The sequence below is a fragment of the Thalassotalea sp. ND16A genome, assembly GCF_000764205.1.
In the GTDB taxonomy this organism is placed as follows: domain Bacteria; phylum Pseudomonadota; class Gammaproteobacteria; order Enterobacterales; family Alteromonadaceae; genus Thalassotalea_A.
The window spans coordinates 115,343-173,013 of the sequence record NZ_JQDZ01000123.1; the positions used below are offsets into that span (position 1 = coordinate 115,343).

Sequence of the window (57,671 nt, forward strand, 5' to 3'; positions counted from 1 at the left end):
ATTAGCGCCCATTGTCGTGGTTGGCAATGCCAGCAAGAGAATTAATTATATGTATTTTCAAAAAGTTATTTGATCGTAACCGTGCAAGCTGTATTCTTTAGGGCTGAGACTATGCTATGCGGACGATAAATGAATTTTAAAAGGGTTGTGATAAAAGTGGGTAGCGCCTTAGTTGCCCCGGATGGCAAAGGCTGCAGTGGCAAATATCTATTGTCCATTGCCCGCTTTATTACCGAATGTCATAAACGCGATAAAGAAGTGATCTTAGTCTCTTCTGGCAGCGTGGCAGCCGGTCGTCAATTAATTCATCACGGCTCCCCCAACCCCTCGATTGCGGCGAAACAAGCGATGGCCTCGGTTGGGCAAATGCAAATGATGGCGAACTGGCAGCGTTTTTTTGATACCCCCTGCTCGCAATTATTAATTACCCATGGTGATTTAAAAGACAGACGGCGTTTTATCAATATTAAAAATACGCTGAGAATGTTACTGGAAAATAATATTTTACCTGTGGTCAATGAAAATGACACGGTGGCTACCGACGAGCTAAAAGTGGGCGATAATGATAATCTTGCTGCACTGGTGGCTATGGTAAGTGATGCCGACTGTTTGTTTATTTTGAGTGATGTCGACGGTGTTTTTGATAGTGATCCACGCAGCAATAGTGACGCCAAATTGTTTAGTGAAATTAACACTATTGATGACGCTCTCTATCAAATGGCGGGCGGCACCAGCAATAAAATTGCCACCGGCGGCATGAAAACCAAGATCCAGGCGGCAGAGAAAGCGACTGAGCATGGCATTGAAACCTATATTTTAAACGGCAGTAATTCTGCCGTGTTTGATAAATTATTGCTTGGCGAAAATCCAGGTACTCGCTTTGTTGCCAAACAAAGTGCATTGAAAGCGAAAAAACACTGGCTCAAACATACGCTGAAAAGTCATGGCTCTATTGTCATCGATGAAGGGGCGATTAATGCCTTGCTGAATAAAGGCGCGTCTTTGTTAGCAAGTGGTATTGTGGAAATCTCTGGTGATTTTATCAAAGGGGAGTCGGTAAGCATTACCGCCCATTGTGATAGCCGGGTCTTGGCCAAAGGCATAAGCCAATATAGCAGCCAGGACCTGGTAAAAATTAAAGGCAAAAATTCGAATGATTTCGACACCATTTTGGGTTATTGCCCAAGTAAAGAGATCATCCACCGGGATGATTTGGTGTTGATGGAAAAAGCAGAGTAAGAATATGAATATTAAAGAGCAATTTGATATTGCCAATTTAGCAAAAAAAGCGCAAGTAGCGGCATTGCAAACGGCACAGCTTGATACGAAAACAAAAAACCGCCTGTTAACGGCAATGGCAGATAATATAGTTGCGAAGGCGCAACATATTATCAGTGAAAATAGCAAAGATATTAGCCAGGGCGAAAGCAAAGGCCTGTCGAGCGCCATGCTGGACCGATTGTTGTTAACGCCAGAACGCATCCAGGGCATTAGTGATGCCATAATCGATATTGTGAACTTGCCAGACCCGGTAGGCTGTAAATCGGCGATGCGAAAACGCCCTAACGGCATTGAAGTTGGCAAAATGCGCATTCCATTAGGGGTTATCGCGATGATTTACGAAGCGCGCCCCAATGTCACGGCGGAAGCTGCCGCGCTTTGTATTAAGTCGGGCAACGGTGTGATTTTACGCGGCGGCAGCGAAGCGCTGCACAGTAATTTGGCGATTGCCGATATTCTACATGGCACCTTAACAGAATTTTCCATCGCCGCTGAAGCGGTATCTGTGGTGCCGGATCCGGATCGCCAGGTCATCGAAAAAATGCTAACCCTGAATCAATACATAGATTTAGTGATCCCACGTGGCGGCGAAGGCTTGATTCGTTATGTCAGTGATAATTCGCGAATTCCAGTGATCCAACATTTTAAAGGGGTTTGTCATCTGTATGTCGATAAAGCCGCGGATATCAATAAAGCGGTTGGCATTTTAGTCAATGGTAAAACCCAGCGTCCAAGTGCTTGTAATTCATTGGAAACCGTGTTGGTGCACCAGAATATCAGTACTGAATTTTTATCAAAGGCGGCGACAGCACTGGCCGAATTTAAGGTGAAAATACACGCTTGTGAGCAAACCATAGAGTATTTCAGTGACGCCACAGTGGCAACAAGCGCGGATTACGATGCTGAGTATTTGGCCCAGGAGATTGCCGTTAAGCAAGTGACTGGCTTTGAACAAGCCATTGCCCATATTCAGCAATACAGTTCCGATCATACCGAAGTGATTGTTACCCAGGACTATTCCCGTGCCAATGAATTTGTGCGCCGCATTAATTCTTCTGTGGTTATGGTTAACGCCTCATCGCGATTTTCCGATGGTGGTGAATTGGGCCTGGGCTCAGAGATTGGCATCTCCACCAGTAAGTTACACGCCTACGGCCCAATGGGCCTGGAAGCACTAACGACAGAGAAATTCATCGTATTTGGTGAAGGCCAAGTTCGTTCATAGGCAAAGTAATTAAAGCTCGATAGGCGTCAGGAGGTTCCGTTCTGCAACGGAATGACGGTGTTAAATTTCGTATATGATTTTGGCCTGCAAGAAACTAGAAAAACGACACCGTCATGCCGGAGGAGCCCTAGCGACATCCGGTACCTCCTCCAGTAATAGTGTGCATATAAAAATTTTATTTTATTTCTTTTTAAAGTCTCTGCATGCGAGGGGAGGTCCCGTATCTCGCTTTGGCTCGCACGGAATGACGGTGTATGCTTGCTAATAATAGCTGAGTATTGATGAGCTTAGTTAACTTACACCGCGTTATCCCCGAAGAGATCGTTTACTTCGCCGACATCTCATGACAAACCGCAGAACCCAGTAATTTCACCAATTGCTGTTTTCTGTCATCACTGCCTAATACCCACATTAATTTCGTACTCGCCGCCTCAGGTGTCATATCACGACCATCGATAATAAATGGAGAACGCAGATTTTTACCGGCTGCATAGCGGTGAATATCTAAACTGCCGTTGTAAACATCGGTAACGATCACCGCACATTTAAAGCGATCGTTGGTTTCATTTTTCGCCTGCTCTACCACTTGCGCTAAATTAAAATCATCCGGTGCTGTGCCGCTACCAAAGACCCGTAATACCAGACCTTCAATATCACTACCTTTGATGATTTTCAGTAATAATTCACCAGTAAAACCAGGGTTTAGGTTCATGCTTAATACCTTGTCACTATAACCCAAAGAAGAATTGTTTAGTGGTGGATAGGCATTTGGCAAGGCACGTAATTGCTCTTTAAATATGGTGGGTACCGGAAACAGTTCACCTAATATTTGCGCATTAGGGGTAGAGAAACCAACAGCAGAGCGGGTACTTGATTTGCGTGAGCGGTTGCCGCGCAATAATTGCCCGGCAAAACATATCATCACTTCACTCAAAGCAGGCAACGATTTGCCCGATTGATCGGCAACATACAAGGCCAAACGCAGGTTTTGCAAGCCGTCACTACCGGGTTTGCTTAATGGTACCTGTGCACCAGTCACCACAACGGGCTTGGTATTTTGCGCCAAACAAAACGATAACGCTGAAGCGGTGTAAGACATAGTATCGGTACCATGGAGGACAACAAAGCCATCATAATCATCATTATGAGATATGATCATACTGGCCATGGCATCCCAGTGTTTGGGGCCAATTTCGCTGGAATCACTGGTGCCTATCACCGCACCATCGGCACCGGTGAGCGGTTTGACTTCAATGGTAGAGCATAAATCAGTGGTCAGGTTTTTGATTAATTCAATCAGCACTTCGCCTTTACCCGCTTGTAACTCGCCACTGGCTTTTGCTGCCATGGTAATAGTACCGCCGGTGTTGATCACTAAGATTTTGTTATTTGGCTTGTTCATTACTCGATTCTTCAGCTATTTCGAAATTGCGCTAATTCTAGGTGAATTTTACGTTTAGCTAAAGCTTTGCAAGGTTTAATTTGCAATTTAATTAATGCCAAAATTGTTGAAAATGGAAAGAAAAATGTAAACAGGATATGGTGGGGCGGGAAAACTGTCTGCGGCACAACATATGTACCGCAGAACAAGAAGTTTCTAATCTAGCAAGAGCATTATCAGTAAGAGTTACTGATTCGCTTCAACGATGCGTTTCATGTCAGTCATGTAGCCGCGAAGCTCTTTACCAACAACTTCTACACCATGGCTGCGAATGGCTTCATTCACTTCAATTAAACGTACATTGTCTACGCCATTTGAGCTTGCTGATAAGCCTTCACCCAACTGCTCTAACGTTAATTTACTGGCGTAATCGGCAAGTAACGGTTGCGCGGCATGAGTAAATAAGTAGTTACCGTATTCGGCAGTATCAGAAATTACTACGTTCATCTCGTATAATTTGTTACGGGCAATACAGTTAGCAATAAGTGGCGTTTCGTGCAATGACTCATAGTAGGCTGATTCATCGATGATACCGGCAGCAACCATAGCTTCAAACGCTAATTCAACCCCTGCTTTTACCATAGCAACGACGAAGATACCTTTATCGTAATATTCCTGTTCAGTGATTTCCGTGTCACAATCTGGTGCTTGTTCGAACGAAGTTTCAGCCGTTTCTTCACGCCATTTTAACAGGTTAGCGTCGTCATTGGCCCAATCTTCCATCATCGTCTTGGAGAAATGACCATCGATGATATCATCCATGTGCTTTTCAAATAATGGGCGCAAGATAACTTTTAATTCTTCTGACATATCAAAGGCTTTGATTTTCGCCGGGTTTGATAAACGGTCCATCATGTTGGTGATGCCGCCGTGTTTTAACCCTTCGGTGGTAGTTTCAATGCCGTATTGCAATAATTTACGTGCGTAAGCTGCGTCCATACCTTGGGCAACCAATTGCTTGTGGCCTAATACTGCGGCGGTTTGCAACATCCCACATAAAATGGTTTGCTCGCCCATTAAATCCGATTTAACTTCGGCAATGAATGAAGACTGAAGTACACCGGCACGGTCACCACCAGTTGCTGAGGCGTAAGCTTTGGCGATGGCTAAACCATTACCTTGTGGATCATTTTCCGGGTGAACGGCGATCAGTGTTGGTACACCAAAACCACGTTTGTATTCTTCACGTACTTCGGTACCTGGACACTTAGGCGCAACCATAACAACGGTGATGTCAGAACGAATTTGCATGCCTTCTTCAACAATGTTGAAACCATGAGAATAGGCTAACGTTGAGCCTTGCTTCATGTGTGGCATTACGGCAGTAACCGCTGATGTGTGTTGTTTATCTGGCGTTAAGTTTAATACTAAGTCCGCTTGTGGAATTAATTCTTCGTAGGTACCAACAGTAAAACCGTTTTCAGTAGCCCACTGCCAAGATTGACGTTTCGATGTGATTGCTGCTTCACGCAACGCATAAGAAATGTTTAAACCTGAATCACGCATGTTTAAACCTTGGTTTAACCCTTGTGCGCCACAACCGACAATGACAATATTCCAGTCTTTAATGAAATTACAGCCATCATTAAATTCTTCGCGTTTCATAAAGCGACATTTACCTAATTGTGATAATTGATCGCGTAAGCTTAAAGTGTTGAAATAATTCGCCATGTTGTTCTCCAGAAATATAACGCTACTCGTGATTTGGTAGCCAATGAACACAGCTTAGCGCAAACTTAACGTTGCTTAAAATGATATATTTGCATCACTACATTTCAAATTGTGCAATAATGTAAGTGTTGGCGATTAAGGAAATGAGTTTTGGATATAAAATCACTGCAAGTATTTTGTCATTTAGCCGGTAGTTTGCATTTTGGCCAAACTGCGCATGCCCATCATGTCAGTCCGTCTACGCTGTCACGAATGATCCAACGCATTGAAGATGAAGTGGGTTGTCAGTTATTGCAGCGTGATAATCGCACTGTAGAGTTAACCGTTGCCGGCAGAAAATTTGAACAATATGCCAATCAACAATTATTGCAATGGCAACAATTTCAAGGTGAATTACAGGCAGAGCAACCACAACTTACCGGCAAACTCAGTCTTTATTGTTCAGTAACGGCGGCCTATTCCCATTTACCCCAGCTGCTTGATGGTTTTCGCCGGCTTTATCCGCACATCGAGATCATGCTCGATACTGGTAATGCCGCCAATGCGGTGGAGAAAGTGATCGACAAGCAAGTGGATTTTGCCATTGCCGCTTATCCGGAATCGCTACCGAAAAGCTGTTACTTTTATTCGCTGGCACAAATTCCATTATCGATTATTGCCCCTACCATCGATTGCCAGGTGAGCCAAAAACTAGCACAGCGGCAAGTGAACTGGCAACAAATGCCGATCATCTTGCCCGATCATGGCGCGGCAAGAAAACGCTTTGAACATTGGTATCGACAAAAGGGCCAGGGCAAACCCAATATTTATGCCACCGTGTCTGGCCATGAGGCGCTGGTTTCTATGGTCGCACTTGGCTGTGGTGTCGGCATTGCGCCAGAAGTGGTGTTAGAAAACAGTCCGGTAAAAGACCGGGTGCGGCGTATTAGCTCCGCTGCGGCGATAAAACCGTTTGAATTGGGCATCTGCTGCTTAAAAAAACGTATGGACGAACCGGTGATCAAGGCGTTTTTGGCTACTATTCTTGAGCATTAGAAACTACTAACAACATTGCTGTCATTGCCGTCTAATCTCTAGCTAGGAAACAAATAAAACTATACATTTACAAGTCAAAAGCTAGATTGAATACATAAGATAAATCAGTGTTATATGGTCAAAAGGCTATACCTAAATGACTGTGGATAAGTTTGCAGTTTTGTCTTGCGATCTCAAAAAAGCTATGTTTTATTAGTAATTAAGCTCGCAATTTTGTACGGATGTAGAATAGTGTCAGAAGAAAAAGAAAAACCAACAATCCCAGAAGTTGACTTCAAAACATTCCTTGAAGAAACCCCACCAAATCACACGGTTAAGTGTATTGATTTTGATATTCAGAGGCCAAAACACACTGTATCTAGTGTTAATGAAAATATAGAGCCCTTGCTGTATTGCCCTCATGAGAAGTGTAAAGGTAATCGTTTATTTTTTACTAGAACCCAATATGGCACTCATTTAAGCGACAAAGAGTTAAATATGAATTTTATTAAATACACTTGCCGTAATTGTGGTGTAACTGAAAAGGTCTTTGCATATTTACATGAATTTGATGGTGGTTATAACAGTATTGTAGCTAAAGTTGGTGAAATACCTAAGTTTGGTAAGCGTGTGCCAGAGAAAGTTAACAAGCTAATCAAAAGCGAACGAGATCTATTCTTCAAAGGTATGGCAAATGAAAACCAAGGCATGGGTATCGGTGCATTTAGCTATTACCGCAGGGTACTTGACTCACAAAAGGACCGTATCTTCGATAAGATAATACAAGCGGTTGAAGTATTGCCAGTAGATAAAGAAATTATCGAAGAACTAAAAGCTGCCAAGGCTGAAACACAGTTCACTAAAGCCGTTGATAAAATTAAAGCTGCATTGCCGCAGGGATTATTAATCAGTGGTCATAATCCATTAAAACTTTTATACAGTGCCGTTAGTGAAGGTCTGCACAATCATACTGATGAAGAATGTCTGCAATACGCACAAAGTATAAGGCTGGTGTTGTTCGAATTTGCCGAGCGTCTTGATTCAGTGTTAAAAGCAAACCGTGATTTAAGCGGTGCTGTCAAAATGCTTGCAGGTTTAAAACCTAAGGCAAAAGCTTAATATATGGTTTCAAGGGGGATCTAATAAACCAATTCCCCCTTTTAGCAACAAACATGTGTAATATAAGCCACACACCCCGAAACAGGTTTGAAAACCTTTTATACATATTTATTAATCCGTGGCATTTATCGCTTTCGTTGTAGAACTGGCCTTTAGTGCGGTAAATGAAACCCAGATTACTGCAACACAGCCTAGGCTAATTACTTCCTTGAAGTTTTCAACATCTCCCAAATTTAGGTCTTGGAATAGAATGTTGATTAGTAACAGACCAGAATTAAAAATGGCACCTACCGAAAGGATGATCGCAATGATTGTTTCAAGTTTAGGTGTCATTTTGTCGTTGAATTTACAATACGCAATAAGGACGAGGAGGTAAACAATCGCTGCCACAATTGCCCATTGAGGAGGAAACTGCATCATTACTTCTCCTCCTTGGTGTCTAGATAGTCAGCTAAATTATTTCTTTTCTCTTTCAAATCAGAAAAATCAGATATAACTACTTTCTCGAGTTTAAGTAGTTTGTCCGGAACAGTATTTACATTTGCAAGGTTACTTTTAATATCATTAACTAGTTCTAGCCCGTTTTTTTCATGGCCAGCCAGCTCATTTCTTGGTTTGTAAAATTTGAAATAGTAAGCACCACAAACGCTTGTAAATAGAGCCATTCCTATTGTCCAGTAGTGAAATGGTAAAGTGGGAAACAGTGTGGCAACCAAGCTACCCAGACCAATTAACATCCCAAGAAAGGAAAAGGACTTTTGTTGTATTTTGTCTTTTGCATCTGAAATGTAATCTAGTTGCTCACTTAGTGTTTCAAGTTGCTCCGCGCATTGTTGTCTGAGCTCCTCATTCGATTCAGCAATTCTTTTTTTTGAACTTTTCGACAGCTAATTCTAACTGTAAACTGTGCCTATCAAACTCCTCAATGGTTTGTTCTTCTTTGGGTTTGTCAAAGTATGCGATGAGTGTATATATCTCATTAGCTGAGGATTCAATTTCTTCTACTGAAATGCCTGTCATTTTTGTATCTGTCTAATTGAGTAATTACTAGCCATTAAAGCAAAATGTTTATGTTAAAACAATTCTAACCCGCTGTTTTCATTAATTAACGGTCTAAAAGGTATGAATATATGATTACTTTGGTTAGCTAGACCTACTATGTGGAACCCCAGTAAAAGGCCGAGTGCGGCGGATCAGCTCAGCGGCGGCGATAAAACCATTTGAATTGGGCATCTGTTACTTGAAGAAACGTATGGACGAACGGCAAGTAAATAGGCCACCCACTGTAACCTTAGCTTACTTGGTTTCAGTGGGTGTTTTCATTTGCCCATATTTTTCAAAATAAATGATATTTTTCGGAATAATTGAGAACGGTTGTAAGTGAGGCGAAATCGGGTCTCATTTTGACGGCGAAAGCTCACTTACTTGTAAATTGGTTTTAATTACTTTTAGCCAGGTGTTGTAGTTGGCCTTTAGGTTAATCAGATATTTAGGATTGCTCGAACAAAACTGGATGATGAAAACCGTTAAGCATTGACTTATATTCGAATCGGTATTGTGTTATCTGGACGAATACACTTTGGCAATGAGTTCATTGTTTTTCATTAAATCAACGATAATAGTATCTTGTTTTAATATGCTGTTTAACTCTCTTTTAAATACGCTCAATGCTTTTTCATTATCATTAGGGTTTTGCAAGTGGTTCAAGTAATCTTGTGATAGTACTAAGTTTAAATTTGCAATATAGCCAGAGCGTTCAGCAAGTTTTACGGCATCTTTAGATAACCACTTTAGTACTTTTATTAGCAACTCTTTTTGGCTGTGTAACTCATTGATTGCATTCGGCACTGATGCTGGTCTGCCTATATTCCACACGGGTTCATGGTGAAATGCTTTATTTCTAAATGTTTGTATCGCTTGGATGTGGGTGTGGATATTAACTCTACCCCTATGTCCTCTTGGTAGATTAGGAAATACAGGGCGAATTAATGCGGGCCATAACGCTTGAGGGTTACGATTAACCTCAAAAGGCACTCTAAATAAATTTGTCCAGAATCCAAAGGTCATTTTAGCTACTATTCTATCAGCAGATATTGTTACGTGCTTTGCAAGATTTAATTCTTGTCTGATTTGATTGCGAGCAGAATTTAGAGCACTTCCATGATATCTGACATTTCCTTGCTGTACAAAAGTAAGACTGGATATCGATTTAGTTGCTAAGTTATCAAACCAATACCTACCTAGACTGCTTGTAGCGTGGTTATGAATAGCGTTTCTAAGTGCGACTTCTACTAACTGAATAATTGGAAAAAAGGCAGAAACAATATCTTTATTCCATAAATAGCAACCAAATAATTCAACATTACTTTTAGAGTTGAAGAAACTTTTATACTTGGCAAGCCTTGGACCTGATATAAAAGGCTCAATTACTAAATGGTTCAATGCTCTCAACTTGACAACCTCTCTTGGTTTCATGTAGATTTAGGCTATAGTCAGTAAGGATTCCTCTCCCGCCGATATAATCGAGTGGTGATGCCCTTACAATATGACGCCAGATATAAACCCTCGGTGCGAAAGTGTCGAGGGTTTTTCTTTTTTTGGTTTATGGAAAATCTTCAAATTTAACAAAGAAAGCGCCTATTAAGGCAAGTACAGTCTCTAGCCATTGCCAGCAATTATAAATACCATTAACCGATAACACTTTCGGTCAAATGCCGGATCAGTCGGTCCATTGCCCGATAGGATAACGCCTCAATTAAATGTTCTTTGGCAATATCTTTTTGTTGTTTTAAATCGGCTATGGTGCGGGCAATTTTCAATAACTTGTGATGCGCCCGCGTCGATAGTCCAAGCTTCTCTACCGCCAGTTCTAAAAATTCACAATCTTCATCAGTTAAGTAGCAATGCTGTTTAAGTTCAGGGCTGGTTAAGTAAGCATTCGCCTTGCCTTGGCGGTTAAGTTGTATTTGCCGGCAGTTATGTACCCGCTGACTTATTGTTTTACTGCTTTCATTATTATTTGGGTTGTTGTTCCATAAGCCTTTGGGTAATCGACAGACTTCCAATTGAATGTCGATACGATCCAAAAAGGGTCCGGATAACTTATTTAAGTAACGCAGTACTTGCTCTGGTGTGCTACGTTTATCGGTATAAAAACCGGTTGGGCTAGGGTTCATCGCCGCCACCAGTTGGAACTTAGCCGGGTAGGTCATCTTGTGCAATGCTCTGGAGATGGTGACTTCCCCCGACTCCATCGGCTCTCTTAAGACATCGAGCACCCTGCGATTATATTCGGGCAGTTCATCGAGAAATAATACCCCGTTATGCGCCAATGATATTTCGCCTGGCACTGGCTGGCTGCCGCCACCGACCAGCGCTGCCGCCGAGGCGGTATGATGTGGCGCTCGAAATGGCCGTTTGAGCCAATAGTTATTATTGAGATTGTGTGCACAAATCGAATGAATTGCTGCAGTTTCTAATGATTCTTCTGTGGTCATCGGCGGTAAAATGCCGGGCAGTCGGCTTGCCAGCATCGTCTTTCCGGTACCAGGGGGGCCAATAAAAAGCAGGTTATGCGCGCCGGACGCGGCCAGTTCTAATGCCCTTTTTGCCAATGGCTGGCCGATCACATCCTTGATGTCATTGCTATCTATATCTGCGACGAAATGCTCTTGTTCTACCGGCTGATACTGCATCAAAGGTAGCGGTTGTTGCCGGGCAAAATGCGGAAATAGTTCGTTTAAATGCCGTAAGGCGATGATGCTTGCTGCGTTTACTCGACAGGCTTGCCTGGCATTACTCTCGGGCAATACCAGAGTGCGTTGGCTGTTTCTGCTGGCAATGGCCAAGGGGATTTCACCGATAATGGCGCGCAACTCGCCCGATAAGGCCAACTCGCCGGCAAATTCGTAATTGAGCAACTCCTGGCTGGGTATTTGTTCCGAGGCGGCCAATATACCGATGGCAATCGGCAAGTCGAAATGGCCACCTTCTTTGGGCAAGTCTGCCGGCGCTAAATTGACGATGATTTTTCGCGCCGGAAATTCAAAGCCGCAGTTGATGATGGCGCTGCGCACCCGAGATTTTGACTCTTTTACCGAGGTTTCCGCCAGACCGACAATATGAAATCCGGGTAAACCGGCGCTTAAGTGTATTTCGATGGTGACTAATGGCGATTCTAATCCAATTCGAGCGCGTGAGTAGATGCATGCGAGGGCCATAAAAAATCCATTTTTTTAACTATCCTTGTCTGTTAATTGTAGTTGTAATCGAGGAAATCGCGATTAAATATATTTATTTAGTAAAGGTGAATAAGTATTTAGTTATTAGTTATTCATTAAAAAAGCTTGTGACCAACATTTAGCTATGGTAAAAATACATCACTTGCAAAAATTATTAAAAAACTAAGCAAAGCTAAATTATGAAAAACTTACACCTGATTATTAACCGTGTCGTCGTAGTGATTATTACATCATTGCGGGCTAGGTGTTGAGTTAAGAGAAATAACGAAATATTCAACCCCCGCTTCGCAAGAACCGGGGGTTTTTTTTATATGGACATAATTATGCTTGGTAGGCAGGGATAGCCTAAAGAAAGAATTATTTATAGGGCTTTAACCAGCCAATTCAATTGAGACGAGTAGATGACTGGCGCAGAATTAACATTACAAATATTACAACAGCATGGCGTAGATAGCGTATTTGGTTACCCGGGCGGTGCCATTATGCCGTTGTATGATGCAATTTATGACAGCCCGATAAAGCATTTTTTATGTCGACACGAACAAGGCGCTGCCTTTGCTGCTGTCGGCTATGCCAGAGCCAGTAAGAAAGTAGGCGTTTGTTTAGCGACTTCAGGGCCTGGCGCGACCAATTTAATAACCGGCCTTGCCGATGCGATGAGCGATTCTGTTCCTGTGGTTGCAATTACCGGCCAGGTACCAACCGTTGCTATGGGCAGTGATGCGTTCCAGGAAGTGGATATTATTGGTTTATCACTGGCGGTTACCAAACACTGTGTGCAGGTGACGAACGTCGAGGACATTCCTACTGCCATTGAAGAAGCCATTAGCATCGCGCTATCAGGCCGAATGGGACCGGTATTGATTGATATACCAAAAGATATTCAGGTTGCCGAGACTCAGGTTGGTGGCAAGGGTCCAATGAATGGCAACGGTCCGACGGCTGTCGACTGTCATCATGATCTCGCGATTGAACAAGCGAAAACATTAATCAGCCAGGCGAAGAAACCGGTGCTTTATGTTGGCGGTGGTGTTGGCATGGCCGATGCGGTGAGTGAATTAAGAGAATTTTCTCAGCTCAGCAAAATACCGAGCGTGTCAACATTGAAAGGTTTAGGTACTGTTGCCGCTGACGATGAATATTATTTGGGCATGCTCGGCATGCATGGCACTAAAGCGGCAAATTATGCGGTTCAACAGTGTGATTTATTAATTGCCGTTGGTGCTCGTTTTGATGACCGGGTTACCGGTAAATTAAAAGAATTTGCCAGCAATGCCAAAGTGATTCATTTTGATATTGACCAGGCGGAAGTGAACAAGCGACGTCTGGTTGATGTGGCGCTATTAGGCGATTTGAAAGTGAATTTGCCGGCCACGGCAGTGACTACCGACATTGCCCCGTGGCAACAATATTGCCGACGGATGATTATTGATTTTGCCTGGCAATATGATCACCCGGGCGAGAAAATTTTTGCACCGGCCTTGTTAAACAAACTGAGCCAGCTAATGCCAGATACGACTGTGGTTACTACCGATGTTGGTCAGCATCAGATGTGGACGGCACAGCATATGGCCTTTGCTCAGCCGGAAAACTTTTTATCCAGTGGTGGCCAGGGGGCGATGGGCTTTGGCTTGCCGGCAGCCATAGGGGCACAGGTCTCTCGACCAAACGATACCGTGATCGCGGTCTCTGGCGACGGCTCCTTTATGATGAATGTGCAAGAGCTGGCGACATTAAAGCGCTACGGCATTCCGGTAAAAATAGTGCTAATCGATAATGCCCGCCTTGGCATGGTGCGCCAATGGCAGCAAATATTTTTTGAAGAACGATACAGTGAAACCGATTTAAGTGATAATCCTGATTTTGTGATGTTGGCGCAAGCGTTTGATATTAAAGGACAGGTGATCACTACCAAGCAGCAGGTTGACGCTGCACTTAAAGAAATGCTCGCGCATGATGGGCCTTATCTATTACAGGTACGAATAGATGAATTAGACAATGTCTGGCCCTTAGTACCACCTAATGCTGCCAACGAAGCTATGCTTGAATCGGTGAAATAAATATGTTGCATATTTATTCACTTGGTTCAGCAAGCTTTAAGGCTAGTAAGTTAACATTTTGGAGACAGGTTAATGCAACAACATAACTTAACAATAACCGCTAAGCATCAGCCGGTGGTGTTGGAAAGACTGCTACAAGTGACTCGTTATCGAGGCTTTAATGTCGTTGGCATGACTATGTTTCCGGTCAGTGAACTTGAGCAACTCACCATCGAACTGTCAGTAGTTAGTGACAAATCAGTCGATAATTTGAAAAACCAATTGTTGAAAATAATCGACATTGAGCAAATAAAGGTTGAAGATCAGGCTCTGCAAAAATTCATGGCCTAGTTTAACAACTATAATGGCTACAGTATTAAAGATATTAGGAAAGAAGAATGGCTAAGGTTAACGCTGAAAAAATTTGGTTTAATGGAGAGTTAATGCCGTGGGCAAATGCGACGGTACATGTGATGAGTCACGCATTGCACTATGGTTCATCAGTATTTGAAGGCATTCGCGCCTACGAAACACATAAAGGAACGTGTATTTTTCGTTTAGAAGAGCATATCGATCGTTTATTTGATTCAGCAAAAATCTATCGCATGGATATTCCATACACGCGTGAAGAAGTGATGCAAGCGTGTCGTGATTCTGTTGCCGAAAATGGCTTGAAATCGGCTTACTTACGTCCTCTTGCCTTTTTAGGCGACATTGGCATGGGTCTGCGTCCGGCGCCAGATGCACAAGCGGATCTAATGGTAGCGGCCTTTAGTTGGGAAGCTTATTTAGGTGCCGATGCCATGGAAAATGGCGTTGATGTAGGTGTTTCTTCATGGAATCGCTTAGCGCCTAATACTATGCCGACTGCCGCAAAAGCCGGTGGTAACTACCTATCTTCACAACTTATTTCAAGAGAAGCGCATCGTCATGGTTATACCGAAGGTATCGCACTGGATGTGAATAATTACGTCAGTGAAGGCGCCGGTCAAAACTTATTTTTAGTGCGTAAAGGCATTATTTATACGCCACCAGGGTCGTGCTCAATTTTATCCGGTCTAACTCGTGATACCGTGATCACCCTTGCCAACGACTTAGGTTATGAAGTGCGTGAAGAACTGATCGCTCGTGAAACCTTATACCTTGCCGATGAATTTTTCATGTGTGGCACCGCCACAGAAATTGTTCCGGTAAGTACTGTTGATGGCATTCAAGTGGGTAGTGGTAAGCGTGGTGAAGTCACCAAGAAAATCCAGGATGCCTTCTTTGGTATGTTTGACGGTAGCACTGAAGTGAAATCTGGCTGGTTAGATCCAGTAAAATAATGTGCCTAATGCGCATATTATAAACCCAACAATTTAGTTAGAAAGGAAATACAATGCCACAATTGAAATCGGCAACTTCTACTCAAGGTCGCAATATGGCTGGCGCTCGTGCTTTATGGCGCGCTACTGGCATGACAGATGGGGATTTTGGCAAGCCTATTATCGCCGTGGTGAACTCGTTCACCCAGTTTGTTCCTGGCCATGTGCACTTAAAAGATATGGGGCAGTTGGTTGCTGGGGCAATTGAAGAAGCTGGTGGTGTGGCGAAAGAGTTTAATACCATCGCGGTTGATGACGGTATTGCCATGGGTCACAGCGGTATGCTTTATAGTTTACCGTCACGCGATCTTATCGCTGACTCGGTAGAATATATGGTAAATGCCCATTGCGCTGATGCCATGGTATGTATTTCAAACTGTGACAAAATCACCCCAGGCATGTTGATGGCAGCGATGCGCCTTAACATTCCTGTTATTTTTGTTTCTGGCGGTCCAATGGAAGCGGGTAAAACTAAGCTTTCCGAGCAAATAATCAAACTCGATTTAGTGGACGCGATGATCCAGGGTGCCGATCCAAAAGTATCTGACGCACAATCTGAGCAAGTAGAACGTTCAGCATGCCCTACTTGTGGTTCATGTTCTGGTATGTTCACCGCTAACTCAATGAACTGTTTAGCTGAAGCATTAGGTTTAGCGCTGCCAGGGAACGGTTCAATGTTAGCGACTCATAGCGATCGCGAACAACTGTTCTTAGACGCCGGTAAGCAAATAGTTAACTTAACTAAACGTTATTACCAAGACAACGATGAGTCAGCTTTACCACGTAATATTGCCAGTAAAGCTGCTTTTGCCAACGCTATGTGTCTAGATATTGCGATGGGTGGTTCAACCAATACCATATTGCATTTACTCGCCACAGCACAAGAAGCGGAAATAGATTACACCATGGAAGACATGGATAAATTATCACGCATTGTGCCGCAGTTATGTAAAGTTGCGCCATCAACGCCTGAATATCATATGGAAGATGTGCATCGCGCAGGAGGGGTAGTCGCTATCTTAGGTGAATTGGCACGCGCTAATTTATTAACTACCGATGTGCCAAATGTGTTAGGTACTACCTTAGCTGATGTCATCGCCAAATATGATATTACCGTCACCGACGATGAAGATGTTAAAACATTCTACCGTGCCGGACCTGCTGGTATTCGTACCACGAAAGCGTTTAGCCAGGATTGTCGCTGGGATACCTTAGACGATGACAGAGAAAATGGTTGTATTCGTAATCTTGAAAATGCTTTTTCTACAGAAGGTGGTTTAGCGGTACTTTCCGGTAATATTGCTGTCGACGGTTGTGTTGTTAAAACCGCTGGCGTATCAGACGATAACCTAACCTTTACCGGTCCGGCGCATATTTTTGAAAGCCAGGATGCTGCAGTAGCGGGTATTTTAGATGGCAAAGTAGTGGCTGGCGAAGTCGTTGTTATACGTTACGAAGGCCCTAAAGGTGGCCCAGGTATGCAAGAAATGCTTTACCCAACCACGTATTTAAAATCGATGGGCTTAGGTAAAGCATGTGCGTTGTTAACGGATGGGCGCTTCTCTGGTGGTACATCAGGTTTATCAATTGGCCATGTTTCTCCAGAAGCTGCTGCCGGTGGTACTATTGGCTTGGTTGAGCAAGGCGACATTATTCATATCGATATTCCTAACCGTTCGATTAAATTAGAACTTTCTGAAGATGTACTTGCAGCTCGTCGGGTGGCGATGGAAGCAAAAGGCAGAGATGCTTGGAGCCCGGTGAATCGAGATCGTCCAATTAGTTACGCGTTAAAGAATTATGCAATGTTAGCAACCAGTGCTGACAAAGGTGCTGTTAGAAATCGTGAATTACTAGATCAGCTAGGCTATTAAGGTTAAATAGGTGAAATCATGGCGACCAGTATCGCGGCAGAGGCGCTGATTATAAAAGGAAAACAGGCGATGAGAGATATTGGTTTAGAATATTTACGTCGGATTTTAATGGCTCCTGTTTATGATGTTGCCGTTGAAACTGAGCTTACTAGTTGTACTAAATTATCAGCAAAGCTGGGTAACGAAATTTACTTAAAGCGTGAAGACCAGCAACCTGTTCATTCATTTAAACTTCGCGGCGCTTATAATAAGCTTGCACAATTGCCAAAAGAGCAAAGCCAATATGGGGTTATTGCCGCATCCGCTGGTAATCATGCGCAAGGGTTAGCGTTAGCGGCTAAACAGCTAGGCATCAATGCCACCATTGTTATGCCTATCACCACGCCCGATATAAAGGTCGACAATGTTCGCCGCTTTGGCGCTGAAGTGCGTTTAATTGGTAAAAGTTTTAACGAAGCTCAGCAAGCCTCAATGGAATTTGCCGAACAAGAAAATAAAACCATTATTCACCCGTTTGATGATCCCGACGTTATCGCCGGGCAAGGAACTGTTGCTAAAGAATTAATGCAACAATTACCCAATGCCGATGTGGTCTTTATCCCTGTTGGTGGTGGTGGTTTGCTTGCGGGTATGGCGGTTTATTTAAAACAGCTATCGCCAAATACCAAAGTTATTGGTGTTGAAGCCGAAGATTCAGCATGTTTGGCGGCGGCAATGCAAGCTGGAAAACCGGTGGATTTAGATCATGTCGGTCTATTTGCTGATGGTGTGGCAGTTAAGCGCATTGGCAGCAATACGTTTTCGCTCATTAAGCATTTTTGCGATCAGGTTATTACCGTTTCCAGTGATGAAATTTGCGCATCAATAAAAGATATTTTTGAGCAAACTCGAGTGATTGCTGAACCTGCAGGTGCCCTTTCGTTAGCTGGACTGACTAAATATTGTCAAACTGGTGCTGGTAATGAAAAATTAGCCGCGGTATTGTCTGGCGCGAATATGAATTTTCACTCACTGCGCTATGTCTCAGAGCGTTGTGAATTGGGCGAGCAAAAAGAAGCGGTATTGTCGGTGGTTATTCCTGAAGAAAAGGGCAGCTTCCGCCGTTTTTGTCAGGCTTTGAATGGCAAGGCGATCACCGAATTTAATTATCGTTATGCCGATGCATCACAAGCACACATCTTCGTTGGCGTGCGTTTAAGTGAAGGTAAAGCCGAGCTTGACCAACTTGTTCAACATTTAACTGAGCAAGGTTATGCAGTAAGTGATTTTACCGATAATGAATTGGCTAAATTGCATGTGCGCTACATGATTGGTGGGCAAGCAACGGCACCACAAAATGAGCGATTATTTAGTTTTGAATTTCCAGAATACCCAGGTGCTTTAGAGAAGTTTTTAGATGCATTAGGTGAGCTGTGGAATATATCACTATTTCATTATCGAAACCACGGCGCCGCCTTTGGCCAAGTACTCGCGGGTATCGGCGTCAAGGAAAGCGAGCAATTAGCGTTTTTCCGGCATTTAAAAGATTTGGGCTTTAACTACAAAGAAGAAACCGATAATCCGGCTTATCAGGCATTTTTGAGTAAATAAAGACAACAGCTTCGGGCTACTGGCAGATAGGTTGTTAAGTCTATTTAGGTTAGTTGGATTAGTTACCGTTTAATCTGCAGTATTTGTTCAGATTTAAATCATGCTTCGGGCAACGAGCTACGGGCAGATAGGCTTAAGTCTGCTATGCACTTTTTGAATCAAGGAGGTCCCCGAACAAGTCGGGGATGACGGTTTATTGTCTCAAATCAGGTTTGGAATACTAGTCCTGTTTATTTAACTTTTCTTCCAGTTCGGCGAGTTTCGCTGCCATTTCATCGAGTTTTGCTCTGGTTTTTATCAATACTTGCGTTTGTACGTCAAATTCTTCGCGGCTGACTACGTCTAATTGTGACAACTTGCTTTGTAGCACCTGTTTGGCTTTTGCTTCAAAATCGTTAGCAACATTTTTTACCCCTGGCGGGATCGATTCGGTAATTTGCTTGGCAATATCTTCAATTTTTTTGGCGTTAATCATTATCGTCTCTTCTGATACCATTTCTCTGCTTTTATTGTAAACAAAAACACACTGAATTGCACAAACAAGTTCGAAAGATCAACAAGCCCTAGGCGCTCAGCGAAAAAGCAGGTAAAATTGCCGTCTTATTTTTTTGACAGAACTGCAAATGAAGCTTAACCCCGGACAAAATGAAGCGAAAAACTACGTTAGCGGCCCTTGCCTGGTACTGGCTGGTGCTGGCAGTGGTAAAACCGGTGTTATTTGTCAGAAAATCTCTTACCTTATTCAAGAATGTGATTATAAGGCACGCAATATTGCCGCGGTAACCTTTACCAATAAGGCTGCCCGAGAAATGAAAGAGCGGGTCAGTAAAATGTTGGGTCGTGATTTATCGCGGGGCTTAATGGTTTCTACCTTTCACTCTCTTGGTCTGGATATTGTCCGTCGTGAAATAAAAACCCTGGGTTTTAAGCCGGGCTTTACCTTATTTGATGATCAAGATAGCTTGGCGTTATTAAAAGAGCTGAGCGAAAAAGAGCTCGACGGTGATAAAGAATTGCTGTCGCGTTTGCAAAGCTCGATCTCTAACTGGAAAAATGACCTGTTACTACCCGAGCAAGTGTTAAAAGTAGTGCGTGGCGCCGATGAGGTATTATTTGCCGAGTTTTATCAACGCTATCATCAAAATATGCGGGCGTATAATGCGCTGGATTTTGATGACCTGATCATGATCCCGACCCTGTTAATACGCAATTTTGAAGAAGTGCGCTTGCGCTGGCAGAAAAAAATTCAATACTTGTTGGTGGATGAATATCAAGATACCAACACCAGCCAATACGAGCTGGTAAAAAATTTAGTCGGTGAGCGTGCGCGCTTGACTGTGGTGGGTGATGATGATCAATCGATATATTCATGGCGTGGCGCGAAACCACAAAACCTGGTGCTGCTGGGTGAAGATTTTCCACAGTTGAAATTGATCAAACTGGAACAAAATTACCGCTCCAGTGGTCGCATCTTGAAATGTGCCAATACCCTGATCGCCAATAACCCGCATGTATACGATAAAGCGCTGTTTAGTGAGCTTGCTTATGGTCCGGAATTGCGAGTGGTGAAGACCAAGAATGAAGATCATGAAGCCGAGCGGGTAGCCGGTGAATTGCTCGGACATCGATTTTTAAATAAAAGTAAGTTTAAAGATTACGCGATTTTATATCGGGGTAACTTTCAATCACGAGTGATCGAAAAGGTACTGATGCAAAACCGTATCCCTTATAAGATCAGCGGTGGTACCTCATTCTTCTCACGCTCTGAAATTAAAGACATCATGGCTTATTTGCGCCTGGTGGTAAATCCTGATGACGATAATGCATTTTTGCGAATTGTTAATGTGCCAAGACGCGAAATTGGTCCGGCGACGTTAGAAAAGCTGGGCACTTATGCCAATATTCGCCAAATCAGCATGTTTGCCGCCAGTTTTGAGTTAGGGCTGGAACAGCATTTGACCGGCAGAGGGTTGGCCAATGTGCAGCGTTTTTGCCGAATGATTGTTGAAACCGAAGATAACGCCAACCGTGGCGATACGGCGGCAGTGCTGCGCAGTTTCATTCAAAGCATCAATTACGAAGATTGGCTGTACGATACATCGCCAAGCACCAAAGCCGCCGAGATGCGAATGAAGAACGTCACCCAGTTGTTTAGCTGGGTAACCGATATGCTTGCCGGCAATGAGCAAGATGAGCCGATGACGTTGGCGCAAATTGTCACCCGCTTAACGTTACGCGATATGATGGAGCGTGGCGAAGAAGAAGAAGACACTGATCAAGTGCAATTAATGACGCTACACGCTTCGAAAGGCCTGGAATTTCCCTATGTCTACCTGATCGGTATGGAAGAAGGTATGTTACCCCATCAAACCAGTATTGATGAAGATAACGTTGAAGAAGAACGCCGTTTGGCCTACGTGGGCGTTACCAGAGCACAACGGGAATTAATTTTTACTTATGCGCAAGAGCGTCGCCAATATGGTGAAGTGATCCGCACTGAACCCTCACGATTTTTATACGAAATGCCACAGGACGATTTAGCCTGGGAGCAAAGTAGTCAACGCAAACAAAGCGCGGTTGAGACTCAAGAAAAAGGCAAAGCCGGCGTTGCCGGCTTAAGAGCTATGCTTAACGCCAACAAAAAGTAATCCCGATACTGAATTCTGCCGGTAAGTTACCAACGCGCGAAATGATCTTCGCTTAATCCGAGAATATTGTTGAACATAATTTCGTTACCGTCGCTGTCGATAATCACCCCGTTATAATGTCCGAGGTATTGTCGAAAATTACTTTTCAGTAACCAAAGGTTAAGGCGCTCCTGGCGACTATTTAACGGGGTAAAGTTTAAGTCAACCTTCGCGGTTTGGCCGCTATTGGCGGCACTACGGATATGCCAGGGCTGGGTATTGAGGGTGCTGCTGCGCTGGCGCTTAAAATCAAATTGTACTGTGGGTAAGTAATGGCGTTTGCCATTAAGCCAGAGCACATTTTCACTGTCGCCGGTTTCATTTACCCCCGCGGCCAAATTGAGCCCGATGATACCAATATCTGTCTGGGTGTTAATACTGGCCCAGCGCCAACTGGTTTCTCGGCGCATGTAACCCGCTGAAAAATCATAACCGGCCAGGGCCTGGTTTAAATTTATCGTTTTTTGGTTAACGCTTAACTTGCCCGTAACACGCAAACCATTGTGTTTTTGGGTGTAAGTCCAACCGTTATACCCGGTAGGACTGCACATGGCTAAAGGCAAGCTGTTGGTTAAAGGGGTTAAGCAGATATCGGCTTGTACATGGTGGGTGTTGAGCCGCAATTGCCATTGACCATTTTGGATAATAAAGCCTATGTTATTGGCCGCTGTTCCTATCGAGGCCGTACCGTTGCTGGGCGAAGCACAGGTGCTATAACCTATGCCAGGCGGTCGTAGCCAACTTTGTTCAATGATGGTGTTGCTGGCGATATCATAAATATAGATAAACCCATTGGCTAAATAACGAATGTCGGCAATGGCGATGCCAATGATGTATTGTGCGGTATTAATACTGACGAACTGGAATTGTTTGTAATGAAAATGTTTACTGAGCTTACCGGCTGGTTTATCCATGCTACCAAAATAACGAAACTGATTTAGCGCTAAATTTTCAATGGGGTGATCAAATTGGCCAAATTTTGGCATACCATCGCTGTTGATTAAGCAAAAAGGTAAGCGCTCTGTATTCGCTTCCATGCAGTTTCTCTTTTGTTATTTAAATAATGTAATAAACTACTTTACCTTGTAACCGGCATCGATGAAAGTAGCTTAGGAATCAAGGAATCAAGGAATCAAGGAATCAAGGAATCAAGGAATCAGGGAGTCAAGGAATCAGGGAATCAAGGAATCAAGGAATCAGGGAATCAGGGAATCAAGGAATCAGGGAATCAAGGAATCAAGGAATCAGGGAATCAGGGAATCAGGGAATCAAGGAATCAAGGAATCAAGGAATCAAGGAATCAAGGAATCAGGGAGTCAAGGAATCAGGGAATCAAGGAATCAAGGAATCAAGCTGAATTTTGCGCTTTTTTAATGAAATAAATGTTTACTTTTTATACAAAGGCGATTAAAGTAGCGCCGTTATCTATTCACGTCTTGTTTATTTAACTGATTATCACAGAGATAATCCTTGTTTTGTCTTTCCCTTTCACAGTCAGTCATCACTACAAAATTTAAGCTTAATTGTTGTCTGAGTTCTCGAGCTGTGTCTCGACATTGTGCCAATCTGCATAAGTGCTACTTTCCATTAATTAGTACGATACCCTATAAGTATCTTGATCAAACAATAAAAAGCTTTTCATGTTCCTGCGCCGTTTTACCTAAGGGTTTTGGCGCAAAATAAGAGAGTTTTATTATGTCCTTTAAACATAACGGTAAGATTTATTCGATTAAATCACCAGTACAATCCATTTCGGTCAATAAACACAATATTGTGGTGACCGATCAAAAATGTTCACAGTTATTTTCATTCAATACTGTCAATGAAACTAAGTGTTTCTTAGCCAGGTTGGTTAACGGCTAATTTAGACCCGATACCGATTAAAGTAAATGTATAGCCACTGAGTGGGTAGTACTTACTTTAATTGGTGTTATATCAAGTTGGTATTAAGCGCAATGGTTGATATCATCCACTGAATTATATTCTGCTGCGGCGACGGGTTTACTAATAAAGAATCCCTGGCCAAATTCACATCCCGCTTCAATGACTTTATCAAGCTGCGCTTGCGATTCAATGCCTTCGGCGATAAGCCGGAACCCTAGTGACTCGCCTAAGCGGGCCAAACTCTTGGTGAGTTCTAAATTTTTAGCATTAGCCCCTAATGAACGGACAAAGTTTTGATCTAATTTAATAAATTCAAACGGGTAATTATTTAAATAGTTTAATGACGACAAGCCAGAACCATAATCATCGAGGGCTAATCTTACCCCGGTTTTCTTCAGTTGTTTTAAATTAGTTAATGAATGCTCGGGTTGCTGATGAAACGCTTGTTCATTAAATTCAATGATCAGACGCTGTGGCTCAACAAAGTGTTGTTGCACTAATTGGCTTAGTTGCTGTACGGATTTGTATTGCAGAATATGTTTGCCAGACAAATTAATACTGATAAAAGCATGATCAAATTTATCTTCCTTATCCCAAATGGTTAATTGCTTGGCAACACTGGTCATCACCCCATTTTCAATCGCGATAATAAGACCCGTTTCTTCAGCAACCGAGAGAAAATCGGCAGGCGCTAACAACCCCTTAGTGGGATGCTGCCAACGTAATAAAGCTTCAAAACCAATGATTTTGTTTTCTACTAAATTCGATATTTTTTGGTAATACAAGACAAACTCATTGTTTAACACCGCTTGTCGTAAATCTTGCTCAAGGGTTAAGCTGGCTAATAATTCTTCGCGCATACTCTTGGCAAAAAACATTAGCCGACCACGGCCCATAGCTTTTGCCTGATACATGGCGGCATCAGCGTCGCGTAATACGTCGGTGGCATTGTTATAGCTGCGATCGCAAATGGCAATGCCGATGCTGGCTCCGGAGAGTAATTGCTGCCCTTCAATAATGAAAGGCTGCCTTATGGCGTCGATAATACGGCTGGCGATATCCTCAGCGTCATCGGCATGGCTAAGGGGAGCAAGTAAAATCACAAATTCATCTCCCCCCAAGCGTGACAAAATGTCATGACCACGAATGCACTCGGCAATGCGGTCGGCAATTTGAATTAACAGCAAATCACCAAAATGATGGCCTAAAGTATCATTAATTATCTTAAAGCGGTCGATATCGATAAATAACACAGCAAAGCGATGGTCAATATGGCGTTGTATGTGCTTGATGGCGTGCTTTACTCTGTCGATAAACATAGCCCGGTTCGGCAGTTTGGTTAAGGGATCATGGTGAGCCTCATAGTAAAGTCTTAACTCACTTTGACGATGCTGCTCTACCTGTTTACGCAAATTAACATTGCTTTGCTGTAAATGCTGGGTTCGGTCAAAAATAATGTCTTCAATGTCTTTGCTATACAGTTTTAATAGTACATTGGCGCGAATACGGTGAATGGCGGCAGAAATATGCAGTGCAATAAACTTAATCAATTGCAGATTGATCTTGGTTTGATGGTTGGGGTTTATAAAACCTTTGACGCCAATTAAACCAATAGTAAGGCCTTCGACCATTAATGGCGAAGCCAGCCAGACATCAACCAAACGGGTTTTTGGGTTACGGGTGGGAAACGCTCTTTTACTGACGGTGTTTTCCGTTTCTAAAATGGCGACTTGATCATGGTTAATCAGCACAGGTTTCGCTATGGTACTGATAAAATCGACAATGTCGGGGTTAAGTTGCTGATCGATAGTGGCGCAATTTATCTCATCAATATAAATGTGATCACCCTGCTGATTATCTTCTAGAGTAAATAGTTGAATATAAAGGTTTTCTGCTGGGAAATAGGTTTGGATGATGTTTTGTAGCGCCGGATAAAAGCAAGACAAATCTGCCACTGAACCACAAAGCTCAGTAAGTTTTAATAAGCCAGTCTGTACTCGTTTGCTGTTTTTGTACTGCCCCAGCAGCAATTTGAGCTTAATTAATACGTTACCTTTACTTCCTGCCATATTATGCCTTTGTTCCTTCAAAGTTTGTAAAGCGATATCTTTCAGCTGATTTTGACAATAGTCAAGATGAATGTATAAGTGTAGCAACCAATTGGGTGTTATCCATAGTAACCTCAATATAAAAATATATTTTTCAGTATGGCGGAATAAACAGGTTGTTGAAGAGTGAAAATTAAGTTCAGATATTGCCTTTTTATTTGTAAGACATTGACTATAGGTGTTGGTGTTGTTGGCGGAAAATGCTCACCACTGAAAAATTAAAATCAATATAAACAAGTTGTTACACATGTTGCTCATTTGTTAAGCAAATAATTTTTGTTCAGCCAATTGCATCCTTTGCTAACTGCAGTAAAATTTATCTTAGTTACAGGATGTAGCTATTTAGAAATCAAACGGTGGAAATTTGGTAGGGATGCTATAAGGATAGCTTAACGGATTATTAAGCAGATCAGGAAGATCGTTTAACACGGATGTGTTACTCGCAAGAGTTTAGGGACTAGTCATAAGGTGTCAGGATGACCGAAAAGAAAAAATAACGTACGGAAACGATGCAAAATATACGGATAGTATTACAAGGATAGGTTCAGGGCTGGAATACCAGAACAAAGACAAATGATTTGTCGAAAAGCGATAGGTTTTTACCTGTCGCTTTTTTTTTGATCAAAAACTAACAGTTTTGTCGCTATTTGACGTAAAATATAAATAACCCATTGTTAAATAAGATTGTTATGAGCAGAAGCAAAAAATCACGTAAACCAGGCCGCATGAAGTCTGAAAGTGCACCCAAAAAGGTAGTTTTGGAAGAAAAAGAACCAAGAGCTAGGAAGACCTCTGGTAATAAAGCCGGTACCAGACAGCAAGTAGCAAAAGACAAAGCTATTAGCAGCGATAATGCGACAGCTAAGGATCCTCGAATTGGCAGTAAAAAACCAATTGATTTAGGTATTGTGTTAACGCCGGTAAAAAAAGTGAAAAAGCAAGAGCCGCCGGCTAAAGCCAGTGTGGCGCCAATCAAAGTGATTGATGATTCAGAAAATTTGGAACAAGAATTATTAGCCATCGAAAGTAATGTCGAATTACAACAGGTAGCGGCAAAAGTTGATAGTGGGGAAGAGGTTTCTGAACAAGAAGCAGAGTTACTGGCAACGTCACTGGAAAGATATCAGCAACTCATTGAAAAATTAGGTTTAGAAAATGATGAAGCTAGTGAAGCTGCTGAAGAAACAGACCCGGAAGATGAACTGTGGGATAAATTAGACAGTTCAGATTTATCTGATTTTAAAGAGTAAAACTGTTAGTGACCACATTACACATTGCATTACTGTGTCTGGCTGCAGTAGTGATCATCATTCTTGCCAGCTATGCGACATTACTTTTATTAAAACTACGCCAACAAAAACAACAGCAACTTCTGGCTAGCCGGCAAGAACAGCTCAAGCAAATGGCAAGAGACGTTAAAACGGTTAATTCGATAGTATTAATTGCAAAAGCGGTAAATCAAAAGCAATGTGAGATCTCTGAAGGCTGTTGGCGCTTATCGGTGTTGATGGAATCATTGCCGCAACAAAGTCAGCAGTTAAAATTAAAATTTCCTGCTATATTTAAGTTATACAGCAAAATCAGCCACATGCCGATCCTTGATGCCCGCAAGCAACTGACTAAACAAGAAAAGTTAAAACTTGATTTAGAGCGAATGACGGCTGAAGAAGAGCTGGAACAGGCGGTATTAGAAGATATTGCTAACCTTGTGCCTTTTGCGCATTCACTACAACAAGAGCTAAATAAACAATAATAGCAGCGGAGCTGAATTATGTCTGAGCAACTAAAAACAGAATTCACTAAACGAATCATAGAACTTCAAACTCGAGTAGATTCAATCCATGGCGATTTTGCCGAAGGTAGAGCCGCTGACTGGTCAGAACAGGCCGGTGAAAGAGAGAATGATGAAGTATTGAATGCGTTAGAATCGGAAGCAAAGATTGAAATACAGCAGCTTTCTAACGCGATTGCTCGTATTGACAGAGGGTCGTATGGGCAATGTGCATCTTGTGGTGAAGATATCGCTACCGAGCGATTAAAGGTACAGCCGGCGGCAACAAAATGCATTGAATGTGCCGATTAGCAGCGGTTTAACTTTAGTCCTTATTATGACATTTCCAGATGATTAAAATTATTTTTGGTGCGAACGAATTATTAAATCATTGCGCTTGATCAATACCACTTAAGCTGAATATATTTATACTGCAATCCTTAATAGAAAAAGGTTTGTACAATGTCATATAGTGAAATGTTTTCCCCAGAGTTATTAGCGAAATATAATGTTAGTGGTCCACGATATACTTCATATCCAACCGCTTTAGAATTCAACGACAACTTCAGTGAAACTGATTTAGTCACCGCGGTAAATAACTCTGCATCTCACGAATTATCTTTGTACGTTCATATCCCGTTTTGTCATAGTCTTTGCTATTACTGTGGTTGTAATAAAATAATTACACGGCAAACCTCGAAATCTGATGAATATCTAAATTATTTATTTAAAGAAATTGATGCCAGAGCATCTTTGTTTAAAGATTATCAAGTTAAACAATTGCATTGGGGCGGCGGTACACCAACATTTTTAACGAAACAACAAATAACCCGATTAGTAACGAAACTAAAGGCATCGTTCAACTTTACTGATTCTGTGGAAATGAGCATCGAAGTAGATCCACGAAAAATAGAATTGGACCTGGTTGATCATCTATTTGATGAGGGCTTTAATCGCCTTAGTATTGGTGTACAAGATACTGATTTAAAAGTACAAGAAGCGATTAATCGGGTGCAAAGTACAGAGTTTATCACCGACTTGGTCCATCGTGCGAAAGCGGTAGGATTTCGTTCTGTAAACCTGGATTTAATTTATGGATTGCCACATCAGACGGTGGAAACTTTTGCCAATACGATGAAAGCAGTAAAAATTATGGATCCGGATAGAATTTCGTTGTTCAGTTATGCCCATCTGCCTAGTCGATTTGCAGCACAGCGAAAAATCAAAGATGAATGGATGCCTAATGCTGAGCAAAAATTTGCCTTGATGCAATTTGCCATTGAATCATTTATCGACCTTGGGTACGAGTTTATCGGCATGGATCATTTTGCCAAACCAGAAGATGAATTAGCCATTGCTCAACGCGAAGGCAAGTTACACCGTAACTTCCAGGGTTACACCACACTTGGCGACTGTGACCTTCTGGCCCTGGGGGTATCATCAATTAGCGCGATTGGCCAAAGCTTTAGCCAAAATAGTAAAACTTTGAATGAATACTACGAAATGGTTGAAGCCAAAGGTAATGCCTTAGAAAAAGGCATAGTAACGACCACTGACGATGTGATCAGAGCTACTGTGATTAAAGAGCTAATGTGTAATTTTAGTTTGCAAAAATCGGCAATTGAACAGCAATTTGATATTAACTTTGATCAGTATTTTGCCGACGATATCACGAGTTTAGCGACCTTTATTAATGATGGTTTGCTAGTAAATAACGAGAAAGAAATTGTCGTTGTGGCAAAGGGGCGTTTATTAATTCGTAATATCTGTATGTCGTTTGATGCCTATTTAAAAACAAAGTTACATCAACAGCGCTTCTCGCGAGTGATATGATACCAATTCTACTGAGCCTGTTAATTCTCACTGAGTGGGAAGAAACTAAGTAGACTTGGTATATTATTTAATATCCCCTAAACTAAATGCAAGGCCGGCACTGTGAATGAGCAATTGCTGGCCATATTCTGTCTCTACTAAATCAGCGATTTCCGCCCATTGATAAAATACATTTCGATGTATTGCCGCAAACAAGTTTCGCCTTACTCTCACCTGTAAATTTCCCTGCTTATCAAAGCTTAACGGATATTGATCATTAATGATCAGGTTATCACCGGTATTGGTTGTTAATTCGATAGTGTTTGGGGTTAAATCCGGCAGGTATTGCCAATGAGTAATAATAAAGGGTTTATCTTCGACATTAATTTTTAGTTTCTCTACCGGCGTCACTAAAAAGTAATCATCATGCTCTTTTTTAATCACCGTAGAAAATAGTTTTACTAGCCGCTCTCTGCTAATAACACTGCCCTGATGCAACCAACTGCCATCGGCTTGTATCGTTAAACCCATTTCGCCACAATAAGGAGGATCCCATAATTCAACCGGCGGCATCGCATCTTCTTGAGCGGATAATTGTTTACAGATGCTTTCTAATGACATTAATGCACTCGTTTTGAGGGGGAAATTTGATATAACTATAGCATTTTAGTGGCTAAAGTAATGAGCTTAGGCGGCGTAATTGGTGACTCTATTCTTGCCCTCGGCTTTTGAAATATACATCGCTTTGTCGGCTTTCTTTATTACTGTATCTAAGGTGTCGCCAACTCCAACCTGAGCGATACCGATACTGACGGTGGTTGAAAACTCTAATTCATCAAATAACACGACACACTCCTCAATGGATATTCTAAGCCGCTCAGCCAGATTATAGGCATCCCCTATGGTATTGTCATGACAGCCAATCATAAATTCTTCACCGCCGACTCGACCACAAAAATCACTGGCACGGATGATACTGCGGGTTAAATCACCAATTTCCTTAAGCATTTGATCCCCTGCCGGATGGCCATATTGATCATTAATCAATTTAAAATTATCAATATCAAAGGCAATAAAAGTTAGCGGTTTATCCTGTCTATTGCTTTGTGCTACCGCCATTGTTGCTAAATTCATAAAGGCACGACGATTTGGCAGATGGGTAAGCATGTCCGTTCGAGCTTCAAATTCCGCTTGCTCTTTGGCGACTTTTAATTTTTGATTTTGGTTTTTAACCTGCTCTTGTAAAGCATAAGCTTGCTCGTAAGCGACTGAAACTGTGTCTAAATCTTCGGTTGAACCTTCTTCGTAATGGTTTTTAGCTTTTACGTACATAGCCCACATTAAACACGTTAACTGGGCCAGCATTCCCATTGTTGGTAAAAATACCAAACCATAATTAGGACTAATCCAGCCCCAGGTTTGCAAATTTGTACTGAGTAAAATTATGAACAATAATGATTTTGCCAACACCATAGTGAGCATTTTCTTCTCACCTAATACGCCACAATAAAAGGCGGCAATTATCGCTACCGGAAAGGTAAATACCGTCAATTGTTGAATTTGCATAGCAAGTTCATGAAAGCCGAAAATGGCAACAGGTAGGGCAATTAAGACTAAAGATAACGATATATGCATCGCTTTATCGGCGATTAATGAATGGTAAGCAGCATTACTATAAACTCTGATAAATTGCACACCTGCAGCCATCATTATGATCATTGATATGGTGCCAAGGGGATGAAAGCCCATGTTTGGAATATAAAGGTTCAGTATTCCTGTGGTCAGTCCGAGTACTGGCAATGAACTCAGTGCGAACAAGATATACCAAAGGAAAAATTTTTCTTTTAAGAATTTCCAAAAAGTAAAACTGAGAAAAGAAGACAGTACAATAAAACTTACCACAAGACCAAAAATGATGTGTTCAATATTTGAAGCCGCAACGATGGTCTTGGTTGACCACACTCTAAAAGAAGAGAACCTCGGGGTTGCGACATCACTGAACGTTTCGAGTAAAATCTCTTTACTTTCATTTGGGCCAATTTCAAGAGGAAGAGCGACCCTTGGAAAGGCGATAGCACGACTTCCACCACTGTCAAATAGTGCATTTTTAATGACTTGAAATTCTTCGCCGCTATTTTCCGTTCTTTGATATAAAACGACGGTCGAGGGTAAATGGTAGGGATACTCTAAATAAATAACAATTTTACGATTGCTGAAGTTTTTAATTTTGGTTTTAAGCCACACAGAACCGGCAAAATTACCTAGCCAAGGGGCATTATTGTTTGTTTCTTCAAAACCTTCCTCTTTCAACCAGACTTGTTCCGCGATTAACTGTGATTGATCATCAATTAGGAATGTTGTCTGACCTTCAATAGTTTGACCATTTTCAGACCCATCTACTGCAATTTCAGGCAAACTATTTGTGCTATAGCAAACGCCTGAAATTAGGGTAAGTAAAATAATAAATATTAATTTATATAGAGTAATGATCTGTTTCATTCGATTAATTTTTTTTCTTATATAGATTAAATCTATCAGGTTTTTTAAAAAAAGGTAAATTAACGGTTAATAAAATTTAATAAATCTGCATTTGTATCAGCAAGAGTTTTTAGCCTGTTGAAATATCAGTTGTCAGTATAAGCATCAATCAGGGTCAGAATTTTTAAAATATTATCAATTATCTTTCCCCTTTAAATGATTGTTCACTCGGCAGAGTAATGCTGACAACCTGCATTTTGGCTGAAAAATGAAAGCAATTTTTAAAAATGATGAAATATAGTCAGTTTGTCTCTATTATTACTTGAAAATTATCCTGTAACTAATATACAATCCGCGCACTGATTCAAACCTAGCTTTGACACAGTACACGCAGCACCCGTAGATAACGCCTGTTATGTACATCAGTGGTGGCTATAGCTCAGTTGGTAGAGCCCCGGATTGTGATTCCGGTTGTCGTGGGTTCAAATCCCATTAGCCACCCCATTTTTCTTAGTTCAGCAATCCCTCAAAAAAATATTGAAATAAGTCCACGACAGAATCACCAGTGATTCCACTCTCGATCACCGTGAGTTCAAATCCCATTAGCCACCCCATTTTTCTTAGTTCAGCAATCCCTCAAAAAAAATATTGAAATAAGTCCACGACAGAATCACCAGTGATTCCACTCTCGATCACCGTGAGTTCAAATCCCATTAGCCACCCCATTTTTCTTAGTTCAGCAATCCCTCAAAAAAAATATTGAAATAAGTCCACGACAGAATCACCAGTGATTCCACTCTCGATCACCGTGAGTTCAAATCCCATTAGCCGGCCCATTTTTTTATAGCTAAAACATCCGCAAACGTCAATATTAACAAGGCTTATAGCCAAGTTTTCTTTTGCAAAAATGCTGAGGAAACCTAATCAAATTAAACAATCATAAATTGTTCATGCAATTTACCTTGTTAGCAGCCTCCAGCCTGGTTCTGATAAGTTTTTTTGTAGTATTTCCCCCACAACATGGCATAGAGTAGTGATTAGCGATCACATTAGCCTGGTTCGCTGGGTTCAAATAACCTGTTCCAAACACCATCAACCATTATAAAAATTTAACGAATAAAAACCGGAGTCCAATATGAATAAAACGGTCAGCTTAGTTATTTTGACGCTTTGCTTTTTTGTTTCGGCTTGCTCACCCCCTCAGCAAAAGGTTACCGAGTCTAAGGTAAAGTCATCTCAGGCGGCGGTTGCAATTCCCGATAAATATGGAGCACAGGTGGCGGAAGATATTTTGCGCGCTGGTGGCAATGCCGTCGATGCGGCTGTCGCTACTGGTTTTGCCTTAGCGGTAACCTATATCGACGCAGGTAATATTGGCGGCGGTGGCTTTATGCTGATTTATATGGATGGCGAGCCGGTATTTTTAGATTGTCGGGAAACTGCGCCCTTGGCAGCTCATCGCGATATGTTTCTCGACGATAACGGTAATGTTATCGACAAAGCCAGTCTGATCGGTCCCAAGGCCGCCGGCGTACCCGGTACCGTTGCCGGTTTTTGGGCAGCCCACCAGCGCTACGGCAAACTTCCCTGGAAGGCGGTTGTTGCGCCGGCAATCAAACTCGCCGAAGAAGGCTTTATGCCGGCTAAAATCCTGGTTGACGATATCCATAATTATCAAGACCGGTTTGCCGGCCGTACCAATTTCTCGGCTCATTTCGCAGCGATAACACAAGGCCAGGCTTTTAAACAGCCGGCGCTTGCGGCTACCTTAAAACGCATCGCCAGTGAAGGCGACAAAGATTTTTATCATGGCGAAACCGCCAAATTACTGGTCGCCCAGATGGCTCGCAGTGGCGGCATAATCAGCGCCCAAGACTTGGCTGAATACCAAGCAGTGTGGCGCGAGCCGTTAACGGCGAACTGGCGCGACTATCAAATTTTATCTTCACCACCACCAAGTTCCGGTGGTTTTGGGGTGATTCAATTGTTAAAAATGAAAGATGTACTGGCGCAGCAATTTAAAGGTCTCGAGCATAACTCGCCGCAATATGTTCATCTGGTGGCCGAAATGGAAAAACGAGTATTCGCTGATCGTGCTGAATATTTGGGTGATCCTGCCTTTGTCGACATCGATATCAGCCAATTGATCAGTGACAGCTATATCGAACGCCGTGCTTTGGAAGTCAATCCGACGGATATCTCTGCGCTGGATTCTGTTGGCCCGGGTTTACATTCGCCCAATACCACCCATTATTCCATTGTCGACAGTGATGGCAATGCCGTATCGAATACCTATACCATCAACTGGGCATACGGTTCCGGTGTCGTTGTTGAAGGCGCGGGTTTTTTGTTGAACAATGAAATGGATGACTTTAGCGTCAAGCCTGGTGTACCGAATGTGTTTGGTGTGGTGGGTAATGTCGCCAATGAAATCCAGCCTGGTAAGCGCATGTTGTCTTCAATGTCACCGACTATTCTGTTGCAAAACAACAAGCCGGTGATGGTGATAGGTACTCCGGGAGGCTCGACAATATTTACCTCGGTGTTCCAAACTATTGTGAATATCATTGATTTTAACATGTCGCCTGTGGCAGCCGCAGGTGCGAGCCGTTTTCACCATCAACTTCAGCCCGCAGACCTTGTCACCCAGAGTCCTTCTCGGCCGTTGCCCAAAGAAACCATCAATGAGCTGAATAAACGTGGCTATCGGGTTGAGCCGCACAATTGGGAGTTTGGTGATATTCAGGTGATTTGGCTTAACGATGGACAACTTCAACCGGCCTCTGATCCAAGAGATCGCGGTGTATCTAAGGTGCTCAGCCTGGATAAACCGTGAGCAATAAGCTTGAGAGCGAATTGGGGATACCCTGCACCGGTTATCCCAATAGCAATGCTGTTTTATTTTATGTTAGAACCTTAGGCAGCAAGAAAATGCTTATTCTTTAGTCTAAATATGTGCATTCTACCATGGTGTAATGTTCAAATTTAAATCGCTCAGTGTATAGTGTTTGTTATAAATGAGAAAAATGAACAGACAAAATTCACATTTAAAAGTAGATTGCTAACAGCAGGTCGAGTATAGAACCTTTAAGGAGAACAGATTAATGCAAAACAAAACCGCAAGAAATTTTTTTAAAGCACTGGCTGTTGGTGCACCAAAACCTTACCAGGAGCTGCCGACACGCTTAGAGCGAATGATTCATTTTTTCCCGCCGCAGGTTGAAAAAATGCGCGCGAAAGTCCCCGAGATGGCAAAAAACGTTGATGTTATTTTAGGTAATTTAGAAGACGCAATTCCTGCTGATTCGAAAGAAGCAGCACGCGCAGGCTTGATAGAAGTTGCCCGCAGCACTGATTTTGGCACCACCGGCTTGTGGGTACGGATTAACTGCTTAAATTCACCCTGGGGTTTAGAAGACATCACTGAGTTGATGAATGCCATCGGCGACAAGTTAGACGTTATCATGTTGCCAAAAGTCGATGGTGCCTGGGATATTCATTATTTAGATCAGCTCTTGGCCCAGCTAGAAGCCAGAAACAATATTAAAAAACCGGTATTAATTCACGCCATTTTAGAAACCGCAGAAGGGGTAAAAAACGTCGAAGACATCGCAGCTGCCAGCCCCCGCATGCACGGCATGAGTCTTGGTCCTGCCGATTTAGCGGCCTCTCGCGGGATGAAAACCACTCGTGTTGGTGGTGGTCACCCTTTTTATGGCATGTTAGCCGATCCGACTGAAGACGGTGCTGATCGCGCCTTCTTCCAGCAAGATCCCTGGCATTACACCATAGCCAAAATGGTAGATGCCTGTATGGCCAATGGCATCAAGCCTTTTTATGGCCCATTTGGTGACTTTTCAGACGATGATGCCTGCCGGGCGCAATTTCGAAATGCCTTTTTATTGGGTTGCATGGGGGCCTGGTCTTTGCATCCAAAGCAAATTACCATCGCCAAAGAGGTGTTTTCACCAGACTTGGAAGAAGTGGCATTTGCCAAGCGCATACTTGCAGCCATGCCAGATGGCACTGGTGCGGTAATGATTGACGGTAAAATGCAAGACGATGCTACCTGGAAGCAAGCCAAGGTAATTGTTGATTTAGCGAAACTGGTTGATGAAAAGGGCTAACTCTTTGCCGATGTTTTTTTAGCCGGCGGGTAAGATAACCCTAATGACCTTTAAGGATAATGAAGGTCTATTCGGGGTATCTTATTGCCGTTGCTAAATATCTACTTGCTCAGCCAATACGGGCGTAAAATTGAGCGGTTAACTCGCTTTAATTTTATAAACGCTGCAATAAAGCACCGGTACCACGCCAAGGGTTAAAATAGTGCCGATGCCCAAGCCAAACGCGATAACGTTAGCCATGCCGTAAAACATCGCATCGTTGCCAATAATCAATGGCAATAGTCCCATTACTGTGGTGATAGTTGTCATCGCGATTGGGCGTAAGCGGGTTAAACAGGCGTCAATAACCGCCTGATATTCATTTTTACCATCGCTAATTTCTATTTTAATGCGGTCGATTAAGACGATGGCATTGTTGATAATAATGCCGGCCAAGCTGTATAAACCTAGGGTTACCATAAAACCAAATGGCGCCTGCATAACCTGTAAACCGATAACCGCACCAATAAAAGACAGTGGAATGGTTAAGGTGATCACCGCCGCTTTTCTAAACGAATTAAACTGGGCAACGAGTAAGATAAGAATAAGGCCCAGCACCATAGGCATACTCGCACTTAACGCTTTTTGTGCTTCTTTCGATTCAATAATTACCCCGCCATATTCAATGCTATGGTTGACCGGAAGGTCGGCTCGTAAAGCATTGATTTTATCATCAATCAGTAACTTCAAATCTTCGGCGGCGACTCTGGTATTGCGCGCTTCAACACTAATGGTGGTAAACATATCCTCATGTTGAATCACCGAAAATTGGTTAATGGGTGCTAACCTGGCAACTTGAAACAAAGGAATGGCTTTGCCTGTTTTTTCAGAATAAATATTAAGCGTTCTTAGCCGGTCCAGGTTATAACGCTCAGCTTCCTGGGCACGAAAGACGACCGGGATAATTTCATCATCCTCTCTGAATTCGGTAATTTGCGCACCGGAAAAATAGCCTTCAAGCGCTTGGGCAATATCATTAGAGCTTAACCCCGCCCGTTTAGCGCGATGTTGATCAATTTGCACATCAATTTTGGTGATTAAATTTTCCCAATCATTCCTTACGTCCACGGTATCCGGTTGTTGATGTAGCACGTCCATGATTTGCTGAGCTTTTCGGTAAATAACGGTTTTGTCAGGCCCTTTCACCTGGATCTTAATCGTACTGGAATCCGACGGCCCTAAAAACATTTTCTTTACCCGCGCCGATACATTGACAAAAGTATGTTCCAGGCGGGTGTCCAATTCCGCCACTTTTGCACTTACATCAGTATTGTCGCTAACATTTAATACAATAAAGCCTTTATTTGCCGCCGGATCTTCAGGATTAAGTGATAACACAAATCTTGGGCCACTAAAGCCAACATAACCTGAATAGCTTTCGATAAAGTCAAGATCCGGGGCGGTATTTAACCAGCTGAAAATCTCACGCATTTGCCGATCCGTTTCTTTTGACGAGGTGCCATTAGGCAAATCGATATTCACCACAATTTGGGTGCGGTCAGAATCGGGAAAAAACTGCTTGGCGACAAACGTCATGCTAAACACCGAGACGATAAACAGGGCCAGCATGGCACCGATAAACAGTGTTTTATGCGTCAAAACCCAATGCAGAAAACGCTCATAACCGAGGTAAATCTTGTCCATTAAGCCCGCGGTTGTAGCGGTTGTAGCGGCTAACGGTTGAGTTTGATTAGTTTCATGCTTAATAAAGAAATAACACAGCAATGGGGTAACACATAGCGCTAATACCCAACTGGTTAATAAGGTAATTAAAATCACTAGTGACACGGAACGAGTAAATTCACCGGCGACATGTTCGGCCAACATTAGCGGTAAGAAGAATAAAATAGTGGTTGCTGATGAGCTAAGCAAAGGCAGTGCAAGTTCTTTGCTGCCTTGTAACATCGCATCGTATCGCTCGATGGCCTGTTCTAATCGTCGTTTAAAATCTTCTGCAATGACAATACCATTATCTACTAATAAACCTAATGATATGATCAAGGTTGCCAAACTCATCCGTTCTAATTTCATATCAGCAAATTGCATAATTGACAGCGTTGCTAACATCACAAAAGGCACAATTGCCCCGACGATCAGGCCAGTTCTCAGACCTAAAAATACAATCACCACGACCAGCACAATTGCCAGAGTTTGGATGACATTGCTGGAAACACCGTTAATGGTTTTTTCAACCTGCTCTGCTTGAAAGGTGGCGACATCAAGTTGGTAGCCAATAGGTAATGTGGCGGTAATGCGGTCAACATGTTTCATAAAGCGCGGTGCATATTCTAAAATATTGTTATCGGCTAACATCGATGTGGCAAAGAATATTGCCGGTTGGCCGTTGAAATAAGCCAGTTTATCGGGCGGATCAATAAAGTCCCGGCGCAAGGTGGCGATGTCTTTTAAGGCAATATAATTGTCACTGTTGGGAATGCTAATCTGGGTGTTGGCAATATCATCGACATGGATAAAATTACCCGAAGGCTCAATAATGAAGCTTTTTGCGCCGGTGTCTATTTGCCCACCAGAACGAATGATATTTTGGTTTTTAAGTTCGTTAATGATTTTTGTTGGGGCAATGCCGAGCTGAGAAAGTTTTGTATTCGAAAGCTCAACAAAAATCCGCTCGGCCCTGCGGCCCATAATATCAATTTTTTTTGTGCCTGCAACGGCATATAACGTGTCTCTGATATGTTGAGCGATATCATACATTTGGCCCATATCAAAACCGTCAGCAGTTAGCGCTAAAGTGATCACCGAGACATCACCAAATTGATCATTAACAAAGGGTATCGATGCCCCTTGCGGCATGTTTGCATGGGCCGCCGCAGTTTTATTGCGCAAGTCCTGCCAGATATCATCCAGGTTAAAATACTTGTCGTAAACTTTTACGTGTATGGTCGACAAGCCAGTAGAGGAGGTTGAGCGTATTTCCTTCACTTCTGCAATTTTACGAATTTCTTCTTCAAGTTTTTTGGTGATCAGTTGTTCGACCCGATCGGGTGCCATCCCTGGAAACGCAGTGCTCACTATGGCTTCGCGTATGGTGATGGTAGGGTCTTCTTGTGCCGGCAGGGTAAAGTAAGCAAATACGCCGTTTATCAATAATAAGCCAACGACGAGTAGAACCGTTTTGCGATAATGAAACGCGATTTCAGTAAAGTTCATCATAACCTCTTTAGTTAAATCGCTGCGTAGTGGGGTCTAACAGTGTGACTTGCTGACCATCGCGTAAAAAAGCAACACCTGCGGTTGCTATTATCTCGCCATTGGCTAAACCACTCGATAAATAGACTAAGTTATTGAGAATATTTTCCGTTTGCACTTGTCGTAAACGAACCACTTGAGCCGTGCTGTCATAGACAAAGACATACGATTTTTGATCTAAACCGGCCCGTATTGCGGTCACCGGAATAGCAATCGTTTTACCGGAATAGCCGGTGCGTCCGATACCATCAAAAACAAAATCGACTTCGGCGGTCATTCCGGCACGCAGCTTATTGTTTGCTTGTTCCAATATTACTGTTACCGGAAAGGCATTAGCAGATTGCGCACGTGTACCAATTTCATTGATACGACCTTGCATCGTGACTCCCGTTAACACCGGAAAACGAATTGCCAGCAATGTATCTTGTTTTAATTCCTGAATTAAGGTTTCCGGGACCAGTACTTTCACTTCCAGGCCGTGGTTACCTTCAATTTCAAATGCTGCTTGTCCGGCAGCAATTTGTTGCGAAGGCTCAATCAAACGCTTGGTAATAATGCCATCATAAGGCGCCAGTAACGTACTGTCTTGTAAGTTTTTATTGGCAATATCAAGCTGCGCCTGGGCCACACCGACAGCACTTCGGGTGGAATCATAAGTGGCTTTGGCATTGTCAAATCCGGATTGCGATACTAACCCTTGCTTGACCAATTTGTCATAACGCTGAAAAGTGTTTTTCGCTTCCGCCATTGCCGCACTGGCTTTATCTAATTCAGCTTGTGCCGACTGTAAGCTAAGCTCAAAACTACGATGATTTAATTGCGCTAAAATTTGGCCGGCTCGTACGGTTTCACCCAGCTTAACTTCAACGGTTTGTACCTTACCAATTACCTCAAAACTTAAGTCGGTTGCCTCTACGGGAGCAACAATTCCGGACAAGGTGCGGAGCTGCTTTAGATTGGTCTCTGCAACTTTTTGCCAGGCGATAGGGCGAATCGCTTTTTCGGTGATAACGGTTTGCTCGTTACAGCCCAGTAACAAAGAGGCTAACAGGATAGTTAATAATATACGCATAATGATTCCAATGAGGAGAGCTACCTATGAGTTAAGTGAATAACGGTTAAAAAGTAAATTGGTACTGTTAAGTACCACGTATTCTGGTACTATGTAGTACCAAAGTCAACCTATATTGTTAAAGTGCAGATAAAATGATGCTAAGTTCTGAACATAGTGGCGAAACAACAACGAAAAACCCATTGACTGCCCGTGGGCAATTAATTCTGGTGGCGGCGCAAAATTTATTTCTTAAACATGGCTTTGATGAAACGTCTCTGGAAATGATCATTGCTGATGCTGGCGGTTCGCGTCGCTCTATTTACCAGGAGTTTGGCAATAAGCAAGGCTTGCTGATGGCGGTAATGCAACAACAAGTGGCGATTCAGGTGGATACAATTGCCTCCATTAACTACGAGCTAGAGCCAAGTGATGCACTAAAAGATGTCACCGGGCGATTTGTGCAAGGGATGTTGTCTGAAACGCTAATTTCATTGTTTAGATTGGTGATACAAGTTGTGCCAAAACACCCCGACGTTGGCGAGCTTATCTATGATAGAGGGCCGTTAACCGGGGTTACCCCGTTGGCGGACTACTTATCGTCTCTAAATAAGCTAGGCATATTGGCAATTGACGACTGCAGTTACGCAGCACAGATGTTAATCGAAATGACGAAAGGACGGCTACATTTGAAGGCGGTATTAATCCCCAATGTCAACATCACCGAAGATGAAATTGTTCAGCATATCGATCGCGCGGTAGATTTATTTATTAAAGCCTACCAACCTTGAGAAGGTGTTGAGAATTTCACATCTGTTTCACCGCCTTTAACATAAGCTTTCCTTTATATAGATACCAAGTTGATTAAATAGAACATAAATTACATTTCGGAGCTCACCTCATGCCCGTTATTTTCCGGTCGTTAACCTTAGTCTTACTGACGCTAGTCATCAGTGGTTGATTCGATAAGCAAGCCCGTCAGGTCAGCGTCTCCAATAAGCCTTATGCCGCAGCAAGTGGCATCAAAGGGCTGCCGTTTGATACGTTTATCAGGTTGAAATAATTCTAAGCTAACGCTGGATCAGCAAAAGAAACTGAAATTGTCGTGCCCTTGTCACTAGTAACCGTTAACAACCAACCTTGATGTTCACACAGGCGCTTAACAATAGATAAGCCAAAACCGTAGCCAGTACTCTGACTGCCTTTGACCGTTGGTTCGGTAACATTTTTTGAAATACCCTGCTCTATGCCAGGGCCGGTATCTGCTATGGTTAATTGCTCGTTGATAAAGCTTATTGTTACCTCACCTAAGTCGGTATATTGAAAGGCATTGCTGATTAAATTATCGAGCAGCACTTTTAGCATGCCCGGCTGGGCAAAGACACTGGTGTTACAATTGTCATTGACCAACACTGCCACCGGTTTACCATCAAGTAAACGGCTATGATCAATGATTGATTGCTCTATCATCGGCAGCAATTTTGTTGGTTCTTTCTTTATCGACGTTTGCTCTTCTCTTGCCAACACTAACAAGGTGGTCACCGTTTGTTCCATTTGCATGCTGGCATCGCTAATGCGGCTAACTATATTTTTGCCGTCGTCTTTCGCCATGCCAGCCTCTTGGTAAACTTCAACCGCATTTTTTATAATCGCCACCGGGGTTCTTAATTCATGACTGACATCACGAGTAAAGCACTTCTCCCGCTCCAGAGCCTGATTGAGCCGTCGCATTGTCTGTTCCAGGGTACGAGCCAAAATGCCAATTTCATTGTTAGGAAATTGATAAGCAAAACTATTGGGGATGTTTTGTGGGGCAACACCATCAACCAAATCGGCTAATTGTTTTAATGGCCTTGCCGTTTTTCTGCCCAACATCCAGGCGATTAAAAAGGCGATGAAAACCAAAATAGCGCCACTGACCAACATTAATTTCAACACACCACCTCGAATCGGGCGTACCAGCAGCATTTGGCTCACTTCAGCGACAAGGTAGACATCTTGCTGCTCAGGCAAGGCATACAGGTGGTAATGTCGCCCCTGTGTCCCATAAAACTCTATTTGCTGTGGTTCTTCGATAAATTGCTGGCGCATGTCAGCGGGCAAGTTGTGTTTCGAAAAGTAGAGCTGCATCGATGAGTTACGGGCCACCGGCCATTGTTTCGTTTGCTCATAGCCAGCAGTTAAATAGGCGGCTTCTTGCCTGACTTCTCGCTCAATAAACTTATCTTCTAAGTTGTATAACAGCAAAAAACAGAACATCCCATAGATCGACGATAACACTAAAGTAAAAATACAGAACTGAGCGACAATACGCCGGCTCAGGCTATGGAAGGCGGGCGTTTTATTTTTCATCTTTTATATCCAGAGTAAAACCAACCCCATGTACGGTTTTTAATATTGGGAAATCAAAGGGTTTATCCAACACACAGCGCAATTGATAGATGTGAGAACGCATGGCATCGGATTCTGTCGGTTCATCCCCCCATAATTTTTGCGATAACTGTGAGCGACTGACAACTTGCGGGTAGGCTTGCGCTAACACCGTTAAAATGCGAAATCCCATGCTATGTAAATTAAGCAATTGCCCCTCCCGGGTCACTTGTTTGGTTTTTCTGTCCAGGCTTAACGGGCCGAGGATTAGAGTATCATTGGTTTGCAATAAATGCCGCCGCGATAACGCCATGCATCGTACTTCAAGTTCCTGTAATGAAAACGGCTTGGTTAAATAATCATCTGCCCCTACGGTAAAGCCAGACACTTTATCTTCAATACTGTCCCTTGCCGTAAGCATTAATATTGGAATATGACGAGTGGATTTTTCTCGTATTTGCTGACATACCTGCAGACCGTCCAGCACTGGCAAATTTAAATCGAGAATGATCAGGTCATAGTGATTTTCCAGGGCGAGATCAAGCCCATGCTGACCTTGATTGGCAAAATCAAATACATGGCCTTTGGTTTCCATGTAATCTGAAATATTACGCGCAATATTAAGCTGATCTTCAACTAATAGCACATAAAGTGAGGTGGCCTGGTTTGTCATAGCATTTCCCAAGATATTAACGTAGCTAGCAAACAATGCCGCAACATCAACTGTTGAGGCATTGTTTCTAGGTTTATTATTTTGACTTTATAAGGATTGGTATCATAAGGTTTTTAACATGTCCAGCGCGGGTTTGTAATCAGGTTTTGTAGCCAATAACTGATTTAAGGTAATTTTCGCCTGTTTTTCTTGCCCCAATTTATGCTGAGCTTTGGCAATTTGCAGGTCTAACATCGGGTTATGAATTGCTTTTTGCGCAACCTGCATCAAGGTAAGCGCATTTTCAAAGTGCTCATCCGTTTGTGCGGTTTTCAAGTAATAGAAACCATACATACCCACTAAGGCAATATGATATTGCTCTTGGTTAGCTGCCAACCTTGTTGCTGCCATTTTATCTCCCGCTAAAAAATCTGCCACCACCGCCATGGTTTTATCTTCAATATCCCGCTCTGTGGTAACCGGCGTTAAGCCCAGACTTTTTACTAATTCGGTGGCCACGTCCACGGTCGAGGTTGGGTTTTGCCCGGTGATAAGTCGTCCATCAACGGCGACATGGCTTAACATGATTTCACTTGATTGAAACTTGGCGCCACGTTCGGTTAATTTATCTTCCAACATGAATTCAAATTTATTTAGCCACTTTTGACCAAATAAATGTTCTTCTTTATTGGTAAAACCATTGATCGCTTTATTGGCAACAAGGTAACTGCCATCGTTCAGCTTTACATCAACTAACGCTGCGGGACCGTGACAAACTGCGGCAACCGCACCTTGTTGCTGATAAATTTTGGCAATAACCGTTTGTAGTGCCTGATCTTTTGGCAAATCAAACATCGCCCCCTTACCGCCAACGATAAATATTGCGTCATAGGCGTTAGCGTCAAGTTTGTCGGTTGCTATGGTGTTACCCAGTTTCGCCATAATGGCTTGGTCGGTTAACACTCGGGCATTATACGGCTTATCTGCATCATATTTGTCTGCTTCCACCTTGCCACCGTTTGGACTGGCAATATCGACAGCAATGCCGTTGGCGTTAAACACCGAATAGGCCTTGGAAAATTCATCAAATTCATAACCGGGTGTGATTGCACCCTGCTGCTGGCCATAGCCACTAACGACCATGACGATTTTCTTGTTTACCTCTGAAGTGCTTAGCGCCGCCGCACTTCCCTGCAGCGAAATCAGTAATAAGGTGAACAAGGTGACAAGTTGTTGTTTCATCGGTTTCATATTTATTGCTCCTAAGATGTTAAAAACATGATGACAAACTCGCTGTGAAACAAATGTGAAATACTTATTGCTTTAATTGACAGGCATTAAGTGTCTGACATTAATTGCCTAACGGAACTGCGCAGGCTCTTCCTGCTGGCATAAACCCCTAAAGTGGTGACCACAAGTAAAATGGTGGATAGGGTCGCAAGCAGCCAGATAAAGTCAGGCTTATAGGTCAATGAAAATTGCGATTGATAGATCAACAGCCCCGCAATGTAAGTGCCGACGATAGCACCTACGGCGGTGATGGTAGCCGTAACCAACCATTCAATGACGTTAAGCCTTAAACAGGTCGATTGTGAAAAACCAAAGCTCATCACAATGCTGTTCTTCTTCATTTCTCTAGACTCAAGCGCATTGAGTGAGGCCAGGATCACCACCGCCGAAAGTACAATGATCATCAGCGAAAAACCACTAATCACCTTAGTGATCATGGCTAACATGGTATCAAACCGGTCGGTCATTTCTTTAAGGGAGAGCATCCGCAGGGTGGGAAATTTTTGCCATAAATTGGTTAACAGCGGCCATTGCTGTTGCTCAACCTCTAAACTCGCCATATTGAAATGAGGTGCCTGAATATGTGCCAGGGCAGCAGCTGGCATTTGTACCCAGAAGGTAATGGAACCTGCGCCGGGTTTAAATGCATGACTGGCGCTGATCTCAAAATTGAAGCTTTGCTGACCAATATAAAACGTTAACCAATCACCAAGCTGCAGGCCCAAATCCGTCATCACTTCCTGCTCAACCGAGATTTGCTGCCAATTTTGCGTATTGGCTCGCCACCATTGGCCGTCGACTATGTGATTATTTGGCGGAATTGTCTCGCTCCAATGTAATCGAATAGGGCGAGTGAATGTGGCCAAACTATCGCTCGGTTTTTGGCTAAACTCCGTTAATGATTGTTCATTTACGGCGACCAGCTTGGCATACATATAAGGTTTCGCCTGGCGAATTGTTATGTTCTGCTGTTTTGCCCAACGGTTAATATAGGTAAGTTGCGACTGAGTTGCTTGTGATACCATAACGTTGCCATCATGCTGGCGTTGATAAGATGCCATGGTAGCACCGATGTCTTTTAGCAGCATCAGCGTAAAAAGCAGTAAAAAAGCACATAAACCCACTCCTAATATTTGCGTACTTTTGCTTATCAATCGCTGCTTCATCATAAACAAGGCAAACGGAATTAAGCCCGAAATATTCTGTGTGGCTTTCTCTCCAACGGTTAGGGTGGCCCAGCTTAGTACTATCATCAAGGTAATGGTAATAACGATGGTTGCCACCATCATCAAGGTTAACAAACCATTATCTGAATAGGTGATCACTACCCCCAATAACACCAATAAACTACTCACTTTGCTAAGCCAATGGCTGGTGCCATTGCTGGTAGAGATAAACAATTTGGCTACCGAAGTCTGCTGTAAAGCAAGCCAAACGGGTGCATGAAAGACCGCAAAAATAATAACCACAAAACCTGTTGTTTTTAACATCGAGAAAATATTCCAATGCCAGGGCAAATTGATAAATGTTTCCTGTAACCAGTAAATTATCAGCCAATGAAATACGGTTGATAATAATAAAACCAAGGGCAACAATAACGCCAAAGCAATTAACCATTTAAACAACGACACTTGCATGCCTGTTGCCTTTGACGCGCCCAGACTCATGCAAATAGCTGAAAAGTATTGGTCTTTTTTGAGGTAAACTTGCGCTAATTGCTCGATGGCAATCGCCGCCATGAAGAACAAAATAATGGATGCTAAGCCGATAAAATTTTCGGTGCGTTGCCAAAACAGTGCCAATGGATGAGCACCTTGTTTATGATGGACTTGTGCGGCCGGTAAATTTTTCTGCTGCCAGTGGAGCAAACTGCTAATTTGTGCGCTAGTTGCGGCAATTAGATAGCGATAGTGGACAAGATCAGCAGCAAATGCCAGGCTTGCAAAATCCGCAGCATTGACCATAGCCCGCATATCAACACTATGTCCCTCCATCAATCTGTCGGGTTCATGTTGCAATATCCGAGAAACCAAAAAGGGTTTCTCGGCGAGCAAAATATGATCACCAATGGTTAGCGATAAGCTGGCAAACAATCGGGCATCTAGCCAAATTTGACCTGACTCGGGGCCACCGACTGTTTGCTGTCCCTGATGTTGTAACGATTGCGAGGTTAGCAACTCGCCCTGCAATGGGTAGTGGCTATCAACCGCTTTAAGTTTTGCTCGCTGCCATTTGCCGTTATGGGTCAATGTCGTCTGGATTTGCTGAGTAACAACCATTTCATCGATTAATGCAGTCACTGCTGCATACTGCTTGGCAGTTAACGGGTGTTTTTGACTGAGCACCGCATCAGCGCCGAGTAAGCCTTGTAAATTTTTATCGAGATAATTTTGTATGCTTGCGCTTGATTGACTTAAGGTGACAATAAATAGCAACAATACCCCTTGGGTCCAACGCAATAACCGTTGATGAGAATGCTGGCGCTCTTGCTGATAAAAATGCCAGGCCAATTTAACATTGCCAATTAACATGCCGCCACCTGCAGCGCTTGCTTTGATTGTTGGCTGTACTGACCATCGGCTAATGAAAAAATATGCTGAGCACGATTCGCTAAAATATCGCTATGGGTAACCACCACCAGACCGGCATTATTTTCTTGGCAGCAGGCAAACAAGATATCTGCAATTTCTGTCGCGCTTGTTTGATCTAAATTTCCAGTGGGTTCATCGGCGAAAATAAAACTGGGTTCAAACACCAGTGCCCGCGCTATCGCCACTCGCTGTTGTTCACCGCCACTTAATTCACTCGGTTTATGATTGATGCGATGGCTTAAGCCAACTTTTGTTAGCCAAGTCCTGGCTTTTTCTAGCGCCTGTTTATCACCTCTTAACTTTAGTGGTAACGCCACATTATTCAGCGCGGTTAATTCGGCTAACAAATGGAACTGTTGAAAAATAAAGCCAATATCTGCCCTTAAAGCATCCAGGGAAGCACTTTGACCAGCCTTAACATATAGTCCTTGTCCTGTAGTAGGCTGTTCTAAACCCGACATCAGCATCAGCAGGCTTGATTTTCCGGCGCCAGAAGGGCCGGTAATGGCATAAGATTGACCTTGCACAATGGATAAATTGAGCTCATCGAATAACGTGACTTTTTCTTGGTTAAGTTGAAACGAGTGGCTAATATTCTTTAATTCAATGTAGCTAGACATGGCTCAGATCCATTATTGACAATAATAGCTGCTAAGTTAATACCGGGACTGTGAAATGGATGTGAAATGAGGTGAAATTGTTCCTAATCAAAAAAAGCTTAAATACCTGAACGGATGCCATTTTAGCGGCTCAATTATTTCAACTTAATGCGTACTTATGGTGATTAAGTACCTATAATACGTGACAAATTTGTTAACTTATGAAGCCTCGAAAGATTTTGAACTTGAAAGCAAAACCATTAGCAGCTGGAATGGTGAAATACCGGTTGAACAAATTAAGGGTAAAAAAGTCACGGTAGTGCCAATATTACTAGCTGGCCTTGGCATGATGGATGGTGTGTTAGAGCTTATCCCCAATGCCCGTATTTCTGTTGTTGGCATGTACCGCAATGAAGAAACTCTCGAGCCGGTGGTTTATTTTGAAAAGCTTGTTGGTCAAATTGATCAGCGCATCGCCTTGGTTATCGATCCTATGTTAGCTACTGGTGGCTCGATGAATGCGACTATTGATCTGCTGAAACAACGGGGTTGTAAGAGAATTAAGGCACTTGTTTTAGTTGCTGCCCCAGAAGGCATCGCGGCCATGGAGCAAGCTCACCCTGATGTTGAACTTTATACCGCATCTATCGACGATTGCCTTAACGCAGCGGGTTACATATTGCCGGGTCTCGGTGATGCCGGTGATAAAATTTTTGGTACTAAGTAAATCGCTGCTCATAGAGGTTAATCATGGATTTTAATCATACAAGCCAACAAAAGTCCGGCCTGTTCAAATAAGTCTTGACTGGCAGCCAGATGCTATTTGTCGCCTTTGGCGCTCTGGTATTAATGCCGTTACTCACCGGTTTAGATCCCAACGTTGCCTTATGCACCGCGGGTATCGGCACCTTATTGTTTCAGCTGGTTACTAAAGGCCAGGTGCCTGTCTTTTTGGCGTCATCTTTTGCCTTTATCGCACCAATAATGTACGGCACCCAAACCTGGGACGTACCGGCCACTATGGGCGCCTTAATGGTTGTCGGTGTGGTTTATGCTTGTTTCAGTGGCATGATCAAGCTGCGCGGGGTGAGCTTTATTCACAAATATTTACCGCCGATAGTGACCGGGCCAATCATCATGGTTATCGGTTTATCGTTAGCTCCGGTTGCCGTCAACATGGCGCTCGGTCGTACCGGTGATGGCGCAAGCCAAATCTTTGAGCCCTCTGTGGCGTTGGCGATTTCTTTACCGGTATTATTGATTTTTCTGCGGTCAAAAGTGCGCCCTGCTTGGCGATGCCGAATTTTACGGCGCCAGAGTTTCAATGGCAGGCCATCGTCTATATGTTGCCTGTCGCTATTGCCCCGGCAATCGAACACATAGGTGACATACTGGCAATCGGTTCCGCGACCAACAAAGATTATCTTAAAAAGCACGGCTTGCATCGCACTATGCTGGGCGACGGATTGGCGACAACGGCGGCATCATTGCTCGGCGGTCCGCCCAATACCACTTATTCGGAAGTAACCGGGGCGGTGATGTTAACCAAGGCGTTCAATCCAAGAATTATGACCTGGGCAGCAATGACTGCCATCGTGTTGAATTTGATCTTGTCTAAGGAACAGGCGGCATTGCTGAACAATACCAAGGTGATCAAATATCTGCTAATTTTATTTTCAGCGAAACAATTGCAGCAAGGACAATTTTTGGCTTGATGATAAACCGCAGGATGAAGTTAAAAATGCGGCTTACGCCGCATTTTAGCTAAGTGAATAGCTATTTTTCGGTTTTGATTTTTAAGTCTGGGATATCGGTCGCACCGATAGCATGCAACACGATACCAACCATAAAGAAGAAAAACGTGGTGGCGCCTACAGCTGCTTTGTACACATCACTCGCCTCAGCCGTGTTTATTGCTAATAAACCGCCAGCAGCGGCAGCAAGAATAAAACTGGTAATGGCACAGAATGTTGAAATTTTTTGTAAAAAGCGTTTGCTCGTTGGCATGCGTTCGGTCGTTGACATTTGAATTTAAAACTCTGTTTAAAATTGATGCTGCCAGTATATCGAAAAAAAACGGCTATTACCTTGATAAGGGTCAAGCGTAAGAGCTGAACAACCCGCACAGATGTTGATCCTTATCAAATACCCGAGTAAAGCAATCAAGTATTATGACGCTATCTTTTAGTTAGAGGAGAAATCTATGGGTTGCTGTGGCGCTTGTGGTGGTGAAGAGAAAAAAGCTGTGGAAGAGCAGGAACAATCTCAAGAAACTACTGAAACAACTGAAGAATAATCGTTGTTAACAGAATTGATATAAGTTCTTGAGTACGATATTACCTAAGAACCAGAGATAAAAAAGCAGCTTTCTAGCTGCTTTTTTTGCACTTGGATGTGTTCCGTCCATCAATTTTAGTCACTGGTTGGCGGGGTTTGAATGCCTTGCATAGCAGCCTAATTAAACGGCTTTAACCTCGCGCTCTTTGACGAATTCACCTATCGGCTAATAATATCAACTCTGCCCGAAGCCCGTTGCAAAAAGTCAGAAGCGATTAATACTTCAGGGAAGAACTTATCCTCCCTTACCATGAATGGCAGCTAGGGAGGACTTGTCTACAAGTTTTAGCTTATCTTAACGAAGCCATGTATTCGGCAACCGCCGCAATGTCTTTATCTGTTAATTTAGCGGCAATGTTGGCCATCATTGCGTTCATGTCGTTATGGCGAGAACCGTCACGGAACTTAGCTAATTGTGATTTTAAGTAGTCAACATTTTGGCTGCCAACAGCAGGGAAACCAGCAAGTGCTGAACCTTTACCTGTTGTGCCATGACAGGCGATACAAGCCGTAATGCCACGCGTTGCATCACCACCTTGGTATAATTTCTTACCGGCAGCATTGGCTTCAACAGCTTTTGCCTGCACTTTCTGGCTGGCATAATAAGCGGCTAAATCTTGGATATCTGTGTCAGATAATGCAGCAACCATACCTGCCATTACCGGGTCGGCACGACCTTCAGGCCCAGCCTTAAAGTCAGCTAATTGCTTAGCAAGGTATTTTTCATGTTGGCCAGCAAGGTTAGGATACATCGCAACTAAAGCGTTACCATCTGCACCATGACAGGCGGCACAGGCTGCCGATTTTGTTTTACCCGCGGCAACAACACCAGTAAATGTTAATTTCTCGGCGGAAGGCTTTTTCGCGGCTACGTTGGCAACGGCTGCCGGGTCTTTAAAGTAAGCACCTAAATCGGCAACATCTTGTTCGCTTAAGTTTTTAGCAACAACATTCATTGCCGGGTCAGTGCGCTGTTCAGTTTGAAACGCGGTTAATTGCTTTTCAATGTATGCCGGGTGTTGCTTTGACAGGTTAGGGTTAATTAAAACCTCTGAATTGCCTTCTTTACCATGACAGTCAACACAAGCGGTAATACCACGGGCAGCATCGCCATTTTCATACAAGCCTTTACCTGCGGCAGCATCCGCTAAGATTGCTGGAGCGGCGGCAACAACTGGCGCTGCCGGCGTTGTGCCTGAACTGCTGCTGTCTGCTGCAGCAACTGAACTTTCTCCACTTACTGAGAAGGAAGCAAAATATGCCCCTAAATCGGCCATGTCCTGATCAGACAATGCCGCCGCCATTGGTGCCATAACGGCATCGGTGCGAGATCCGCTTTTAAATGCATTTAACTGTTTAGCAATATAGTCAGCATGTTGTCCGGCCAGGTTAGGGTAGTTACCGGCAATGCCAATACCATTTGCGCCATGACAACCCGCACAAACGGCGGCTTTGGTTTTGCCTGCAGCGGCATCGCCTGCGGCGAATGCGTTACCTAGAAATCCGCAACCTAAAATAGCTGCAAGTACAAGTTTCTTCATAGTTTTTCTGCCTGTTATTTCTTGTTAAATACCAGCATTGGCACTGAATATTTTTAATAGCGATTTGGATATAAAAATTTACGCTATTTTACACAATTCCCGCGTAGGTGTAATGGTTATTGCTTATTTTTTCAGTAAAAGTTACAGATTTTTACCGTCAAAATGCGGATAACAAAAAAACAATGCAATAAATGACCCAAAACAAGATATAATTGTAGGAGTTATTTATTTTTAATTTATGGTGGAATCCATCTTGACAACTCCTGCAGTGAATTTACATGTTGCTACCTTTGAAACCAGTGCGCCTGATATCAGAAAACTACCGGCTGATAGTGGCATAGAGGTTGCGTTTGCTGGTCGCTCAAACGCGGGTAAGTCGAGTGCATTAAACACGTTAACCAACCAAAAGTCGTTAGCACGCACCAGTAAGACCCCAGGTCGAACGCAATTAATTAATGTTTTTGATATTCGTGATAATCGCCGTTTAATCGATTTACCCGGCTACGGTTTTGCCAAAGTGCCCTTGGAAATGAAGAAGAAGTGGCAAAAAGCGTTGGCGGAATACCTTGAAAAACGGATGAGCTTGAAAGGCCTGGTGATCTTAATGGATATTCGCCATCCGATGAAAGATTTGGACGTTGATTTGATTGAATGGGCCAATGATTGTAATTTACCGGTATTGGCGTTATTAACCAAAGCCGATAAATATAAAGCGGGTAAGCGTAATTCGGAAGTATTACAGGTACGCAAGAAATGCGCTAACTTGCACAATAATATTAAAGTCCAGGCGTTTTCATCGCTCACCAAAGTTGGCTTAGATAGCGCAACCAACATCATTAGTGACTGGTTTGTTAATATCGAACACCAGGAACTGGTAGAAGACGTCGCTGACGAAGAAGAATAACTTACGGTTGGTAAGTGATTTCAAAAAGAGCCTGCGGGCTCTTTTTTTTAAGCAAAAAAAACCGACTACACAAATGCGCAGTCGGTAAGAAGCTTTTGGGGAAGCTAAAAACAAAAGTTATTACAACAAGAATTCCGTTAGGAATGGCTGTAGTTTAGAGTGTTCACTCTAGTTTGTAAAGTATTTATTCTAACTTTTATTACATTTTGTTAAAAATAAATTAAAAAAACAGGCTGGATAGCCTGTTTTTTTCAATTTAATTGCTGGCTTTGTAGTTTTATTACATTTAGTGCGCTTGTTGCCAGTTATCGCCAGTACCGGCTTCAGAGATTAATGGCACATTTAATTGCACCGCATTGTCCATAATTGCCACTAATTTTTGGGTGGTTTCAGAAAGTATGCTTTCTTCCACTTCAAAAATAAGCTCATCGTGTACTTGCATGGTCATTTTTATCCGTGGATCATTGTGCTCTAGTAGCCATTTATCTACCGCGATCATCGCTTTTTTGATGATATCAGCAGCTGTACCTTGCATCGGTGCATTTATTGCGGCACGTTCGGCCGCTTTTCTGCGCGCCCCATTTCTCGATTTTATTTCCGGTAAAAATAAGCGACGACCATATAAGGTTTCAACGTAACCCTGCTCACTGGCAAGTTGTCGCGTGTCTTCCATGTAAGTGAGTACCCCAGGATAGCGTTCAAAGTATTTGTCCATGTAATCCTGGGCTTTGCCACGAGCAATGCCTAATTGTTTCGATAAGCCAAACGCCGACATGCCATAAATTAAACCAAAGTTAATCGCCTTGGCGCTGCGACGATGATCACTGGTCACCTCTGCCAGCGGTAAAGCAAAAATTTCGGCGGCAGTGGCCTGGTGAATATCTCGACCTTCGGCAAAGGCGGTTAACAAACCTTTATCGTTCGATAGATGCGCCATGATGCGTAATTCTATTTGCGAGTAATCAATTGCCAATATTTTATAACCTTGCGGAGCAATAAAGGCGTGACGGATTTTTTTACCCTCTTCCGAGCGGATCGGAATGTTTTGTAAATTTGGATCGGTTGACGATAACCGCCCGGTTGCGGTTACAGCCTGATGATAGGAAGTATGCACACGGCCCGATTTACTGGCCACCATCAGTGGCAATTTATCGGTATAAGTCGATTTTAGCTTGGCCAGACTGCGGTGTTCCAGAATTAATTTCGGTAATGGGTAATCGAGGGCAAGCTCTTGCAATACATCTTCGGCAGTCGATGGCGCACCTTTGGGGGTTTTCTTAATCACCGGAATGCCTTGCTCTTCAAACAAGATGGTTTGTAATTGTTTCGGTGAGCTTAAATTAAAGCTTTTGCCGGCAAGGTTGTGGGCTTGTATTTCCAATTCATCCAACCGTATGCCGATATTATGGCTCTGCTCATTGAGCATGTCAGAGTCAATCAAGACACCGGTTTGTTCCATTCGTGCCAACACTGGCATTAACGGCATTTCGATGTCAGTGAATACTCGTTGTTGCTCAGCATTTTTCTGCAGTTTAGGCCAAAGGGCCTGATGCAGGCGTAGGGTGATATCGGCATCTTCGGCGGCATAATGGCCGGCTTTCTCAATCTCGATTTGATTAAAGGTAAGCTGTTTCGCGCCTTTTCCGGCAATATCTTCAAAATGTACGGTTTTATAGCCTAAATACTTTTGTGCTAAGGCATCCATGTTATGACGAGTGGCGACACTGTTATAGCAATAAGACTCTAACATGGTATCAAAACCGACCCCGTTAATGGCAATGTCATAATGACGGAGCACATTGGCATCGTATTTTAGGTTTTGACCAATCTTTAAAATGCTGTCACTTTCCAGTAACGGTTTGAATTGCTCTAACACCCAGTTGAGCTCAAGCTGCTCTGGCGCATCCAGGTAATCATGCGCTAAAGGCACATAAGCGGCTTTGCCGGCTTCAATGGCAAAAGATAGGCCAACCAGTTCCGCCTGCATATAATTAACGCTAGTGGTTTCGGTATCAAAAGCAAAGGCAGTACAACTGGCAAGTTTATCTAGCCAGGTTTGTAAATTTGCCTTGGTTAACACAATATCGTAGTCGCTTTCTATTGCTGCTGGAATGTCGTCCTCGTCATCATCGGCTGTGCTCGCACTCGCTGCTGCCGGCGCTGTCGCGGATCCATTGTTGCTGCTGTCTTTATCAAGATCGGCTAGTAAACGTTTCAATTCAAATTGTGTATACATTTCCCGTAATGTATCGGTATCGGCTTCACTGGCAACAATTTCGTGCAAAGGCTGTTCAAGTTCAACGTCCAATTTGATCGTCGCCAGCTCGTACGATAACGGTAACTGTTCTAATGCCGCTCTTAGGTTTTCACCAATTTTTCCTTTTACCTTGTCGGCATTGGCGATAACATTATCTAATGTTTGATGCTCGGTTAACCATTTTACCGCCGTTTTCGGACCACATTTTTCCACCCCCGGAATGTTATCGACTTTATCGCCCATTAGCGCCAGGTAATCGATGATTTGGTCGGGACGAACGCCAAACTTTTCGTTAACGCCGGCGACATCCATGGCCACATTGGTCATGGTATTAATCAAAGTGACATGTTCAGTCACCAATTGCGCCATATCTTTATCACCGGTGGAGATCACCGTTTCCAGGCCTTGTTCACTGGCTTGCTGTGCCAGGGTACCAATAACGTCATCCGCCTCAACATCCGGAACCACCAGTAACGGTAAGCCCATCGCTTCGATAATTTTGTGCAAGGGTTCAATCTGACAACGTAAATCATCCGGCATTGGCGGCCGGTTGGCTTTATATTCCGGGTATAAATCATTGCGGAAGGTTTTCCCTTTGGCATCAAAAATCACCACGACTTTACCGTTTGGGTAGTCTTTATGCAGACTTTTAATCATGTTTAATACGCCAGTAATAGCGCCAGTAGGGTGTCCATCTTTGGTCGAAAGTGCTTGTAAATAAGGCACATAATAAGCACGAAATAAATAAGACGAACCGTCAACAAGAATATAAGGGGAGGATTTAGTCATGATTTTTACTATTGATGTTAAATGAAATGAAATAAAAAGCCGAATTAAGGCCTATACCAATTTGATTAAGTATGATCAGATATTTAATCAACTTGGTATTTTACCAAGAGTGCTAGAATGCCACAGTTAGCGAGTACTGACTATAAGAAAAAGCTGAAATCGCTAGCTGCCTGTGGATAACTCTGTTGAAAGAATTGCTAACGCCACCTGCCATAACGAAAAAATGGTAAGTGTAGGTTGCCTGCAAGGCTTAATCATTATGATGTTCGGAATTTTACAGCTACCGTTTCTATTTATTATTATTGGTAAAATAGATGTGGATAATTTTTCCTTAAATACTCATAGGTGAACAAATTTGATACATGTTTTTCCTAAAAGCGACAACGATATTAGCAGAAAGACCTTTGAAAACAAACGATTTCTTATTGATTTTTAATTAAATAAACTAATCATTAAGTATCTTTTTAAACTGAAAAAATGATTTCCCTTATAGGCCAAGGGCTGCAGTAAAGTTACTCTAAATTTTCACTTCACTTGCAACAAAAAGCCCTGGTAAAGTTTTATCTTAACCGGGGCTTGTTCACTGTAGCCAAAGCTTAAATTATTACTGCGCTTATCGCATGGTAACAAATTCTTCCGCGGCAGTTGGGTGAATGGCCACGGTATTGTCAAAATCGGCTTTAGTGGCGCCCATTTTCACTGCCACGGCAAAGCCTTGCAGCATTTCGTCACTGCCTAAACCAATGCAGTGCATGCCAATGACTTTTTCATTACTGCCCTGACAGATAAGCTTCATTCGACACGGCTGGCGTTGTTGGGTAACGGCGGTATACATGGAAGTAAATTGTGAGGTGTACACGGTAATGTCGTCATCACCAAATTCGGCCACTGCTTGTTGCTCGGTTAAGCCGATAGTGCCAATGGTTGGATGTGAAAACACTACGGTTGGGATCAGGTTATAGTCTAAATGTTCCTCGGTTTTGCCATTGAATAAGCGTTCCGATAAACGCCGTCCTGCCGCCACCGCAACCGGGGTTAACTGGGCTCTGCCAGTATTATCCCCTACCGCATAAATATTTGCTGCACTGGTGTTTTGAAATTTATCGGTATCGACAAAGCCGCGTTGGTTAAGCTCGATGCCGGTAGCGGCAATATTGATACCATCGGTGGAAGGCTCGCGACCAATGGCCCATATTATAGTATCTACGGTGATCGCTTCACCATTTTCAAGCTCAAGCGTTAAACTGCCGTCGGCATTTTTAATCACTTCTTTCGGCGTGCAATGGGTTTTCAGGGTTGGCCCTTCACTCGCCATGATCTCCACCAAGGTCTCAGACATCATCTCGTCAAAATCACGCAACGGCTTGTGCTTACGCACTAACAGCGTGGTTTCACTGCCTAAGGCATTTAAGACACCGGCAATTTCTACGGCGATATACCCCGCACCTACTACAGCCACTCGTTTCGGTTGCTCGTTTAAGGCAAAAAAACCATCCGAGGTGATGCCGTGTTCACTGCCGGGAATATCAGGAATGGTCGGGCGGCCGCCGGTGGCAATTAAAATATGATCGGCAGTATAGGTTTCACCATTCACTTCAATGGTATGTTTATCAACAAACTTGCCAAAGCCGTTAATCACGGTGACGTTGTTTTTCGCCAGTACAGTATCGTAAGAACTGTGAATACGGGAAATATAAGCCTGTCGGCTTTCGACTAATTTTGCCCAATTTAACTTGCCGGCGGTTAAATCGAAGCCGTAATCATCCGAGTAATGCACCGCATCGGCAATTTGCCCGGCATACCACATTACTTTTTTCGGAACACAGCCAACATTTACGCAGGTGCCTCCCAGCGCTTTCGCCTCAATTAACGCACACTTTTTACCATGCATGGCAGCACGGTTAATCGAGGCAATACCGCCACTGCCCGCGCCCAAAGCAATATAATCAAAATGTTGGCTCATAATAATTCCTAAATACATGTCTAAATAATCAAGATGTCTTTAATCATTGTGGCAAACAGCCAAATTTTCAACCAATGGTGTCTGATTTTCTCTTGCTTTTGCCAAAGGGGGACAATAAATTAACTGAGCGATAAGAAGGAAAAATGCAGGCTTTTTCTTCGTCATCCCTTGAATAATCAGTGAACAGATCTTATCTCTGTTACTATTAGATTATTCCCAATAACATAAGAAGCATTATGAGCAATCCATTATTAGCGCAACCTGGCCTTCCTGAGTTTTCAAAAATTAAGCCCGAGCACATCAAGCCGGCAGTAGAGCAAGCCATTCACGATTGCAAAACCGCCATTAGCGA

Annotated in this window: 42 protein-coding genes, 1 tRNA gene and 2 pseudogenes (1 of these 45 cut by a window edge); 23 read left to right on the plus strand and 22 right to left on the minus strand. The window is 43.0% G+C overall.

Going from position 1 to position 57,671, the window contains the following annotated elements; all coding sequences use genetic code 11:
• Window positions 1–129: 129 nt before the first annotated feature.
• Window positions 130–1,239 (plus strand): glutamate 5-kinase, encoded by a 1,110-nt coding sequence (gene proB, locus ND16A_RS01260; protein WP_033079250.1) that lies wholly within the window; start codon window positions 130–132, stop codon window positions 1,237–1,239.
• 4 nt (window positions 1,240–1,243) lie between these two features.
• Window positions 1,244–2,506, plus strand: coding sequence for a glutamate-5-semialdehyde dehydrogenase (locus tag ND16A_RS01255; RefSeq protein WP_033079251.1), 1,263 nt, complete (start codon window positions 1,244–1,246; stop codon window positions 2,504–2,506).
• Between the two features lie 325 nt (window positions 2,507–2,831).
• On the opposite strand, the gene ND16A_RS0119760 is transcribed toward ND16A_RS01255, so the two are convergent.
• Together ND16A_RS0119760 and ilvC are read right to left on the minus strand one after the other, a co-directional pair.
• Entirely contained in the window at window positions 2,832–3,908 is a 1,077-nt protein-coding gene (locus ND16A_RS0119760; RefSeq protein ID WP_052073322.1) for an asparaginase, read from the minus strand.
• A gap of 225 nt (window positions 3,909–4,133) precedes the next feature.
• Window positions 4,134–5,618 (minus strand): ketol-acid reductoisomerase, encoded by a 1,485-nt coding sequence (ilvC, locus tag ND16A_RS01250; RefSeq protein ID WP_033079252.1) that lies wholly within the window; start codon window positions 5,616–5,618, stop codon window positions 4,134–4,136.
• A 150-nt stretch (window positions 5,619–5,768) separates the two neighbouring features.
• Between ilvC and ilvY the strand changes: the two genes are divergently transcribed.
• Both ilvY and ND16A_RS01240 read left to right on the plus strand, forming a co-directional pair.
• Window positions 5,769–6,653, plus strand: a complete 885-nt coding sequence (ilvY, locus tag ND16A_RS01245) for an HTH-type transcriptional activator IlvY (RefSeq protein WP_033079253.1) — start codon at window positions 5,769–5,771, stop codon at window positions 6,651–6,653.
• 231 nt (window positions 6,654–6,884) lie between these two features.
• The gene (locus ND16A_RS01240; RefSeq protein ID WP_052073323.1) at window positions 6,885–7,751 is read left to right on the plus strand and encodes a hypothetical protein; all 867 of its coding nucleotides are present in this window, start codon (window positions 6,885–6,887) and stop codon (window positions 7,749–7,751) included.
• 111 nt (window positions 7,752–7,862) lie between these two features.
• Here ND16A_RS01240 and ND16A_RS01235 read toward each other — a convergent pair whose 3' ends face one another.
• The 4 genes from ND16A_RS01235 to ND16A_RS01220 all read right to left on the minus strand — a co-directional run bounded on the left by ND16A_RS01235 (window position 7,863) and on the right by ND16A_RS01220 (window position 11,971).
• On the minus strand, window positions 7,863–8,171 hold the full coding sequence (locus tag ND16A_RS01235) for a hypothetical protein (RefSeq protein ID WP_033079254.1): 309 nt from the start codon (window positions 8,169–8,171) through the stop codon (window positions 7,863–7,865).
• Window positions 8,171–8,416: a hypothetical protein gene (locus ND16A_RS01230; protein ID WP_033079255.1), complete on the minus strand. Its 246-nt coding sequence runs from the start codon at window positions 8,414–8,416 to the stop codon at window positions 8,171–8,173. The genes ND16A_RS01235 and ND16A_RS01230 overlap by 1 nt, the downstream gene beginning before the upstream one ends.
• Before the next feature lie 895 nt (window positions 8,417–9,311).
• On the minus strand, window positions 9,312–10,202 hold the full coding sequence (locus tag ND16A_RS01225; RefSeq protein ID WP_160173546.1) for an Abi family protein: 891 nt from the start codon (window positions 10,200–10,202) through the stop codon (window positions 9,312–9,314).
• Between the two features lie 236 nt (window positions 10,203–10,438).
• Window positions 10,439–11,971 carry a YifB family Mg chelatase-like AAA ATPase gene (locus ND16A_RS01220; protein ID WP_033079257.1) on the minus strand — a complete coding sequence of 511 codons (1,533 nt, stop codon included), beginning with the start codon at window positions 11,969–11,971 and terminating at the stop codon, window positions 10,439–10,441.
• A gap of 422 nt (window positions 11,972–12,393) precedes the next feature.
• Here ND16A_RS01220 and ilvG point away from each other — a divergent pair, with 422 nt between their 5' ends.
• The 5 genes from ilvG to ilvA all read left to right on the plus strand — a co-directional run bounded on the left by ilvG (window position 12,394) and on the right by ilvA (window position 18,859).
• The gene (ilvG, locus tag ND16A_RS01215; RefSeq protein ID WP_033079258.1) at window positions 12,394–14,052 is read left to right on the plus strand and encodes an acetolactate synthase 2 catalytic subunit; all 1,659 of its coding nucleotides are present in this window, start codon (window positions 12,394–12,396) and stop codon (window positions 14,050–14,052) included.
• Between the two features lie 72 nt (window positions 14,053–14,124).
• Window positions 14,125–14,382, plus strand: a complete 258-nt coding sequence (gene ilvM / locus ND16A_RS01210) for an acetolactate synthase 2 small subunit (protein ID WP_033079259.1) — start codon at window positions 14,125–14,127, stop codon at window positions 14,380–14,382.
• A gap of 47 nt (window positions 14,383–14,429) precedes the next feature.
• The gene (locus tag ND16A_RS01205) at window positions 14,430–15,356 is read left to right on the plus strand and encodes a branched-chain amino acid transaminase (RefSeq protein WP_033079260.1); all 927 of its coding nucleotides are present in this window, start codon (window positions 14,430–14,432) and stop codon (window positions 15,354–15,356) included.
• A 53-nt stretch (window positions 15,357–15,409) separates the two neighbouring features.
• A complete protein-coding gene (gene ilvD, locus ND16A_RS01200; protein ID WP_033079261.1) occupies window positions 15,410–17,269 on the plus strand; it encodes a dihydroxy-acid dehydratase in 1,860 nt (619 codons plus the stop codon).
• A gap of 69 nt (window positions 17,270–17,338) precedes the next feature.
• Window positions 17,339–18,859, plus strand: coding sequence for a threonine ammonia-lyase, biosynthetic (gene ilvA / locus ND16A_RS01195; RefSeq protein WP_200880869.1), 1,521 nt, complete (start codon window positions 17,339–17,341; stop codon window positions 18,857–18,859).
• A 220-nt stretch (window positions 18,860–19,079) separates the two neighbouring features.
• On the opposite strand, the gene ubiK is transcribed toward ilvA, so the two are convergent.
• Complete coding sequence (gene ubiK / locus ND16A_RS01190; protein WP_033079262.1) at window positions 19,080–19,334, minus strand: ubiquinone biosynthesis accessory factor UbiK; 255 nt, start codon at window positions 19,332–19,334, stop codon at window positions 19,080–19,082.
• Window positions 19,335–19,482: 148 nt separating this feature from the next.
• Between ubiK and rep the strand changes: the two genes are divergently transcribed.
• Window positions 19,483–21,507 carry a DNA helicase Rep gene (gene rep / locus ND16A_RS01185; RefSeq protein WP_033079263.1) on the plus strand — a complete coding sequence of 675 codons (2,025 nt, stop codon included), beginning with the start codon at window positions 19,483–19,485 and terminating at the stop codon, window positions 21,505–21,507.
• A 26-nt stretch (window positions 21,508–21,533) separates the two neighbouring features.
• Here the strand turns inward: rep and ND16A_RS01180 are convergent, their stop codons facing one another.
• Window positions 21,534–22,583, minus strand: coding sequence for a DUF2804 domain-containing protein (locus ND16A_RS01180; protein WP_033079264.1), 1,050 nt, complete (start codon window positions 22,581–22,583; stop codon window positions 21,534–21,536).
• Window positions 22,584–23,241: 658 nt separating this feature from the next.
• Between ND16A_RS01180 and ND16A_RS21570 the strand changes: the two genes are divergently transcribed.
• Window positions 23,242–23,409, plus strand: a complete 168-nt coding sequence (locus ND16A_RS21570) for a hypothetical protein (RefSeq protein ID WP_200880866.1) — start codon at window positions 23,242–23,244, stop codon at window positions 23,407–23,409.
• A gap of 83 nt (window positions 23,410–23,492) precedes the next feature.
• Here ND16A_RS21570 and ND16A_RS01175 read toward each other — a convergent pair whose 3' ends face one another.
• Window positions 23,493–25,499, minus strand: coding sequence for a putative bifunctional diguanylate cyclase/phosphodiesterase (locus tag ND16A_RS01175; protein WP_033079265.1), 2,007 nt, complete (start codon window positions 25,497–25,499; stop codon window positions 23,493–23,495).
• Window positions 25,500–26,227: 728 nt separating this feature from the next.
• Here ND16A_RS01175 and yihI point away from each other — a divergent pair.
• From yihI to hemN, 4 genes are all read left to right on the plus strand, one after another.
• A complete protein-coding gene (gene yihI / locus ND16A_RS01170; RefSeq protein WP_033079266.1) occupies window positions 26,228–26,788 on the plus strand; it encodes a Der GTPase-activating protein YihI in 561 nt (186 codons plus the stop codon).
• Window positions 26,789–26,796: 8 nt separating this feature from the next.
• Window positions 26,797–27,291: a DUF2489 domain-containing protein gene (locus ND16A_RS01165; RefSeq protein WP_052073324.1), complete on the plus strand. Its 495-nt coding sequence runs from the start codon at window positions 26,797–26,799 to the stop codon at window positions 27,289–27,291.
• A gap of 18 nt (window positions 27,292–27,309) precedes the next feature.
• Entirely contained in the window at window positions 27,310–27,621 is a 312-nt protein-coding gene (locus tag ND16A_RS01160) for a TraR/DksA family transcriptional regulator (RefSeq protein WP_033079267.1), read from the plus strand.
• Window positions 27,622–27,771: 150 nt separating this feature from the next.
• On the plus strand, window positions 27,772–29,142 hold the full coding sequence (gene hemN / locus ND16A_RS01155) for an oxygen-independent coproporphyrinogen III oxidase (RefSeq protein ID WP_033079268.1): 1,371 nt from the start codon (window positions 27,772–27,774) through the stop codon (window positions 29,140–29,142).
• A gap of 63 nt (window positions 29,143–29,205) precedes the next feature.
• Here hemN and ND16A_RS01150 read toward each other — a convergent pair whose 3' ends face one another.
• Both ND16A_RS01150 and ND16A_RS20435 read right to left on the minus strand, forming a co-directional pair.
• Window positions 29,206–29,742 (minus strand): DUF1285 domain-containing protein, encoded by a 537-nt coding sequence (locus ND16A_RS01150; protein WP_033079269.1) that lies wholly within the window; start codon window positions 29,740–29,742, stop codon window positions 29,206–29,208.
• 66 nt (window positions 29,743–29,808) lie between these two features.
• The gene (locus tag ND16A_RS20435; protein WP_052073325.1) at window positions 29,809–31,620 is read right to left on the minus strand and encodes a sensor domain-containing diguanylate cyclase; all 1,812 of its coding nucleotides are present in this window, start codon (window positions 31,618–31,620) and stop codon (window positions 29,809–29,811) included.
• A gap of 407 nt (window positions 31,621–32,027) precedes the next feature.
• Between ND16A_RS20435 and ND16A_RS01145 the strand changes: the two genes are divergently transcribed.
• The 3 genes from ND16A_RS01145 to ND16A_RS01135 all read left to right on the plus strand — a co-directional run bounded on the left by ND16A_RS01145 (window position 32,028) and on the right by ND16A_RS01135 (window position 35,726).
• Window positions 32,028–32,103: transfer RNA gene (locus ND16A_RS01145), tRNA-His, on the plus strand.
• 631 nt (window positions 32,104–32,734) lie between these two features.
• Window positions 32,735–34,435 (plus strand): gamma-glutamyltransferase, encoded by a 1,701-nt coding sequence (gene ggt / locus ND16A_RS01140; RefSeq protein WP_081945705.1) that lies wholly within the window; start codon window positions 32,735–32,737, stop codon window positions 34,433–34,435.
• 268 nt (window positions 34,436–34,703) lie between these two features.
• Entirely contained in the window at window positions 34,704–35,726 is a 1,023-nt protein-coding gene (locus ND16A_RS01135) for an HpcH/HpaI aldolase/citrate lyase family protein (protein ID WP_033079270.1), read from the plus strand.
• Between the two features lie 138 nt (window positions 35,727–35,864).
• On the opposite strand, the gene ND16A_RS01130 is transcribed toward ND16A_RS01135, so the two are convergent.
• Window positions 35,865–38,936, minus strand: coding sequence for an efflux RND transporter permease subunit (locus ND16A_RS01130; RefSeq protein WP_033079271.1), 3,072 nt, complete (start codon window positions 38,934–38,936; stop codon window positions 35,865–35,867).
• Window positions 38,937–38,946: 10 nt separating this feature from the next.
• Complete coding sequence (locus ND16A_RS01125; RefSeq protein WP_033079272.1) at window positions 38,947–40,047, minus strand: efflux RND transporter periplasmic adaptor subunit; 1,101 nt, start codon at window positions 40,045–40,047, stop codon at window positions 38,947–38,949.
• A 134-nt stretch (window positions 40,048–40,181) separates the two neighbouring features.
• Between ND16A_RS01125 and ND16A_RS01120 the strand changes: the two genes are divergently transcribed.
• On the plus strand, window positions 40,182–40,817 hold the full coding sequence (locus ND16A_RS01120; RefSeq protein ID WP_235282260.1) for a TetR/AcrR family transcriptional regulator: 636 nt from the start codon (window positions 40,182–40,184) through the stop codon (window positions 40,815–40,817).
• A 274-nt stretch (window positions 40,818–41,091) separates the two neighbouring features.
• Here the strand turns inward: ND16A_RS01120 and ND16A_RS01115 are convergent, their stop codons facing one another.
• The 5 genes from ND16A_RS01115 to ND16A_RS01095 all read right to left on the minus strand — a co-directional run bounded on the left by ND16A_RS01115 (window position 41,092) and on the right by ND16A_RS01095 (window position 47,549).
• Window positions 41,092–42,378, minus strand: coding sequence for a sensor histidine kinase (locus tag ND16A_RS01115; protein ID WP_033079273.1), 1,287 nt, complete (start codon window positions 42,376–42,378; stop codon window positions 41,092–41,094).
• The gene (locus tag ND16A_RS01110) at window positions 42,368–43,069 is read right to left on the minus strand and encodes a response regulator transcription factor (RefSeq protein ID WP_033079274.1); all 702 of its coding nucleotides are present in this window, start codon (window positions 43,067–43,069) and stop codon (window positions 42,368–42,370) included. Before ND16A_RS01110 ends, ND16A_RS01115 begins: the two co-directional genes overlap by 11 nt.
• Window positions 43,070–43,171: 102 nt before the next feature.
• Entirely contained in the window at window positions 43,172–44,299 is a 1,128-nt protein-coding gene (locus ND16A_RS01105; RefSeq protein ID WP_052073326.1) for a type 1 glutamine amidotransferase domain-containing protein, read from the minus strand.
• Window positions 44,300–44,385: 86 nt separating this feature from the next.
• Window positions 44,386–46,869: an ABC transporter permease gene (locus ND16A_RS01100; RefSeq protein ID WP_033079275.1), complete on the minus strand. Its 2,484-nt coding sequence runs from the start codon at window positions 46,867–46,869 to the stop codon at window positions 44,386–44,388.
• Window positions 46,863–47,549 (minus strand): ABC transporter ATP-binding protein, encoded by a 687-nt coding sequence (locus ND16A_RS01095; RefSeq protein WP_033079276.1) that lies wholly within the window; start codon window positions 47,547–47,549, stop codon window positions 46,863–46,865. The genes ND16A_RS01100 and ND16A_RS01095 overlap by 7 nt, the downstream gene beginning before the upstream one ends.
• Window positions 47,550–47,730: 181 nt before the next feature.
• Here ND16A_RS01095 and upp point away from each other — a divergent pair.
• Both upp and ND16A_RS20845 read left to right on the plus strand, forming a co-directional pair.
• A pseudogene (upp, locus tag ND16A_RS01090) lies at window positions 47,731–48,255 on the plus strand (uracil phosphoribosyltransferase); the annotation flags it as partial.
• An 89-nt stretch (window positions 48,256–48,344) separates the two neighbouring features.
• Window positions 48,345–49,138: pseudogene (locus ND16A_RS20845) on the plus strand (uracil-xanthine permease family protein); the annotation flags it as partial.
• Window positions 49,139–49,304: 166 nt separating this feature from the next.
• Here ND16A_RS20845 and ND16A_RS01085 read toward each other — a convergent pair.
• A complete protein-coding gene (locus ND16A_RS01085) occupies window positions 49,305–49,553 on the minus strand; it encodes a hypothetical protein (RefSeq protein WP_033079278.1) in 249 nt (82 codons plus the stop codon).
• 602 nt (window positions 49,554–50,155) lie between these two features.
• Window positions 50,156–51,406 carry a c-type cytochrome gene (locus ND16A_RS21800; RefSeq protein WP_052073329.1) on the minus strand — a complete coding sequence of 417 codons (1,251 nt, stop codon included), beginning with the start codon at window positions 51,404–51,406 and terminating at the stop codon, window positions 50,156–50,158.
• A gap of 238 nt (window positions 51,407–51,644) precedes the next feature.
• On the opposite strand from ND16A_RS21800, the gene yihA reads away from it, so the two are divergent.
• Window positions 51,645–52,310 (plus strand): ribosome biogenesis GTP-binding protein YihA/YsxC, encoded by a 666-nt coding sequence (gene yihA, locus ND16A_RS01075; protein ID WP_052073330.1) that lies wholly within the window; start codon window positions 51,645–51,647, stop codon window positions 52,308–52,310.
• 286 nt (window positions 52,311–52,596) lie between these two features.
• Here the strand turns inward: yihA and polA are convergent, their stop codons facing one another.
• The gene (gene polA / locus ND16A_RS01070; protein ID WP_033079279.1) at window positions 52,597–55,356 is read right to left on the minus strand and encodes a DNA polymerase I; all 2,760 of its coding nucleotides are present in this window, start codon (window positions 55,354–55,356) and stop codon (window positions 52,597–52,599) included.
• A 613-nt stretch (window positions 55,357–55,969) separates the two neighbouring features.
• Window positions 55,970–57,319, minus strand: coding sequence for a glutathione-disulfide reductase (gorA, locus tag ND16A_RS01065; RefSeq protein WP_033079280.1), 1,350 nt, complete (start codon window positions 57,317–57,319; stop codon window positions 55,970–55,972).
• Window positions 57,320–57,555: 236 nt separating this feature from the next.
• Here gorA and prlC point away from each other — a divergent pair, with 236 nt between their 5' ends.
• Window positions 57,556–57,671 carry the beginning of an oligopeptidase A gene (gene prlC / locus ND16A_RS01060; RefSeq protein ID WP_033079281.1) on the plus strand. Its footprint extends 1,933 nt past the window's final position, so the window shows 116 of its 2,049 coding nt (coding positions 1–116); it begins with the start codon at window positions 57,556–57,558; its stop codon lies off the right edge, out of view.

Bases quoted from the DNA above. Each gene is read 5' to 3' on its own strand.
- proB (WP_033079250.1), top strand. From the start codon at position 130: ATGAATTTTAAAAGGGTTGTGATAAAAGTGGGTAGCGCCTTAGTTGCC.
- ND16A_RS01255 (WP_033079251.1), top strand. From the start codon at position 1,244: ATGAATATTAAAGAGCAATTTGATATTGCCAATTTAGCAAAAAAAGCG.
- ND16A_RS0119760 (WP_052073322.1), bottom strand. From the start codon at position 3,908: ATGAACAAGCCAAATAACAAAATCTTAGTGATCAACACCGGCGGTACT.
- ilvC (WP_033079252.1), bottom strand. From the start codon at position 5,618: ATGGCGAATTATTTCAACACTTTAAGCTTACGCGATCAATTATCACAA.
- ND16A_RS01235 (WP_033079254.1), bottom strand. From the start codon at position 8,171: ATGATGCAGTTTCCTCCTCAATGGGCAATTGTGGCAGCGATTGTTTAC.
- ND16A_RS01230 (WP_033079255.1), bottom strand. From the start codon at position 8,416: ATGGCTCTATTTACAAGCGTTTGTGGTGCTTACTATTTCAAATTTTAC.
- ND16A_RS01220 (WP_033079257.1), bottom strand. From the start codon at position 11,971: ATGGCCCTCGCATGCATCTACTCACGCGCTCGAATTGGATTAGAATCG.
- ilvG (WP_033079258.1), top strand. From the start codon at position 12,394: ATGACTGGCGCAGAATTAACATTACAAATATTACAACAGCATGGCGTA.
- ilvM (WP_033079259.1), top strand. From the start codon at position 14,125: ATGCAACAACATAACTTAACAATAACCGCTAAGCATCAGCCGGTGGTG.
- ND16A_RS01205 (WP_033079260.1), top strand. From the start codon at position 14,430: ATGGCTAAGGTTAACGCTGAAAAAATTTGGTTTAATGGAGAGTTAATG.
- ilvD (WP_033079261.1), top strand. From the start codon at position 15,410: ATGCCACAATTGAAATCGGCAACTTCTACTCAAGGTCGCAATATGGCT.
- ilvA (WP_200880869.1), top strand. From the start codon at position 17,339: ATGAGAGATATTGGTTTAGAATATTTACGTCGGATTTTAATGGCTCCT.
- ubiK (WP_033079262.1), bottom strand. From the start codon at position 19,334: ATGATTAACGCCAAAAAAATTGAAGATATTGCCAAGCAAATTACCGAA.
- rep (WP_033079263.1), top strand. From the start codon at position 19,483: ATGAAGCTTAACCCCGGACAAAATGAAGCGAAAAACTACGTTAGCGGC.
- ND16A_RS01180 (WP_033079264.1), bottom strand. From the start codon at position 22,583: ATGGAAGCGAATACAGAGCGCTTACCTTTTTGCTTAATCAACAGCGAT.
- ND16A_RS21570 (WP_200880866.1), top strand. From the start codon at position 23,242: ATGTCCTTTAAACATAACGGTAAGATTTATTCGATTAAATCACCAGTA.
- ND16A_RS01175 (WP_033079265.1), bottom strand. From the start codon at position 25,499: ATGGCAGGAAGTAAAGGTAACGTATTAATTAAGCTCAAATTGCTGCTG.
- yihI (WP_033079266.1), top strand. From the start codon at position 26,228: ATGAGCAGAAGCAAAAAATCACGTAAACCAGGCCGCATGAAGTCTGAA.
- ND16A_RS01160 (WP_033079267.1), top strand. From the start codon at position 27,310: ATGTCTGAGCAACTAAAAACAGAATTCACTAAACGAATCATAGAACTT.
- hemN (WP_033079268.1), top strand. From the start codon at position 27,772: ATGTCATATAGTGAAATGTTTTCCCCAGAGTTATTAGCGAAATATAAT.
- ND16A_RS01150 (WP_033079269.1), bottom strand. From the start codon at position 29,742: ATGTCATTAGAAAGCATCTGTAAACAATTATCCGCTCAAGAAGATGCG.
- ND16A_RS20435 (WP_052073325.1), bottom strand. From the start codon at position 31,620: ATGAAACAGATCATTACTCTATATAAATTAATATTTATTATTTTACTT.
- ggt (WP_081945705.1), top strand. From the start codon at position 32,735: ATGAATAAAACGGTCAGCTTAGTTATTTTGACGCTTTGCTTTTTTGTT.
- ND16A_RS01135 (WP_033079270.1), top strand. From the start codon at position 34,704: ATGCAAAACAAAACCGCAAGAAATTTTTTTAAAGCACTGGCTGTTGGT.
- ND16A_RS01130 (WP_033079271.1), bottom strand. From the start codon at position 38,936: ATGAACTTTACTGAAATCGCGTTTCATTATCGCAAAACGGTTCTACTC.
- ND16A_RS01125 (WP_033079272.1), bottom strand. From the start codon at position 40,047: ATGCGTATATTATTAACTATCCTGTTAGCCTCTTTGTTACTGGGCTGT.
- ND16A_RS01120 (WP_235282260.1), top strand. From the start codon at position 40,182: ATGATGCTAAGTTCTGAACATAGTGGCGAAACAACAACGAAAAACCCA.
- ND16A_RS01115 (WP_033079273.1), bottom strand. From the start codon at position 42,378: ATGAAAAATAAAACGCCCGCCTTCCATAGCCTGAGCCGGCGTATTGTC.
- ND16A_RS01110 (WP_033079274.1), bottom strand. From the start codon at position 43,069: ATGACAAACCAGGCCACCTCACTTTATGTGCTATTAGTTGAAGATCAG.
- ND16A_RS01105 (WP_052073326.1), bottom strand. From the start codon at position 44,299: ATGAAACCGATGAAACAACAACTTGTCACCTTGTTCACCTTATTACTG.
- ND16A_RS01100 (WP_033079275.1), bottom strand. From the start codon at position 46,869: ATGTTAATTGGCAATGTTAAATTGGCCTGGCATTTTTATCAGCAAGAG.
- ND16A_RS01095 (WP_033079276.1), bottom strand. From the start codon at position 47,549: ATGTCTAGCTACATTGAATTAAAGAATATTAGCCACTCGTTTCAACTT.
- ND16A_RS01085 (WP_033079278.1), bottom strand. From the start codon at position 49,553: ATGTCAACGACCGAACGCATGCCAACGAGCAAACGCTTTTTACAAAAA.
- ND16A_RS21800 (WP_052073329.1), bottom strand. From the start codon at position 51,406: ATGAAGAAACTTGTACTTGCAGCTATTTTAGGTTGCGGATTTCTAGGT.
- yihA (WP_052073330.1), top strand. From the start codon at position 51,645: ATGGTGGAATCCATCTTGACAACTCCTGCAGTGAATTTACATGTTGCT.
- polA (WP_033079279.1), bottom strand. From the start codon at position 55,356: ATGACTAAATCCTCCCCTTATATTCTTGTTGACGGTTCGTCTTATTTA.
- gorA (WP_033079280.1), bottom strand. From the start codon at position 57,319: ATGAGCCAACATTTTGATTATATTGCTTTGGGCGCGGGCAGTGGCGGT.